At 68.5% G+C, this 54,218-nt stretch carries 58 protein-coding genes; 29 read left to right on the forward strand and 29 right to left on the reverse strand.

Features of this window, described 5'->3' with window-relative positions; all coding sequences use genetic code 11:
- Positions 1-654: diguanylate cyclase (locus E8A12_RS05385; RefSeq protein ID WP_293366800.1), on the reverse strand; the 654-nt coding region annotated here is incomplete at its 3' end.
- Positions 655-773: 119 nt separating this feature from the next.
- Positions 774-1,385, reverse strand: a complete 612-nt coding sequence (locus tag E8A12_RS05390; RefSeq protein ID WP_293366802.1) for a GNAT family protein — start codon at positions 1,383-1,385, stop codon at positions 774-776.
- A 138-nt stretch (positions 1,386-1,523) separates the two neighbouring features.
- Here E8A12_RS05390 and E8A12_RS05395 point away from each other — a divergent pair, with 138 nt between their 5' ends.
- The 3 genes from E8A12_RS05395 to E8A12_RS05405 are packed head-to-tail and all read left to right on the forward strand — an operon-like array spanning position 1,524 to position 3,698.
- Entirely contained in the window at positions 1,524-2,780 is a 1,257-nt protein-coding gene (locus tag E8A12_RS05395) for an acyltransferase family protein (RefSeq protein WP_293366803.1), read from the forward strand.
- The gene (locus E8A12_RS05400) at positions 2,777-3,388 is read left to right on the forward strand and encodes a hypothetical protein (RefSeq protein ID WP_293366805.1); all 612 of its coding nucleotides are present in this window, start codon (positions 2,777-2,779) and stop codon (positions 3,386-3,388) included. The genes E8A12_RS05395 and E8A12_RS05400 overlap by 4 nt, the downstream gene beginning before the upstream one ends.
- Before the next feature lies 1 nt (position 3,389).
- Positions 3,390-3,698 (forward strand): transcriptional regulator, encoded by a 309-nt coding sequence (locus E8A12_RS05405; RefSeq protein ID WP_293366806.1) that lies wholly within the window; start codon positions 3,390-3,392, stop codon positions 3,696-3,698.
- A gap of 33 nt (positions 3,699-3,731) precedes the next feature.
- Here E8A12_RS05405 and E8A12_RS05410 read toward each other — a convergent pair whose 3' ends face one another.
- The 11 genes from E8A12_RS05410 to coxB all read right to left on the reverse strand — a co-directional run bounded on the left by E8A12_RS05410 (position 3,732) and on the right by coxB (position 13,256).
- Complete coding sequence (locus E8A12_RS05410) at positions 3,732-4,946, reverse strand: pitrilysin family protein (RefSeq protein ID WP_293366807.1); 1,215 nt, start codon at positions 4,944-4,946, stop codon at positions 3,732-3,734.
- A gap of 58 nt (positions 4,947-5,004) precedes the next feature.
- A complete protein-coding gene (gene thrC, locus E8A12_RS05415) occupies positions 5,005-6,396 on the reverse strand; it encodes a threonine synthase (protein ID WP_293366809.1) in 1,392 nt (463 codons plus the stop codon).
- A complete protein-coding gene (locus E8A12_RS05420; protein WP_293366811.1) occupies positions 6,396-7,157 on the reverse strand; it encodes an SURF1 family cytochrome oxidase biogenesis protein in 762 nt (253 codons plus the stop codon). Before E8A12_RS05420 ends, thrC begins: the two co-directional genes overlap by 1 nt.
- A complete protein-coding gene (locus E8A12_RS05425) occupies positions 7,150-7,506 on the reverse strand; it encodes a DUF983 domain-containing protein (protein WP_293366813.1) in 357 nt (118 codons plus the stop codon). The genes E8A12_RS05420 and E8A12_RS05425 overlap by 8 nt, the downstream gene beginning before the upstream one ends.
- Entirely contained in the window at positions 7,503-8,384 is an 882-nt protein-coding gene (locus tag E8A12_RS05430) for a cytochrome c oxidase subunit 3 (RefSeq protein ID WP_293366815.1), read from the reverse strand. Before E8A12_RS05430 ends, E8A12_RS05425 begins: the two co-directional genes overlap by 4 nt.
- A gap of 148 nt (positions 8,385-8,532) precedes the next feature.
- On the reverse strand, positions 8,533-8,733 hold the full coding sequence (locus E8A12_RS05435; RefSeq protein ID WP_293366816.1) for a hypothetical protein: 201 nt from the start codon (positions 8,731-8,733) through the stop codon (positions 8,533-8,535).
- 16 nt (positions 8,734-8,749) lie between these two features.
- On the reverse strand, positions 8,750-9,322 hold the full coding sequence (locus tag E8A12_RS05440; RefSeq protein WP_293366818.1) for a cytochrome c oxidase assembly protein: 573 nt from the start codon (positions 9,320-9,322) through the stop codon (positions 8,750-8,752).
- Between the two features lie 22 nt (positions 9,323-9,344).
- Positions 9,345-9,497 carry a hypothetical protein gene (locus E8A12_RS05445; protein WP_293366819.1) on the reverse strand — a complete coding sequence of 51 codons (153 nt, stop codon included), beginning with the start codon at positions 9,495-9,497 and terminating at the stop codon, positions 9,345-9,347.
- Entirely contained in the window at positions 9,494-10,483 is a 990-nt protein-coding gene (cyoE, locus tag E8A12_RS05450) for a heme o synthase (protein ID WP_293366820.1), read from the reverse strand. Before cyoE ends, E8A12_RS05445 begins: the two co-directional genes overlap by 4 nt.
- 82 nt (positions 10,484-10,565) lie before the next feature.
- Positions 10,566-12,242 carry a cytochrome c oxidase subunit I gene (gene ctaD, locus E8A12_RS05455; protein ID WP_293366821.1) on the reverse strand — a complete coding sequence of 559 codons (1,677 nt, stop codon included), beginning with the start codon at positions 12,240-12,242 and terminating at the stop codon, positions 10,566-10,568.
- A gap of 18 nt (positions 12,243-12,260) precedes the next feature.
- The gene (coxB, locus tag E8A12_RS05460) at positions 12,261-13,256 is read right to left on the reverse strand and encodes a cytochrome c oxidase subunit II (RefSeq protein WP_293366822.1); all 996 of its coding nucleotides are present in this window, start codon (positions 13,254-13,256) and stop codon (positions 12,261-12,263) included.
- Positions 13,257-13,500: 244 nt separating this feature from the next.
- Between coxB and E8A12_RS05465 the strand changes: the two genes are divergently transcribed.
- The 4 genes from E8A12_RS05465 (at position 13,501) to E8A12_RS05480 (ending at position 18,831) form a co-directional block, all read left to right on the forward strand.
- Entirely contained in the window at positions 13,501-13,878 is a 378-nt protein-coding gene (locus E8A12_RS05465; RefSeq protein WP_293366824.1) for a DUF3140 domain-containing protein, read from the forward strand.
- 53 nt (positions 13,879-13,931) lie between these two features.
- Positions 13,932-14,900 (forward strand): hypothetical protein, encoded by a 969-nt coding sequence (locus E8A12_RS05470; RefSeq protein ID WP_293366825.1) that lies wholly within the window; start codon positions 13,932-13,934, stop codon positions 14,898-14,900.
- A gap of 281 nt (positions 14,901-15,181) precedes the next feature.
- Positions 15,182-16,612, forward strand: a complete 1,431-nt coding sequence (tldD, locus tag E8A12_RS05475) for a metalloprotease TldD (RefSeq protein WP_293366923.1) — start codon at positions 15,182-15,184, stop codon at positions 16,610-16,612.
- Positions 16,613-16,791: 179 nt separating this feature from the next.
- Positions 16,792-18,831, forward strand: a complete 2,040-nt coding sequence (locus E8A12_RS05480) for a TonB-dependent receptor (protein WP_293366827.1) — start codon at positions 16,792-16,794, stop codon at positions 18,829-18,831.
- Between the two features lie 3 nt (positions 18,832-18,834).
- On the opposite strand, the gene E8A12_RS05485 is transcribed toward E8A12_RS05480, so the two are convergent.
- Positions 18,835-20,604 carry an oligopeptide:H+ symporter gene (locus E8A12_RS05485; protein ID WP_293366828.1) on the reverse strand — a complete coding sequence of 590 codons (1,770 nt, stop codon included), beginning with the start codon at positions 20,602-20,604 and terminating at the stop codon, positions 18,835-18,837.
- Positions 20,605-20,789: 185 nt separating this feature from the next.
- On the opposite strand from E8A12_RS05485, the gene E8A12_RS05490 reads away from it, so the two are divergent.
- The gene (locus E8A12_RS05490; protein ID WP_293366830.1) at positions 20,790-21,326 is read left to right on the forward strand and encodes a DUF427 domain-containing protein; all 537 of its coding nucleotides are present in this window, start codon (positions 20,790-20,792) and stop codon (positions 21,324-21,326) included.
- Positions 21,327-21,362: 36 nt separating this feature from the next.
- Here the strand turns inward: E8A12_RS05490 and E8A12_RS05495 are convergent, their stop codons facing one another.
- Both E8A12_RS05495 and E8A12_RS05500 read right to left on the reverse strand, forming a co-directional pair.
- Entirely contained in the window at positions 21,363-22,718 is a 1,356-nt protein-coding gene (locus E8A12_RS05495) for a glutamate--cysteine ligase (RefSeq protein WP_293366831.1), read from the reverse strand.
- 88 nt (positions 22,719-22,806) lie between these two features.
- Positions 22,807-23,541: a 16S rRNA (uracil(1498)-N(3))-methyltransferase gene (locus E8A12_RS05500; RefSeq protein ID WP_293366832.1), complete on the reverse strand. Its 735-nt coding sequence runs from the start codon at positions 23,539-23,541 to the stop codon at positions 22,807-22,809.
- A gap of 46 nt (positions 23,542-23,587) precedes the next feature.
- Here E8A12_RS05500 and ppk2 point away from each other — a divergent pair, with 46 nt between their 5' ends.
- The 3 genes from ppk2 (at position 23,588) to E8A12_RS05515 (ending at position 26,678) form a co-directional block, all read left to right on the forward strand.
- Complete coding sequence (gene ppk2 / locus E8A12_RS05505) at positions 23,588-24,349, forward strand: polyphosphate kinase 2 (RefSeq protein ID WP_293366834.1); 762 nt, start codon at positions 23,588-23,590, stop codon at positions 24,347-24,349.
- Positions 24,350-24,361: 12 nt separating this feature from the next.
- A complete protein-coding gene (locus E8A12_RS05510; protein WP_293366835.1) occupies positions 24,362-25,342 on the forward strand; it encodes an aldo/keto reductase in 981 nt (326 codons plus the stop codon).
- Positions 25,343-25,472: 130 nt separating this feature from the next.
- A complete protein-coding gene (locus E8A12_RS05515; protein WP_293366836.1) occupies positions 25,473-26,678 on the forward strand; it encodes a winged helix-turn-helix domain-containing protein in 1,206 nt (401 codons plus the stop codon).
- On the opposite strand, the gene E8A12_RS05520 is transcribed toward E8A12_RS05515, so the two are convergent.
- The 4 genes from E8A12_RS05520 to E8A12_RS05535 form a co-directional block, all read right to left on the reverse strand.
- Positions 26,675-27,178, reverse strand: coding sequence for a hypothetical protein (locus E8A12_RS05520; RefSeq protein ID WP_293366837.1), 504 nt, complete (start codon positions 27,176-27,178; stop codon positions 26,675-26,677). The genes E8A12_RS05515 and E8A12_RS05520 overlap by 4 nt on opposite strands.
- A 143-nt stretch (positions 27,179-27,321) precedes the next feature.
- Positions 27,322-28,401, reverse strand: coding sequence for a M48 family metallopeptidase (locus E8A12_RS05525; RefSeq protein ID WP_293366839.1), 1,080 nt, complete (start codon positions 28,399-28,401; stop codon positions 27,322-27,324).
- Positions 28,402-28,405: 4 nt separating this feature from the next.
- Positions 28,406-29,503 carry a DUF898 family protein gene (locus tag E8A12_RS05530; protein ID WP_293366840.1) on the reverse strand — a complete coding sequence of 366 codons (1,098 nt, stop codon included), beginning with the start codon at positions 29,501-29,503 and terminating at the stop codon, positions 28,406-28,408.
- 108 nt (positions 29,504-29,611) lie between these two features.
- On the reverse strand, positions 29,612-31,399 hold the full coding sequence (locus tag E8A12_RS05535; protein WP_293366841.1) for an ABC transporter ATP-binding protein: 1,788 nt from the start codon (positions 31,397-31,399) through the stop codon (positions 29,612-29,614).
- Between the two features lie 437 nt (positions 31,400-31,836).
- Between E8A12_RS05535 and ubiA the strand changes: the two genes are divergently transcribed.
- The 4 genes from ubiA to E8A12_RS05555 all read left to right on the forward strand — a co-directional run bounded on the left by ubiA (position 31,837) and on the right by E8A12_RS05555 (position 35,086).
- Positions 31,837-32,856, forward strand: a complete 1,020-nt coding sequence (gene ubiA, locus E8A12_RS05540) for a 4-hydroxybenzoate octaprenyltransferase (RefSeq protein ID WP_293366842.1) — start codon at positions 31,837-31,839, stop codon at positions 32,854-32,856.
- A 53-nt stretch (positions 32,857-32,909) separates the two neighbouring features.
- Positions 32,910-33,881 carry a fatty acid desaturase family protein gene (locus E8A12_RS05545; protein WP_293366843.1) on the forward strand — a complete coding sequence of 324 codons (972 nt, stop codon included), beginning with the start codon at positions 32,910-32,912 and terminating at the stop codon, positions 33,879-33,881.
- A 106-nt stretch (positions 33,882-33,987) separates the two neighbouring features.
- The gene (locus tag E8A12_RS05550) at positions 33,988-34,521 is read left to right on the forward strand and encodes a MotA/TolQ/ExbB proton channel family protein (protein WP_293366845.1); all 534 of its coding nucleotides are present in this window, start codon (positions 33,988-33,990) and stop codon (positions 34,519-34,521) included.
- Between the two features lie 64 nt (positions 34,522-34,585).
- A complete protein-coding gene (locus E8A12_RS05555; protein WP_293366847.1) occupies positions 34,586-35,086 on the forward strand; it encodes a GFA family protein in 501 nt (166 codons plus the stop codon).
- A gap of 220 nt (positions 35,087-35,306) precedes the next feature.
- Here the strand turns inward: E8A12_RS05555 and E8A12_RS05560 are convergent, their stop codons facing one another.
- From E8A12_RS05560 to E8A12_RS05570, 3 genes are all read right to left on the reverse strand, one after another.
- Complete coding sequence (locus E8A12_RS05560) at positions 35,307-36,533, reverse strand: hypothetical protein (protein ID WP_293366848.1); 1,227 nt, start codon at positions 36,531-36,533, stop codon at positions 35,307-35,309.
- A 70-nt stretch (positions 36,534-36,603) separates the two neighbouring features.
- Positions 36,604-36,972 (reverse strand): MmcQ/YjbR family DNA-binding protein, encoded by a 369-nt coding sequence (locus E8A12_RS05565; RefSeq protein WP_293366849.1) that lies wholly within the window; start codon positions 36,970-36,972, stop codon positions 36,604-36,606.
- Positions 36,973-36,976: 4 nt separating this feature from the next.
- Positions 36,977-38,002 carry an NAD-dependent epimerase/dehydratase family protein gene (locus tag E8A12_RS05570; protein WP_293366851.1) on the reverse strand — a complete coding sequence of 342 codons (1,026 nt, stop codon included), beginning with the start codon at positions 38,000-38,002 and terminating at the stop codon, positions 36,977-36,979.
- A gap of 153 nt (positions 38,003-38,155) precedes the next feature.
- Here E8A12_RS05570 and E8A12_RS05575 point away from each other — a divergent pair, with 153 nt between their 5' ends.
- Both E8A12_RS05575 and E8A12_RS05580 read left to right on the forward strand, forming a co-directional pair.
- Positions 38,156-38,500 (forward strand): helix-turn-helix transcriptional regulator, encoded by a 345-nt coding sequence (locus E8A12_RS05575; RefSeq protein WP_293366852.1) that lies wholly within the window; start codon positions 38,156-38,158, stop codon positions 38,498-38,500.
- 95 nt (positions 38,501-38,595) lie between these two features.
- Positions 38,596-38,907 (forward strand): hypothetical protein, encoded by a 312-nt coding sequence (locus tag E8A12_RS05580; RefSeq protein ID WP_293366853.1) that lies wholly within the window; start codon positions 38,596-38,598, stop codon positions 38,905-38,907.
- Positions 38,908-38,936: 29 nt separating this feature from the next.
- Here the strand turns inward: E8A12_RS05580 and E8A12_RS05585 are convergent, their stop codons facing one another.
- Positions 38,937-40,661: a hypothetical protein gene (locus tag E8A12_RS05585; protein WP_293366854.1), complete on the reverse strand. Its 1,725-nt coding sequence runs from the start codon at positions 40,659-40,661 to the stop codon at positions 38,937-38,939.
- Between the two features lie 212 nt (positions 40,662-40,873).
- Here E8A12_RS05585 and E8A12_RS05590 point away from each other — a divergent pair, with 212 nt between their 5' ends.
- Entirely contained in the window at positions 40,874-41,176 is a 303-nt protein-coding gene (locus tag E8A12_RS05590) for a hypothetical protein (protein ID WP_293366855.1), read from the forward strand.
- A gap of 162 nt (positions 41,177-41,338) precedes the next feature.
- Here the strand turns inward: E8A12_RS05590 and E8A12_RS05595 are convergent, their stop codons facing one another.
- Positions 41,339-41,863 carry a GFA family protein gene (locus tag E8A12_RS05595; protein ID WP_293366856.1) on the reverse strand — a complete coding sequence of 175 codons (525 nt, stop codon included), beginning with the start codon at positions 41,861-41,863 and terminating at the stop codon, positions 41,339-41,341.
- 137 nt (positions 41,864-42,000) lie between these two features.
- Between E8A12_RS05595 and E8A12_RS05600 the strand changes: the two genes are divergently transcribed.
- From E8A12_RS05600 to E8A12_RS05610, 3 genes are all read left to right on the forward strand, one after another.
- The gene (locus E8A12_RS05600) at positions 42,001-42,423 is read left to right on the forward strand and encodes a hypothetical protein (protein WP_293366857.1); all 423 of its coding nucleotides are present in this window, start codon (positions 42,001-42,003) and stop codon (positions 42,421-42,423) included.
- Positions 42,424-42,545: 122 nt separating this feature from the next.
- Positions 42,546-43,220, forward strand: a complete 675-nt coding sequence (locus E8A12_RS05605) for a methyltransferase (RefSeq protein ID WP_293366858.1) — start codon at positions 42,546-42,548, stop codon at positions 43,218-43,220.
- Complete coding sequence (locus tag E8A12_RS05610) at positions 43,217-44,056, forward strand: DMT family transporter (protein WP_293366859.1); 840 nt, start codon at positions 43,217-43,219, stop codon at positions 44,054-44,056. The genes E8A12_RS05605 and E8A12_RS05610 overlap by 4 nt, the downstream gene beginning before the upstream one ends.
- On the opposite strand, the gene E8A12_RS05615 is transcribed toward E8A12_RS05610, so the two are convergent.
- Complete coding sequence (locus tag E8A12_RS05615) at positions 44,053-44,481, reverse strand: OsmC family protein (RefSeq protein WP_293366860.1); 429 nt, start codon at positions 44,479-44,481, stop codon at positions 44,053-44,055. The two genes, E8A12_RS05610 and E8A12_RS05615, sit on opposite strands and share 4 nt — an antisense overlap.
- Positions 44,482-44,615: 134 nt before the next feature.
- Here E8A12_RS05615 and E8A12_RS05620 point away from each other — a divergent pair, with 134 nt between their 5' ends.
- From E8A12_RS05620 to E8A12_RS05635, 4 genes are all read left to right on the forward strand, one after another.
- The gene (locus tag E8A12_RS05620; RefSeq protein ID WP_293366861.1) at positions 44,616-44,954 is read left to right on the forward strand and encodes a VOC family protein; all 339 of its coding nucleotides are present in this window, start codon (positions 44,616-44,618) and stop codon (positions 44,952-44,954) included.
- Between the two features lie 78 nt (positions 44,955-45,032).
- Entirely contained in the window at positions 45,033-46,355 is a 1,323-nt protein-coding gene (locus E8A12_RS05625; RefSeq protein WP_293366863.1) for a trypsin-like peptidase domain-containing protein, read from the forward strand.
- Between the two features lie 17 nt (positions 46,356-46,372).
- Positions 46,373-47,620, forward strand: coding sequence for a Xaa-Pro peptidase family protein (locus tag E8A12_RS05630; RefSeq protein ID WP_293366864.1), 1,248 nt, complete (start codon positions 46,373-46,375; stop codon positions 47,618-47,620).
- A gap of 118 nt (positions 47,621-47,738) precedes the next feature.
- Positions 47,739-48,449: a sensor histidine kinase gene (locus tag E8A12_RS05635; protein ID WP_293366865.1), complete on the forward strand. Its 711-nt coding sequence runs from the start codon at positions 47,739-47,741 to the stop codon at positions 48,447-48,449.
- A 3-nt stretch (positions 48,450-48,452) separates the two neighbouring features.
- Here E8A12_RS05635 and E8A12_RS05640 read toward each other — a convergent pair whose 3' ends face one another.
- Complete coding sequence (locus tag E8A12_RS05640) at positions 48,453-49,505, reverse strand: TIM44-like domain-containing protein (RefSeq protein WP_293366867.1); 1,053 nt, start codon at positions 49,503-49,505, stop codon at positions 48,453-48,455.
- A 174-nt stretch (positions 49,506-49,679) separates the two neighbouring features.
- On the opposite strand from E8A12_RS05640, the gene E8A12_RS05645 reads away from it, so the two are divergent.
- Entirely contained in the window at positions 49,680-50,330 is a 651-nt protein-coding gene (locus E8A12_RS05645) for a heme-binding beta-barrel domain-containing protein (protein ID WP_293366869.1), read from the forward strand.
- A gap of 8 nt (positions 50,331-50,338) precedes the next feature.
- Here E8A12_RS05645 and E8A12_RS05650 read toward each other — a convergent pair whose 3' ends face one another.
- Entirely contained in the window at positions 50,339-50,899 is a 561-nt protein-coding gene (locus tag E8A12_RS05650) for a hypothetical protein (protein ID WP_293366871.1), read from the reverse strand.
- A gap of 138 nt (positions 50,900-51,037) precedes the next feature.
- Complete coding sequence (locus E8A12_RS05655) at positions 51,038-51,235, reverse strand: PEPxxWA-CTERM sorting domain-containing protein (protein WP_293366872.1); 198 nt, start codon at positions 51,233-51,235, stop codon at positions 51,038-51,040.
- Between the two features lie 194 nt (positions 51,236-51,429).
- Here E8A12_RS05655 and E8A12_RS05660 point away from each other — a divergent pair, with 194 nt between their 5' ends.
- The 3 genes from E8A12_RS05660 to E8A12_RS05670 are packed head-to-tail and all read left to right on the forward strand — an operon-like array spanning position 51,430 to position 54,118.
- The gene (locus E8A12_RS05660; RefSeq protein ID WP_293366873.1) at positions 51,430-53,196 is read left to right on the forward strand and encodes a gamma-glutamyltransferase family protein; all 1,767 of its coding nucleotides are present in this window, start codon (positions 51,430-51,432) and stop codon (positions 53,194-53,196) included.
- Positions 53,196-53,774, forward strand: a complete 579-nt coding sequence (locus E8A12_RS05665; RefSeq protein WP_293366874.1) for a YdeI/OmpD-associated family protein — start codon at positions 53,196-53,198, stop codon at positions 53,772-53,774. The genes E8A12_RS05660 and E8A12_RS05665 overlap by 1 nt, the downstream gene beginning before the upstream one ends.
- On the forward strand, positions 53,771-54,118 hold the full coding sequence (locus tag E8A12_RS05670; protein WP_293366876.1) for an MmcQ/YjbR family DNA-binding protein: 348 nt from the start codon (positions 53,771-53,773) through the stop codon (positions 54,116-54,118). Before E8A12_RS05665 ends, E8A12_RS05670 begins: the two co-directional genes overlap by 4 nt.
- The last annotated feature ends 100 nt before the right edge of the window (positions 54,119-54,218 follow it).

The following is a 54,218-nucleotide window of genomic DNA, read 5'->3' on the forward strand; positions in this document are numbered from 1 at the left end:
CAGGGCGCGGCGCAAGGTCCCGGCGCCCGGAGAGGCGCCGGCCAGGACCATGGCGGCGAACTCGTCCTCGCCGATGCGCGCCAGGATGGCTTCGGCGGGGAAGGCTGCGGCCAGGCGCGAGCCCAGGGCGGCCAGCACCAGGTCGGCGCGCTCGTGGCCCAGAGCCTCGTTCAGGCGGCGCAGGCGGTCGAGGTCGGCGACGATCACCTCATAGTGGCCGGGCATCGCCAGCTGCTCGCGGGCGCGGATGACGAAGCTGCGGCGGTCCAGAAGGCCGGTGAGCATGTCCTGGTCGGAGGCCGCGAAGCGGGTCTCAGGGGCGACGACGCCAGCGGCGCGCACGCCCTCTTCCAGCCAGACGCCGCGCCAGATGGAGATGCCCGCGCCGCGCATCCGCAGGCGCACCGCGACCTCGGTTCCTGGCTCCTGCACGCGCAGGATGTCTTCGGCATAGGCGCGGTCTTGCGGCAGGGTCAGCGCGCGCAGAGCGGCGGAGGAGCAGTCGGGAGCCAGCGGGCCGAGGCCGAGCGCGCGGGTCGAGCCGGTCAGCCGCATGCGGTCGCGCTCGGGCTCCCAGACCCAAAGCGCGACGTCGGCCGCACCCAACGCTTCCAGCGTCGAGGTGGCGTCCCACATCCAACGGTCGCTCGGCATCGCCAAAGAAAGATTCGCCCCGCCAACTTGAGGCCGCCGGGTGGCGGGCCTGAACCCAGATTGTAGAGCCTTATGGTTTCCGAAAGGCTCTCAAGACCGCCTGTTTCAGGCGTCCGGGATCAGACCGACACGCCCTCGTCCGGACCGTCTGGCCGCTTGAAAGGCGAGACAAGGCCGAACAGCACATGATCACGCCAGACGCCGTTAATTTTGAGATAAGCCTTAGCGAATCCCTCCTCGTCGAAACCGGCCCGGGCCAGCAGGCGCCGTGAGGGGGCGTTCTCCGGGATGCAGGCCGCTTCCAGGCGGTGGAGGCCCAGGCTGCGGAAGGCGAAGTCGCTGAGCGCGCGGACGGCGGCCAGGGTGTGGCCGTGGCGGGCGAAGGGCCGGCCGCACCAGTAGCCGACCGAGCCCATCTGGGCGACGCCGCGGCGCACGTTGGAAAGCGTGATGCCTCCGGTCAGCACGCCATCGTCGCGGCGGAACACGAAGAACGGGTAGGAGGCCCCGGCCTCGCGGTCGCGGGCGTAGGCGATCAGCCGGCGACGGTAGGCGGCCCGGCCCAGGTCATCGGCCGGCCAGGTCGGCTCCCACGGCTGCAGGAACGCGCGGCTCACGGCTCTGAGTTCGCGCCACTCGGCGTAGTCGGCGGCCCGTGGCGGCCGCAGGCTGATCCCCTCGCCGTCGACGCGAAGTCCGCTCTCCGGCGCGATCCAGTCCAGCAGGGCCATGGGCGGGGAAAGTCGCGCAATTGGCGCTGAGCCGCAAGGCGCGGTCATGATAGACTAGTTTACATTACAGACTAGTTGATCTATGAGGTCGCCAACGCCGCGGCCCCGGGCCGCCTGCTCGCCATGGAAGGAAATTCGATGAGCACCGCCAATGGATCGGACCGCCTGCACGGGCTCGACGCGGTCCGGGGCTACGCCTTGATGCTGGGCATCGTCTATCACGCCACCATGTCGTTCCTGCCGGGACCGCAATTCTGGCCGGTCATCGACACCCACCGCAGCCTGTTTCTCTCCGGCGTCTTCTTCGTCAGCCACATGTTCCGGATGACGACCTTCTTCCTGATCGCTGGCTTCTTTGGCCACATGGCCGTGGAGAAGCGGGGCGTGGCGGCTTTCGTGAAGGACCGCACCAAGCGCATCGCGCTTCCTCTGGTGGTCGGCTGGCCGATCCTGTTCGCCGCCATCGTCGGCGCCAGCATCTATGGGGCTTACGTCGCCTCGGGCCACATGCCGACGATGCAGGAACACGCCGCGGCCGTCGCGCACGCGCCCACGCCGCCGCCGTTGGCCTTCCCTTTGACCCACCTATGGTTCCTCTATCTGCTGCTCTGGCTCTACGCCGCGACACTGGGCCTGCGCGCCCTGGTGTTGCGCTTCGACGCCCAGGGACGGATCCGGGCCTCAGCGGACGCGGTGGTGGCGAGCGTGGTGGAAAGCCCGCTGGCGCCGCTGGCGCTCGGCGTCCCGACGATGCTGGTCTTCCTGTTTGGCGGCCCGTGGCGGCAGTGGTTCGGCGTGCAGACGCCGGACTCCTCGCTGATACCGAACGCCGAGGCCGCCGTCGCCTATTTCACCGCTTTCGGTTTCGGCTGGCTGCTGCACCGCCAGGGCGGGCTCCTGAACATCCTGAGCCGACGCTGGCCGCTGTATCTGGCTTTGGCCCTGGGGCTCACCGGCGCCTGCCTGGCGACCGCCGGCGTCGCGCCGCTGCTCACCCTCGCCAAGCCCGGCTGGCCCACCGCCGCCTACGCCGCCTGCTACGCCGTCGCCACCTGGAGCTGGACCTTCGCGATGATCGGCCTGGCGCTCAAGCACCTCTCCAACGAGAGCCCGATGCGGCGCTACATCGCCGACTCGTCGTATTGGCTCTATCTGATCCACCTGCCGATCGTGATGGTTCTGCAGGCAATGGTGGCCAGGCTCGACGCGCCGGCGGAGGTGAAGATCCTGATTGTCCTGGGCGTCGCCTTCCCGCTGATGTTCGCGAGCTACCAGCTGATGGTGCGCCGGACCTTCATAGGCGCCATTCTGAACGGGCGGCGCGCTGCCCCCAAGAGCCAAAAAGCGTCGCGCAAGTCCGCACGCCTGCCCGCCCATCCGGAGCCCGCCGAATGAACGTCGATGACGCCCGCGACGACCTCGCCTTCATCCGAGCCCTGATTGCGCCCGAGGACCACTGGCAGCGGCAGTTCGGCAAGCTCTATGCTGCGGCCGGGGCCTGCTACTCGGTCCAGATGCTGCTGCACATCGGCCAGTTCGCGGGGATCACGCCGAAGGAAGGCCTCGGCGCCCAGGCCATCGGCTGGGGCCCGTCGGTGGTGTTCCTGGCGATCCTCATCTGGGTGATCCGCCGAGACGGCCCCCGGCGCGAAGGACTGACGTCGCGGGCCGTGGGCGCGGTGTTCGCCGCGGTCGGCCTGACCAACCTGGCGCTCTGCCTCACCATCGGCTCGGTGGCGCTCCGGCTGCACAGCCTGACGCTATGGCTGATCTACCCTTGCGTGGTGATGATCCTGCAGGGGCTGGCCTGGCTGGTGGCTTTCATGCTGCGGCGCCGAGGCTGGCTGGGCGTCGTGGCCCTGGGCTGGTTCGCGGTGGGGGTCGCCATGGCGTTCTTCATCGACAACATGGTGGGCTTTGTCGCCGCCGCGACCGTGGGCGTCGTCTGCTTCATGCTGATCCCCGGCCTCTATCTCGCGCGCCAGGCCGGCCAGGACGCCTGACTTGGCCCAGCCCAGCTACGACATCGGCAAGATCGACGACGTCATCCACGGACGCCTGCGCCTGGGCGTCATGGCCTATCTGGCCAATGCCGAAGTCGCCGATTTCAACGAGCTGAAGGCTGTGCTGGACGTCACCCAGGGCAACCTGTCGGTCCAGCTGCGCAAGCTGGAGGACGCGGCCTATGTGACCATCGAGAAGGGCTACCTCGGGCGTAAACCCCGCACCCAGGTCCGGATCACGCCCCAGGGCCGCAAGGCCTTCGCCGCCTATCTCGAGGCCCTCGGCCGGGTGATCGGGCCGCAGACCTAGGCCTTCCTTTCCCGCGCAGTGGGAGAGGGGAAATTACCCGAACAGCGCCTGTTCGAACGCCGGGGCGGCCTTCAACGAGGCCTTGGGGCCCAGGATGGCGACGGCGGCCTTCTTCGGCGCAAGGATGCGCTCGGTGAGCCTGACCAGGTCGGCGGGCGTGACCGCGTCCACTTGGGCGGCGATCTCGGCGGGCTCAAGCGTGCGGCCGAACAGCAGGACCTGACCGGCGGCCTGCTCCGCGCGAGCCAGCGCCCCCTCGCGGCCCATGAACATGGCGCCCTTCAGCTGGGCCTTGGCGCGGGCCAGTTCGGCCTCGGGCGCGGGCTTCAGCATGCCGGCGATCTCGCCGGCGGCGACCTTGGCCAGCTCGACCGCATCCTTGGCCGCGCAGCCGGCGAAGACGCCCAGCACGCCGACGTCGGCGTAGGTCTCCGAATAGGCGTCGATGGCGTAGGCCAGGCCGCGGTTCTCGCGCGCCTCCTGGAACAGCCGCGAGGCCATGCCGCCGCCGAGGATCTCGGCCAGCAGGCGAAGCGCGAAATAGGCCTCGTCGGCGACGCTGACGGCGGGCAGCAGCAGGACCAGGTTGGCCTGTTCCAGCGGCTTGGCCACGGCGCGCTGGCCGCCGGTGAAGGCCGCGGGCCCGAGCAATGGGGGGGCTACGCCATCGTCGGCGGTGTGGCCGAAGTCGCGCTCGGCCAGGCGCAGAAGATCGTCCTCGTCCACGGCCCCGGCGGCGCTGACCACCAGCGTCTTCGGCGAATAGAGGTGGCTGCGCCAGGCGCCCAGCGTCTGCGGCGTCGTGGTCCCGATCGACTGCGGCGTGCCCAGGATCGGTCGGCCCAGCGGCTGGCCGTCGAAGGCCGCGGTCTGGGCCAGTTCGAAGACCAGGTCGTCGGGGGCGTCGGCGGCCTCGGCGATCTCCTGGCCCACCACCTGCTTCTCGCGGTTCAGATCGCCCGCGTCCATGGTGGGCCGCTGGACGAGGTCGGACAGGACGGACGACCCGAGATCGAGGCCGCCGGCCAGGGCGCGGACCTGGAAGCTGGTGCGCTCATAGCCGGTGGCGGCGTTGATGTTGCCGCCCTCGGCCTCGATCACCTCGACGACCTCGCGGGCCGATCGACCGCCGGCGCCCTTGAACACCATGTGCTCGAGGAGGTGCGACCAGCCGGAGCGCGCCTCGTCCTCCGCCCGGGCGCCACGGCCCGCGACGACGGACAGCGCGACCGTCTGCAGGCCCGCCATCGGGTCGCAGACCACGCGGACGCCGTTGGAGAGCGTATGAGCCTTGGGAGCGATGACCCTAACCTTCCGAGAAGGCGCGGACGTAGGCCTTGATGGTGTCGGCCTCCGCCGGCAGGCGGTCGAAGCGTTCGGGGCGCCCGGCCAGATCGGCCGCGCCGCGCGGCAGGGCCGGCGTGACGCCACAGGCCTTGGCCACCGCTTCCGGGAACTTGGCCGGATGGGCCGTGGACATGACCACCACCGGCCCCTTCAGGCCCTTGGCGCGGCTGAGCGCCGAGAGCGCCACGGCGGTATGCGGGTCGACCAGCTGACCGGTCTCGTTCAGCGTCGAGACCATGGCGCGGGCGGTGTCGTCCTCGCTGGCGCTGGCCCCGCGGAACAGCTCGCGCATGGCCGCATAGGCCTTGGGCGGCACATCGATGGCGCCGGCCTCGGCGAAGGCGGTGAAGGCGCGGGCGGTGTCGGTGGCTTCCCGATCGACGCCCTCGAAATAGAGTCGCTCGAAGTTGGAGGCCGACTGGATGTCCATGGCCGGCGACATGGTCGGATGCACCTTGCCGCGAACATAGCGGCCGGTCTCGAAGGTCTGCGCCAGGATGTCGTTGGCGTTGGTGGCGACCAGGATCCTCTCCACCGGCAGGCCCATGCGGTGGGCGACATAGCCGGCGAAGGCGTCGCCGAAGTTGCCCGAGGGCACGGCGAAGCTGATCTTCCTCTGTGGCGCGCCGAGGGCCGCCGCCGTGGTGAAGTAGTAGACCGCTTGGGCTGCGATGCGGGCGAAGTTGATCGAGTTGACGCCCGACAGGTCCACGGCCTGGCGCAGGCTCTCGTCCTGGAAGGCGGCCTTCACGATGGCCTGGCAGTCGTCGAACGAGCCCCTCACCGCCACGCAGGCGACGTTGGATTCCGTGGCCGTGGTCATGAAGCGGCGCTGCACCTCGCTGATGCGGCCTTCCGGGAAGAGCGCGACCACCTTGACGTTCTTGCGGCCGCGGAAGGCCTCGACCGCCGCGCCGCCGGTGTCGCCGGAGGTCGCGCAGAGGATGGTCTGGGTGCGCCCCTGCCCGCCCAGCAAATGGTCGTAGAGCCGGGCCAGGATCTGCATGGCCACGTCCTTGAAGGCGAGGCTCGGACCGTGGAACAGCTCGGCCAGGAAGACCTCGGGCGCGAGTTGCACCAGCGGCACGACCGCCGAGTGGGTGAACGTCGAATAGGCCTCGTGGCACATTTCGCGCAGATCGGCCGCGGCGATCTCGCCGTCGGCGAAGGCCCCGATCACCTTGGCGGCGACTTCCGCGTAGGGCTTGCCCGCGAAGCCGGCGATCTCGGTGGCGCTGAACTTCGGCCAGGTCTGCGGCACATAGAGGCCGCCGTCCGGCGCGAGCCCGCCCAGGACCGCGTCGACAAAGCCCACGTGGGGCGCACTGCCCCGGGTGGAGACGTAGCGCATCAACCTCTCATTCGCTTGAAGACCGCGGCGCCATAGACGCCGGCCAGGGCGCCGGCAAGGCCGAACCAGGTGAGCGCGTATTCCAGGTGCCGGTTGGGGATGTCCACCGGGAAGGGCGCGGGGATCAGCCCCTTGAAGTCCGGGTTGGTCGAGGTCTCCGCCATCAGGAACAAGGGCGCGACCGGCTGGTCTGCGCCCAGCGCGGCTGCCATCTTCCTGGCGTCGTGAAGATACCACTTGGTCGGCGTGGCGGGCGGGGTGGTGAAGTTGCCGCGTTCTCCGGGGCGCAGGACGCCGGTCACCTCGACGGGATCGAGGATCGTCGGATCGGGCAGCGGCCGCGCCGTCACCGTGTCGGGGATGAAGCCGCGGTCCACCAGGATGGAGCGGTAGACCCCGCTCACCACCGGGCAGGCCGAGATCAGGCGGGCGCCGATCTGGCCCTCGCGCAGGCTATAGAGCTCCAGCGCCTTGGCCCGCGCCAAGCCCGGGCAGGTGACCTTCACGCGGACGAACTCCTCGTTGTGGCCCAGCGCCAAGGCGTCCAGCACCGGCGCGAGCGGCACGGCCGGAGCGGCCTCGGCGTGGGCGATGCCGGCCAGCAGGGCCTCTTTCCATTTCAGCCGCTGCAGCTGCCAGACGCCAAGTCCGATGAGGATCGCAAACGCGATGACCGTGGCGAGGGTCAGGCCGACGGGAAAGCCCTTCGCCGCGGGCCTGGCGGCCCGCGGCTCGATCTGCGGCTCCCAGGCGCTAGCCATGGCGCGATTGCGAGGCCTTGTTCTTGAACTGCGCGGCCAGCATCAGGCCCTTCATGGGTCTGAGCAGCACCAGCACGATGACCAGGGTCATCGGCAGCCAGATCAGCAGGGTGAGCCAGACCGGCGTCCTGAACGCCACCATGGTGAAGAGCGCCCCGAAGGCGACGATCAGGCCGGCGATCAGGATCACGAAGACGGCCGGGCCGTCGCCGCTGTCGGCCGCGGCCAAGTCGAATCCGCAGGCCTCGCAAAGCGGCGAGACCTTCAGGAAGCCCTCGAACAAGTGACCCTCTCCGCAGTTGGGGCAGCGTCCGGCTGCGCCCGACAGCAGAGGATCAGGCTTGCTCATCCAGGCGATCCGACGTGCGTCCCAAAGATCACGTAGATGAAGGCGAACAGGAACAGCCAGACCACGTCGACGAAGTGCCAGTACCAGGCGGCCGCCTCGAAGCCGAAGTGCTTCTGAGGCGTGAAGCCGCCGGCCAGCAACCGCGCCAGGCAGACGGTCAGGAAGATCGTCCCGATCAGCACGTGGAAGCCGTGGAAGCCGGTGGCCATGAAGAACGACGAGCCATAGAGGCCGGAGTTGGCCTGGCCCTCGCCACCGAAGAAGTACTTGTGTTCGAGGATGTGGTTGTACTCGTAGGCCTGGATCGAGGTGAACAGCACCCCCAGGCAGATGGTCAGGAAGAGGCCGATCTTCGCGCCCTTGCGGTCGCCGGTCTGCAGCGCGTGGTGCGCCCAGGTGACCGTCGTGCCCGAGAGCAGCAGGGTCAGCGTATTGACCAGAGGCAACTGGAACGCCGGCACGGTCTCGACGCCCTTCGGCGGCCAAGTGGCCCAGGCGGCGCGCACGTCGTCGATGGAGGAGGCGGCGCGCACATGATGGAACAGCGCCATCTCGAAGAAGATCCAGAACCACGCGACGAAGAACATCACCTCCGAGGCGATGAACAGGATCATCCCGTAGCGCAGGCCAATGGAGACCACGGGGGTGTGATCGCCCTCGTTGGCCTCGATCACCACGTCGCGCCACCAGACGATCATCGTGAACAGCACGCCGGCCAGGCCGGCGAAGAACAGCCAGGAGGTGTGCGCCGGAAGGCCGAACAGGCCCTTCATCCAGGCGACGCCGCCCATCGCCATCGCCACCGCCGAGATCGAGCCGATCAGCGGCCAGGGCGACGGATTGACCAGGTGGTAGTCGTGCTTCACGCCTGCGGCCATCGGTGGTCCTAGTCCCTCACAAATCCCGCGGCCCGAGGCGCGCAGACTCAGGCCCGCGCGGATAGACCGGTTCGCGTCACGCTATAGCCCTGCCGCGCGGGGTCCGCCAAGGGGAAACGGGCGCTCCATCCGCCGGCTTCGCCGGGGATCACGCCGGTTGGCGTCCTTCGGGTGTGGAGACGTGCTCGGCGAGGAGCCGCTTGACCATCGCCAGGCACTGATCCGGGGCGGGGGCCAGCAGCAGATGGCCGCAGTTCGCGACCCGCGCGAACTCGGCCTTGCCGGGATAGGCGGTCGCCAGGACGAAGCTGTCGACCTCGTCCCAGATGTTGGTCGCCAGGCCATGCATCTGCCGGCGCGGCGCGCTATTCGGTGGCCCGGGCGGGGCTTTCGCCTGCCTTCGCCCCGGCCGCCGGCTTCACATCCGTGGCGGGGAAGAAGGTGTAGGACAGGGTGATGATCTTGCCGCCCTTGGTCTCGAAGTCCGAGGCGTATTTCGGATCGACGAAATAGAGCACCGGCATCTCCACCGTGGCGCCGGCCGCCACCGTCTGGTCGGAGAAACAGAAGCAGGAGAGTTTGCGGAAATAGACCCCGGCCTGGTCGGGGGCGACGTTGAACACCGCCCGCGCGGTCACCGGATGGTCGGCGTGGTTGGTGACCTTGAAGATCGCGACCTTGGTCTCTCCGATCTTCACCGTCTGCGAACTCTGCTCCGGCGAGAAATCCCAGGGCAGGCCGCGGACGTTGGTGTCGAAATGGATCTCCAGCGCCTGGTCCAGCACCTGGCCCGGCGCGGTCTCGGCCTTGCGGATGGTGCCGCCGTAGCCGGTCGCCTGGCAGAAGGCGCGATAGAAGGGGATAGCCGCATAGGCCGCGCCGACCATGCCCACGAAGACGACGCCGCAGATCGCGGCCACGCGGCCGTTGCGGCTCATCCGGCGGCGCTTGGGCGCAGGCTCAGAAGGGCTGGCGTGCGACACTGGCGCCGAGCTTCACGATGGTGACCACGAAGACCAGGACGACGAAGATCGCCAGCCCCAGGGCCAGTGCGATGTTGCGACCGCGCCTCGCACGGGCCTCGGCGTCGGATTCGCGGGCAGGGTCGCTCATAGCAGCAGGTCCAGGGGCTTCACGCCCATCAGATGCTCGCCCAGCAGGGTCGCGAACAGCAGGGTCAGGTATAGGATGGAGAAGGCGAACAGGTTGCGCGCGTCCTTGGCGCCGGCCTTGACGTCGTAAAGACCGTCATCCTTGCGCTGCGCCTGGGCGTCGCCAGCGCGGCTGCGGAACAGGCGCACGGCCAGGAGCAGGAAAACCAGGCCGCCGAGGGCCGCCACCGCCAGATAGACCGGCCCGCCAAGGCCGGTGAGCACCGGGGTCAGGCAGAGCGGCGTGAAGAGCAGGCTGTAGATCAGGATCTGCTTGCGGGTCGACTTGGCGCCGGCCACCAGAGGCATCATCGGCACGCCGGCCTTCTTGTAGTCCTCGCTGGTGTAGAGGCTCAGCGCCCAGAAATGCGGCGGCGTCCACATGAAGATGATGGCGCAGAGGATCCAGGCGTTGAGCGGCACGGTCCCGGTCGCCGCGGCCCAGCCGATCACCGGCGGCAGCGCGCCGGCCAGCCCGCCGATGACGATATTCTGCGCCGTCCAGCGCTTCAGCCAGACGGTGTAGACGACCGCATAGAAGAAGATCGTGAAGGCCAGCAGGCCTGCCGCCAGCCAGTTCAGCGCCATGCCCATCAGCATGACCGAGAACATCGACAGCACCACGCCCAGGGCCAGCGCGTCGGCGCCCTGCACTCGGCCCGCCGGCACCGGGCGGCCGCGGGTGCGCCGCATCTTGGCGTCGATGTCGGCGTCGTACCACATGTTGAGCGCGCCCGACGCCCCGGCCCCGACCGCGATACAGAGGATCGCCACGCCGGCCAGGAACGGGTGCACGGGCTGGCCGGCGCAGACCAGGCCGGTGAGGCCGGTGAACACCACCAGCGACATCACGCGCGGCTTCAGGAGCTGCAGGAAGTCCTGCCAGCGGGCGGGCGCCCGCACGGCGGGCGTCTTGGCGGCAGTGGAGAGGGCCTCGGACATGGCCATCGGACATTACTCTTAAAATGGTCGAGGGGCGCGAACCTTGCGATGCGCGCCCCTCGGATGGTGTTGGGTGGGAAGCTTGGCCCTAGTGGCTGTCGGCCGTGACCACCGGCAGTTCGTTGAACTGGTGGAACGGCGGCGGCGAGGGCAGCGTCCATTCCAGCGTCGTGGCGCCTTCGCCCCAGGGGTTGGCCTCGGCCTTGCGGCGGAAGACCATGGCGTCGATCAGGACGACCAGGAAGACGCCGACGCCCACCAGGGTGATCGCGTAGCCGATCGAGGACACCTTGTTCCAGAAGGCGAAGCCCTCCGGATAGTCCACGTAGCGGCGCGGCATGCCTTGCAGGCCCAGGAAGTGCTGCGGGAAGAAGATCACGTTCACGCCGATGAAGGTGATCCAGAAGTGCAGCGCGCCCAGCCACTCGCGGTACTTCACGCCCCACATCTTCTCGAACCAGTAGTAGAAGCCGGCGAAGATCGCGAACACCGCACCCAGGCTCAGCACGTAGTGGAAGTGCGCCACCACGTAGTAGGTGTCCTGGAATTGGTAGTCGACGCCGGCGTTGGCCAGGACGACGCCGGTGACGCCGCCCAGAGTGAACAGGAAGATGAAGCCGATCGCCCAGAGCATGGGCGTCTTGAAGTCGATCGACCCGCCCCACATCGTGGCGATCCAGCTGAACACCTTCACGCCCGTGGGCACGGCGATGACCATGGTGGCCGCCACGAAGTAGGCGGTCAGGTTCACGTTCATGCCCGTGGTGAACATGTGGTGCGCCCACACCAGGAAGCCGATGAAGCCGATGGCGACCATGGCGTAGGCCATGGCGAGGTAGCCGAAGACCGGCTTGCGGCTGAAGGTCGACACGATGTGGCTGATCATGCCGAAGCCCGGCAGGATCAGGATGTAGACCTCGGGGTGACCGAAGAACCAGAACAGGTGCTGGTACATGACGGGGTCGCCGCCGCCGGCCGCATCGAAGAAGTGGGTGTGGAAGTTGCGGTCGGTGAGCAGCATGGTGATCGCGCCGGCCAGGACGGGCAGCGAGAGCAGCAGCAGGAACACCGTCACCAGGATCGACCACACGAACAGCGGCATGCGGTGGAGCGTCATGCCCGGCGCACGCATGTTGAAGATGGTGGTGATGAAGTTGATGGCGCCGAGGATGGAGCTGGCGCCGGCCAGGTGGATCGAGAGAATCACGCAGTCCATCGCCGGCCCTGTGTGACCCGAGGTCGACAGGGGCGCGTACATGGTCCAGCCGCCGCCGAAGCCCCGGCCCGGCCCGCCGTCCACGAACATGGATGTGCAGAGCATGATCCACGAGGCGACCAGCAGCCAGAACGAGATGTTGTTCATCCGCGGGAACGCCATGTCCGGCGCGCCGATCATCAGCGGCACGAACCAGTTGCCGAACCCGCCGATCATCGCCGGCATGACCATGAAGAAGATCATGATCAGGGCGTGGGCGGTGACCACCACGTTGTAGCCGTGCTTGGATCCCTCGATCAGGCCGATCTGGGCGATCCAGCTGTGCGGCTGGAAGATCTGAATGCCAGGCTCATAGAGCTCCCAGCGGATCAGGCCCGACAAGGCGCCGCCCACCAGGCCCGCCATGATGGCGAACAGGATGTAGAGCGTGCCGATGTCCTTGTGGTTGGTGGAGAACAGCCAGCGGGTGATGAAGCCCGGCTTGTGGTCGTGACTGTCGTGCCCGTGAGCGTTTGGGCTGTCGTCGTGAGCGTGGGAGCCGTAGGCCATCTTACGCGGATCCTCGGATCAATTCTTAACCGGCGCCAGGGGCGCAGGCTTGGTGGAAGGCGCGGGGGCCGCCGGATTGACCTGGGCGGTCGGCACGGCGGGAGCGGGAGCCGTCGCCGACGCCGGCGTGGCGGCGGCGCCGGCGCCGGCGGCCGGGGCGGCCGGCGGAGCGGCCGCGGCGGGTGGGGCCGAACCGATGGGCACGCCCTTCTTCGACAGAACCCAGGCGTCGAAATCGGCCTGGCTGACCACGTGCACCTCAATGGGCATGAAGGCGTGGTCGACGCCGCAGAGCTCGCGGCAGGAGCCGTAGTAGGTGCCGATCCGGTCGACCTTGAACCAGGTCGAGTTCAGCCGCCCGGGCACCGCGTCCATGATCACCCCGAAGGCCGGCACGGCCCAGGCGTGGATCACGTCGGCGCCGGTGGTCAGGATCTGGACGGTCTGGTTGACCGGCACCACGAGGGGCTCGGTCGCCGCGAGCTTGTAGGGCTTGCCGGCCGCCTTGGCCTTGTCCTCGGGCAGGATGTTGGCGATGAACTCCGGCATCTTCTGGTCGGGATATTCGTAGCCCCAGTACCACTGATAGCCCGTGGCCTTCACGGTCATGTAGGGCTTGGGCATGTCGTGATATTCGAAGAGCAGCTTGAACGAGAAGACCGCGATGATCACCAGGATCAGCACGGGCACCAGCGTCCAGATCACCTCCAGCGGAGTGTTGTGGCTCCACTTGGCCGGCACCGGATTGGCCCGCTTGTTGTAGCGGATGATGATCCACAGCAGCAGCCCCAGCACGACCAGGGTGATGACCGTGATGATCGGGAACAGGATGTAGTTGTGGAAGAAGATGGCGTCATGCTTCAGGGGAGTGACCCCCGGCTGCATCATCACCGAGCCGTTCGTGGGCTGGCCGATCAGATCGTCCGCCAGCGCAGAAGCGCCCCAGAACGCCGTTAAAGCGCCTGTCGCGATCCCCGCCGCCAGCGCCCGCATTCCCTGAAACCTAGACTGCATGTCCCCTCGGTCTGACTTGTCGGCTGCACCGCGCGAATCTGGCGATCCGGTCGACTGTACAGAACGGCGCGCGCGGACGCTCGCGCGCCGGCTTAGCCCTTCATCGCGGGTGCATACGCGCATCGCTTGGGCTTGCCAAGGCGCGAGCGCACGCCCATGGGCCGGCCATCCGTGACGTAAGCGCGCGAAGGCGCAGGCCGCCCGCTTTTCAGCCGTTTCAACGACTCGTGTTCGAAAGCCCCCCATGCCGCTGAAGCCCCCGACCCATCTCCATCCGGACGAGGAGGCGGCGATCCGCAAAGCGTTCGATTCGCTGGTGAACCTGGAGCCCGCGGAGCTGAAGGCCTGGCTGGCGAAGCCGGAGAGCCTCAAGGTCGGCGTGATCCGCCGCGGCGAGACGGAATCGGTGGGCCGCCAGTCGGCGCGCAGGATCTTGGAGATCCGGGCCACGCCGGTCGCCGACCTGACCGACGCCGACTACCGCCATATGAGGAAAGTGATCGGCTACTGCCGCCGACATCTGGCGCAACGCCCATGGGGAGACGTGACCCAGACCCGCTGGCGCTGGAGCCTGATGAACTGGGGCCACGATCCCCTGCGCGGCCGGTGCGGAGAGGTCTGACGGGGGCAAAAATGTGCAGTGTCGCGGACCGGAGTTCCGCGGCATGCTGCAGCATGATGGGGACGACGGGCGCGGGTTCGAGGGCGTGGGGGCGCAGCGCCGCGGCGGTGTTGGCGACAGGAATCCTGGTCCTGGCCGGCGTCGCCGCGGCGCGACCGCGCCCGCCCGGCGGTGATCTGGAAGGTTTGTGGACCAACGTCACGGTCACGCCGATCGAGCGTCCAGCCGCCTTCGACGGCCCCACCACCACCGAAGCGAGGGCGAAGGCCTACGAGGCTTCCAACCCGCAGGCGTTCGGCGCCGCCGACATCGACGCGGTCGGCGGGCGGCAATCCGAATGGTGGGAGTACGGCGGCCCGATGATCCGCGTGGACGGCAAGATCCACACTGCCATGGTGGTCGAGCCGGCGGACGGCAAACTGCCCTACACCGCCGCCGGGCGCACCCAGATGGAGAGCAGCCTGAAGAGCCGTATTGCAGGGTTAGATAACCCCGAGGATCGCCCCAGCACCGAGCGCTGCCTGATGGGCGGCTCGAGCTCCTCCAGCGTGCCGATGATGCCGCACTGGGACAACAGCCTCTATCAGATCGTCCAGACCCGCGACTTCGTGACGATCCGCATGGAGTCCGGGCGGGACCCGCGGATCATCCGCCTGAACGCCGCGGCCCATCTGCCGCCGGCGATCCGCCCCTGGGCCGGCGATTCCATCGCCCACTGGGAAGGCCGCAGCCTGGTTGTCGAGACCACCAACCTGAACCCCGGCGAGGCGTTCAAATCGCCGCAGCCGCTCTATATCTCCAAGGATGCGAAGGTGACCGAACGGTTCACCCGGGTTTCGGCCGGCGAGATCGTCTACGACTTCGCGGTGGACGACCCAGCGATCTATAGCCGGCCCTGGCGCGGGCAGCTCATCTTCCACGCCGCCAAAGGACCGCTGTTCGAGTTCGCCTGCCATGAGGGGAACTACTCTCTGCCCGGCGTCCTGGCCGGCGCTCGCCACGACGAGGCGGCGGTAAAATAGAACTCCGCTCATCCCGGCGAACGCCGGGATGAGCGGCATGGAAAATAGCCGCGCCGCCAAATCGCTCGAAATCCTTACCTTGCGCTAACCGCGGCGGGCAATTTTCACGCCTCGGCCGCGACCCCAAACGCGCCGACGTACTTGAGTACCGAGTATCCCCCGGCGCGCGCCCCCTCTCGCGCCGGGGTGATGCCGGTCCGTCCCAAGCCGTCACATCGAGATCTGCGCCCGCGACGCCGAAGCCGGGTGACGTGGACCGCCCGGCTCCCTATCTTTGCCGCATGAACGCCCATTCCCCCGCTCCTTCGATCCTCGAGTCCGCCGGCGTCGACCCCCAGCGCGCCGAAGCCATCCTCGGCGACGCGCTGAAAGGCGCCGACGACGGGGAGCTGTTCGTTGAACGCTCCGAAAGCGAGAGCTTCCTGTTCGACGACGGGCGGCTGAAGTCGGCGGCCTATGACGCCACCGAGGGCTTTGGCCTGCGGGTCGTGGCCGGCGAGACGGCGGGCTACGCCCACGCCAGCGAGATCTCCGAAGGCGCCATAGGCCGCGCCGCCGATTCGGCCCGGCTCGCCAAGCGAGGCTATTCGGGCGCCGCCGCCGAGGCGCCGCGCGCCACCAACGCCAAGCTCTATGGCGAGGACGATCCGCTCGCCTCCCCGGATTTCTCCGACAAGGTCTCCCTTCTGCAGGAGATCGACGCCTGGGCCCGCGCCCGCGACCCGCGGGTGGTGCAGGTGATGGCCTCCCTGGCCGGCGAACGGCGCACAATCGAGATCCTGCGGGCTGATGGCCGCCTCCTGCGCGACGTGCGGCCGCTGGCCCGCATCAACGTCCAGCTCACAGTGGAGCGCGACGGCAAGCGCGAGAGCGGCTACTCCGGCGCCGGCGGCCGCGCTGGTTTCGAGGCCTGGATCACGCCCGACCGCTGGCAGGAACAGGTGGACGAGGCGCTGCGCCAGGCGCTGGTCAATCTCGACGCCATCCCTTGCCCGGCGGGCGAGATGGACGTGGTCCTGGGCCCGGGCTGGAACGGCGTGCTGCTGCACGAGGCGGTGGGCCACGGCCTGGAGGGCGACTTCAACCGCAAGGGCACCTCGGCCTTCTCCGGCCGGATCGGCGAGCGAGTCGCCGCGCCCGGCGTCACCGTCTTCGACGACGGGGCGATCCAGGGCCGCCGGGGCTCGCTGACCATCGACGACGAAGGCACGCCCACCGGCCGCACGGTGCTGATCGAGGACGGTATCCTGGTCGGCTACATGCACGACCGGATGAGCGCGCGGCTGATGGGCCTGGAAGCCACCGGCAACGGCCGCCGGCAATCCTACGCCCACCTGCCGATGCCCAGGATGACCAACACCGGCATGATGGGTGGCGACACGCCGCGCGAGGAGATGATCGCCTCGACCAAGCGGGGACTCTACTGCGCCAATTTCGGCGGCGGCCAGGTGGACATCACCAACGGCAAGTTCGTCTTCCAGTGCACCGAGGCCTATCTGATCGAGGACGGCAAGGTCACCGCCCCGGTGAAGGGCGCGACCCTGATCGGAGACGGGCCGTCGGCGCTGACGCGCGTCACCATGATCGGCGACGACTTCTGCTTCGACAACGGCGTCGGCGTCTGCGGCAAGGCGGGCCAAAGCGTGCCCGTCGGGGTCGGCCAGCCGTCGATGAAGCTCACCGGCCTGACGGTAGGCGGCACCAGCCTGTAGCGAGCCGCGCGGGCGCCGGCGCTAGCCTTTGAGCCGGCGCTGCGCGCTTCTGAGGAGAGGCGTCCGCCGAGACGAACGGATGCATTCTGTCCGCGAATTAATCCACCTTACAGCCATTTAATTGGCGCCGCGGCGGCGGCGCAGGTCAGGTCCCCACGTTCTTGGGGAGCCTGTTCCGGATGTTGCTTTTCATTCTTGCCCAGGCGGCCGCGGCGGCGGTCGTGCCGGCGCAAGCCCCCGGTCCGGCGGTCGCCCAGACGGCCGCCCCGGCCCAGCCGGCGATCGTCAGCTACGCCCCGGACTTCTTCAAAAGCATCAGCCCCAACACTGCGCTGGACATGGTCAACGCCCTGCCGGGCTTCGCGCTCGACACCGGCTCCGGCGTGCGCGGCTATGAAGGCGCGGCGGGCAATGTGCTGATCGACGGCCAGCGCCCGGCGACCAAGACCGAAGGCGTCGATTCGGTGCTGCAGCGGATGCTGGCCACACACGTGTCGCGCATCGACGTGATCCGCGGCGGCGCGCCCGGCATCGACATGCAGGGCAAGACGGTGATCGCCAATGTGATCACCAAGCAGGAGATCGGCGCGCGCGGCATCTTCCACTACGCCGACCAGCACGTCAGCGACGGCCGCCGGTTCGGCACCCTGCGGATCGAGGGCTCCGGCAAGGTCGGCGATCGCACCTGGGAGGGTGGTGTCACCGTGAGCGGTTTCATCGACGACGGCTTCGGCGACGGCCCGCGGACCGTCACCAACGGCGACGGAACACCGAACGGCGCGGCGCATATCCACAGCCAGGGCTGGGGAACCCAGTCGATCGTCACCGGCGCCACCGAGGCGCCGCTGGCCGGCGGCAGCCTGCGGATCAACGGCCGGATCGGCAGCCAAGCCTACGACACCGCAGAACTCGATACCTTTAGCTTCCCCAACACCCACACCGAGCACGACCACCAGGACGATAACTATCTGCAAAGCGAGATCGGCGCCCGCTACACCCACGGCTTCGGAGCCCGCACCACGACCGAGTTCGTCGTCCTGAGGCAGGACAAGCACGAACTCTACGCCGACGCCTTCGACACCCCGACCGACGCCCAGGAGTTCCGCCAGGACACGACGACGTCGGAGACCATCCTGCGCGGCGTCGTGAAGTTCCAGCAGAACCCGAGCCTCTCCTGGGAGGCCGGCGCCGAGGGCGCCTACAACACGCTGGAAAACCACATCCTGTTCTCGGACAACGCGGTGTTCACGACCCTGCCGGCCGCCGATGTCGAGGTCGACGAGAAGCGCGGCGAGACGTTCGGCAAGGCGGTCTGGCGGCCGTTCTCGACACTGACCGTCGAGGGCGCGGTGCGCGAGGAGGGCTCGAACATCGCCTCAAGCGGCGACGTGAACCTGTCGAAGACCCTCTACTACACCAAGCCGCGGCTGGCGGTGACCTGGGCGCCGGACGCCGACAACCAGTTCCGCTTTCGCTACGAGCGCGAGGTGGGGCAGCTGGATTTCGGCGCCTTCGTGGCCTCCACGACGCTCACCGCCGGCGTCGTCACCGCAGGCAACCCGAACCTCGTCCCGCAGCAGGACTGGGCCAGCGAGATCGCCTATGAGCGACGCTTCTGGGGCGGCGGCGGCCTGGTGCTCACCGCGCGCCACCTGGAGATCACCGACGTCGTCGACCGCGCGCCGCTCCGCGCACCGGACGGCACGTTCTTCGATGCGCCCGCCAACATCGGCGCCGGCAGCGAGAACGACTTCCTGGCGACCCTGACCGTGCCGCTGGACAAGCTGGGCTTGAAGGGCGCGGTGATCCGCGGCGACTACACCCGCCGGGTGTCGGAGGTGACCGACCCCACGACCCACGAGCGCCGCCCGATCAGCAACCAGCACCCCTCCGACTGGGACGCCCACTACTCGCAGACCATCGGCAAGGTGATCTACGGCGTCGACCTCTACGGCGGCTGGCAGCAGCGCAACTACCGCTTCAACCAGATCGAGATTGACAAGCTGCAGACCTATGTGACGCCCTACGCGGAGTGGAAGCCCAATCCCAAGCTGACCTGGCGGGTGGAGCTCGACAACGTCACCGCCCGAGGCTTCAAGCACACGTTCGAGAATTGGGACGGTCCCCGCAACCTCGTCCCCCTGGACACCGTCGACCTGCGCAGCGTCCACCCCGGCCGGGTGATCTACATCCGCCTGCGCAAGACCTTCGGGGACTGACGCCTACTTCGTGTCGCTCGCGCCGTGGGCCCACCGCTTCAGCCAGGGCGACAGGACGATCATCAGGACGCCAGCGCCCAGGCCCCAGAGGCCGATCATCGCGAAGACGTGGCTGTAGGTGGCCAGCGCCTTGCCGGCGTCGAGCACCTGGCCGCCGATGGTGTCGGAGGCGGTGAGTTGGGCGATCTTGGCGGCCACGAACTGGGCACCGGCGGTGCCCAGGAACCAGGTCGCCATCAGGGTCGAGATCAGGAGCGGCGGGGCCAGCTTGGTCATTTGCGACAGGCCCACCGGGGAGACGCACATCTCGCCCGTCGTCTGCATCAGATAGGCCGCGGCGAGGAAGATCAGCGGGCTCTTGAAGTCCGCGCCTGCGAACTGCGCCCCGAAGATCAGCACGTAGTAGCTGGCCCCGATCATCAGGAGGCCGACGCCGAACTTCGCCACCGGGTTCGGATCTCGGCCCAACCGGCCGAGGAAGGTCCAGAGCGCGGCCATCACCGGCGCCAGGACCAGGATCCAGCCCGACTGGAAGGACTGCGCCTGGGCGGGCTTCATGGACTGGTCGCCGTAGAGGTGCAGGTTGACGTTGCGCTCGGCGAAGAGGTTCAGCGACGAGCCTCCCTGTTCGTAGAGGGCCCAGAACACCACCGAGGCCAGGATCAGCACGATGGCCAGCAACAGGCGTTCGCGCTCGACCTTGTCGGCCCTGGTAGCCATGTACCAGACCAGGTAGCCCAGAACGGCGACGGCGCCGACGCCCAGCAGGACGCTGACGATCGCGAAGCTCTGCACCACCACCCAGATCGCCGCGACGCCAAGCAGGGCGCCCAGATAGATCAGCCACTCGGTGTTCAACGGCCCCGCTACCGGCTTGGCCAGCGCTACAGGGTCGGCCGGCTCGCCCTTGCCGTCGAGCATCGGCTTGCCCAGCACGAAGACGATCCAGCCCAGGGCCATGCCGACGCCGGCGGCGCCGAAGCCCGCCCACCAGCCGATCGTCTGGCCCAGCCAGCCGCAGGTGATCGAGGCAAGGAACGAGCCCAGGTTGATGCCGTAATAGTAGAGGGTGAACCCGGGATCGCGGCGCGGGTCGCCCTGGCTGTAAAGCTCGCCGACAATGGCCGAGATGTTCGCCTTCAGGAATCCGACGCCCATGATGATCAGGGCGAGCGCGAGGAAGAGGATGTTCTTGAAGAGCGGCGACTGACGGGCGACCGAGATCTGGTAGTCGCCCTTGGGCATGTGCGACGGAAGGGGCGCGGTGGCCGGCAGGCCCTTGATGTTCAGGCCGCCGTCGGCGGCGGCGGAATAGGCGTAAGGCGTTCCGCCGACCAGCAGCCGCACTTCGCGGGTGTCGGCCCGACCGGTGACCTGGAAGTTGTAGGCCGCCCCGTGGGTGGTCAGCACCTGGGTCGCAGGCTCGCCCTCCAGCGCCATGGTGAAGTGTCCGGCCACCAGCAGCAGGGCCCCGAAGGCCACCGCCTTGCGGGCGCCCAGGAACCGGTCGGCGAGGAACCCCCCGATCACCGGCAGCAGATAGACCAGCGAGGTGTAGGCTCCGTAGGAGCCGGCCGCGGTCGTGTCGTCGAACAGGAAGTGCTGGGTCAGGTAGTAGATCAGCAGACCGCGCATGCCGTAGTAGGAGAACCGCTCCCACATCTCGGCGAAGAACAGGATCCGCAGGCCCCTGGGATGCTGGCGAAGCTGCAGGACGACCGGAATGGCCGTGACCGCCGCGATGACGATCCCGGCCACGATGACGATGTCCATGTGACGGCTCTGGCCTCTTCTTAGCGGAGGCGCGCCGCCCCCGAGGCGCGCGCCGTCATGATTGCGCCGCAGAAAATCACCTAGACCCCCTGAGCACAAGCTGGCCCGGTCCCCATCTAGGGTCACCGTCCGCGCGGAGCCTGGGCCAGCGCTCCTGCGTTACGAACCGCTGAAGGAGACATGCCATGAAGACGCCCGGCCCCGACCACCCGATCACCCTGGAGCCCGGCGCCACGCGCTGGCGCGCCCAGTTCGCCGGCCATGTGATCGCCGACAGCGCCGAGGCGCTGATCCTGCGCGAGTCCACCTATCCGCCGGTGGTCTACTTCCCCCGCGTGGACGTGGAGATGGGCTTCATGAGCCGGACCGACCGCGGCACGCACTGCCCCTACAAGGGTGACGCCAGCTATTTCACCGTGCTGATGGACGGCCAGTTCGCCGAGAACGCGGTCTGGACCTACGAGCAGCCCTTCCCGGCCATGGAGGCCATCGAGGGCCGGCTCGCCTTCTACACCGACAAGATCGAGGTCTATGAGGTCGCCAACGCGGCGGCGAAGCCGGAACAACCCGCCCCTCCCAAGCCCAAACCGGACGAGGACTTCGCCATCACCGTCGACGACGTGGTGCAGCACACCGACTCCGGCTCCGGGAACTCGCAGAGGGAGCATTGGGCGGCGAACGTCTCGACACCGGCCAGCACCGACGACGGCGGATTGCGCTAGCCTTCCCCTCCCCTCCCCGCCCCGGGAAGGGACGGCTCAGTAGGCGAAGTTCTCGAAGACCTTGCTGGCGTCGCCGGCCCAGGGGCCGTTGTAGAGCTCAAGCAGGCGCTCGGCCTGGGTGATCCCGCTGTCGGCGATCTCGTCGAGTTGGCTGAGGTAGTTGCTCTCGTCCACCATGCCGCCGGAGAGGCGGTTGCGGCGCCGCAGGCCGTCGCGGGCGATGGCCAGCATGTCCTTGGCCACGTCCTGCACCGAGCGGCCGGCGATCTGCGCCTTCAATCCGATCCGCGCGACGTCGGCGCGCAAACGCTCATGGTCCTCGATCTTCCAGGCCTTGCAGAGGTCCCAGGCGGCGGCGAGCGCGGCGGAATCGTAGAAGATCCCCATCCACAGCGCCGGCAGCGCACACAACGCACTCCAGGGGCCGGAGTCCGCGCCGCGCATCTCCAGGTACTGCTTGAGGCGCACTTCTGGGAAGATGGTGGTGGTGTGGTCGGCCCAGTCCTTGATTGAGGGCTTCTCACCTGGCAGTTCGGCCAGCTTGCCGTCCATGAAGTCGCGGAACGAGCGGCCGGCCAGGTCGATGTAGCGGTCGCCGCGCTTGGCGAAATACATCGGCACGTCGAGCGCGTACTTCGCATAGGTCTCGAAACCGAAGCCGTCCTGGAAGACGAAGTCCAGCATGCCGGTGCGGTCGGGGTCGGTGTCGGTCCAAACATTGGCGCGGGCCGAGACGAATCCGGAAGGCTTGCCCTCGATGAACGGCGAATTGGCGAAGAGCGCGGTGCAGATCGGCTGCAGCGCAAGGCTGGTCCGGAACTTCGCCACCATGTCGGCTTCCGAGCCGAAGTCGAGATTAGCCTGCACAGTGCAGGTGCGGAACATCATGTCCAGGCCGAGCCCGCCGACCTTGGGCATATACTCGCGCATGATCTTGTAACGGCCCTTTGGCATCACCGGCACCTGGTCGCGCCGCCAGATCGGCGTGAAGCCGAGGCCCAGGAACCCGATGCCGAGCTCGTCGGCCACGACCTTCACCTCGGCCAGGTGCTGGCCGGTCTCCTCGCAGATGTCGTGGATGGTCTCCAGCGGCGCGCCGGAGAGTTCGAACTGGCCGCCGGGCTCCAGGCTGACATTGGCCTTGCCGCGCTCCAGCGCGATGACGTGGCCCGCCTCCATCACTGGGGTCCAGCCGAAGCGGGTCATCCCGTCCAGCAGCGCTTTGATGCCGTTCGGCTCATAGGGAACCGGTTCGTGCGTCCCCAGGCGGAAGACGAACTTCTCGTGCTCGGCGCCGACGCGCCACTGGTCCTTGGGCTTCGAACCCTTATCGAACCAGGCGACCAGGTCTTCGAACGTCAGGGGACGGTCGTCCGTGGCGGTCTCGGCCATGCGTTTCCTTCCCCATCCCAACCGGGACCGCGTTCACGCGGCGCTGCTCTTTACGTTGAGGGGATAGGTGGGCGCAATCGGGCGAAGCTCAAGGGGCGCCCTTTGGAGTCCAGTCGCCGAGCGCCGCCTGCCAGAGTGTCAGCGCGCTGATCGCGGCGGTGTCGGCGCGCAGGATGCGGGGCCCGAGGGAGGCTGGCGCGGCGCAGGGGAGCGCGCGGAGCCGGTCGCGCTCGGCGGGCGAGAAGCCGCCTTCCGGGCCGATCAGGATCGCCCAGGGGCCGGCCGACTGGTCCTTGAGCGCCTCGAGGACCGGCTTGGCGTCGCCGGCCTCGTCGCAGAATAGCAGCTTGCGACCCTCCTCCCAGCCGTCGATCAGCTTACCGAGTTTCACCGGCTCAAACACCTCGGGCACATCCAGCCGGCCGGTCTGTTCGGCGGCTTCGGTGGCGATGGCGGTCAGTCGCTCGACGCGGGCGCGGTCGGCGTTGGTGCGTTCGGTTAGCACCAACCGCACCCTGCGCGCGCCGAGTTCGGCGGCCTTCTCGACAATGGTCTCCACCCGCCCGCGCTTCACCACGGCCACGATCAGGTCGAGGTCCGGCCCGGTCGCCTGGAGTCGCGTCTGTATCTCCGCCCGCAAGCCGACAGCGCGCTTGGTCACCGCGGTGATGGCGCTCAGCCACTCCCCGTCGCGGCCGTTGAAGAGGGCGACCTCGTCGCCGACGCCCTGGCGCATCACCGAGGCCAGATAGTGGCTCTGGTCGCGGTCGAGCGCCAATTCGGCGCCGGCCTCCAGGTGGTGAGGAATGAACAAACGGATCATCGTCTCGTTCTAGCGCCCAGGGCTTCATCGGGACTAGGGTCAAGGCATGGCGAAAGACGACGACTACACGCGCGAGCTGGAAAGTCTGCAGGCGGCCCTGGTGCGTTTTCAGATCGCGGCCCTCAAGTCCGGGGAGAAGTCCCTGGTGATCTTCGAGGGCCGCGACGCGGCCGGCAAGGACGGGGCGATCAAGCGGATCACCGAGCACCTGTCCGTGCGCAACACCCGCGCCATCGCGCTCCCCAAGCCCACCGAGCGCGAACGCTCGCAATGGTACTTCCAGCGTTACGTGCGCCACCTGCCGGGCGCCGGCGAGTTCGTCCTGTTCAACCGCTCCTGGTACAATCGCGGCGGCGTCGAGCCGGTCATGGGCTTCTGCACGCCGGACGAGCACGAGGCCTTTCTGCGCGACGCGCCGGGCTTCGAGGCCATGCTGGTGGGCTCGGGTCTGAAGGTCATCAAGCTCTGGCTCGACATCAGCCGCGAGGAACAGGCGTCGAGGCTGAAGGCCCGCAGGTCCGACCCCCTGAAGGCGCTGAAGGTCAGCCCGCTTGACGGCGTCGCCCAGGAGAAGTGGGACGCCTACACCGATGCCCGCGACCAGATGCTGAGGCGCACCCATACCCGCGAGGCGCCCTGGATCATCGTGCGCACCGACCACAAGAAGAAGGCCCGGCTGAACACCATGCGCTACCTGTTGAAGGAGCTGGCGCCCAAGTCGATCGCCAAGGGCGTCGACAAGCCCGACCCCAAGGTGGTCTTCGAGTTCGAGACCGAGGCCCTGACCGATGGACGGCTGGACCGCTAGAAGAGGATCGCCATGGAACAGGTTCGTCTGGGCAAAACCGGGCTGAAGGTCTCCCGCCTCTGCCTCGGCTGCATGACCTATGGCTCGCCCAAGTGGCGGAGCTGGGTGCTGGACCAGGAGCAGGCCAAGCCGTTCTTCCAGAGCGCCATCGAGAAGGGGATCACCTTTTTCGACACAGCCAATGTCTACTCCATCGGCGAAAGCGAGGTGGTCACCGGCCACTGGCTGCGCGAATTCGCCAAGCGTGAGGAGATCGTCGTCGCCACCAAGGTCAACGGACCGATGGGCAAGGGGCCGAACGAAAAGGGCCTCAGCCGCAAGTCGATCATGGCCCAGGTCGACGCCAGCCTGACCCGGCTCGGCATGGACTACGTCGACCTCTATCAGATCCACCGCTTCGACTACGAGGTCCCCATCGAGGAGACGCTGGAGGCGCTGAACGACGTCGTGAAGGCCGGCAAGGCCCGCTACATCGGCGCGTCCTCCATGTACGCGTGGCAGTTCGCCCGCATGCTGGCGGCCAGCGAGAAGCACGGCTGGGTGAAATTCGTCTCCATGCAGCCGCAGCTGAACCTGGTCTATCGGGAGGAGGAGCGCGAGATGCTGCCGCTCTGCCGGGCTGAGGGCATTGGGGTCATTCCCTGGTCGCCGCTGGCCCGCGGTTACCTGGCCGGCGGCCGCGCCGCGCCTAAGGAAGGCAACACCGAGCGCGCGCGGACCGACGAGTTCAGCCCCCGCCTCTACTACACCGCGGCCGACGGGCAGGTGGTCGACGCCGTGGGCGAAATCGCCAGGGAACGCGGGCTTTCCAACATGCAGATCGCGCTCGCCTGGGTGCTGCGCCACAAGGCCGTGACCGCCCCGATCATCGGCGCCAGCAAGCTCGGTCACATCGACGAGGCGGTCTCGGCGGTCGGCGTCGAATTGAGCGACGACGAGGTCAAGCGGCTGGAGGCGCCCTACCAACCGAAACCAGTGTTAGACCACGCCTGAATCCCGCTTTGTTCGCTGTCTCAAAGGGGGAATGATCAAGCTGTTAACCATTCTTAAACACATGGTTGTTCGGTTTTTGTTCGCAAGCTAGGCTGCCGGCTCGCTGGCGCTTCCGGAGCTTCGCTTCCCCATGCCGAAGGATAAGCTGACCGCCGGCGAGGCTCGCCGCATGGCGCTCGCCGCCCAGGGATTCGCGGCGCCGCGGCCGGACGGGCCGGTCACCAAGCGCCAGCTGGTCAAGCTGATCGAACGTCTTGGCGTGGTGCAGATCGACAGCGTCAATGTGGTCAGCCGCACCCACTACCTGCCGGCTTTCGCGCGCCTCGGCGCCTATCCGCGCGAGATGCTGGAGGAGGTCGCCTGGGCGAAGAAGCGACCGCTGTTCGAATATTGGGCGCACGAGGCCTCGCTGCTGCCGGTTGAGAACCAGCCCCTTTTCCGCTGGCGCATGCAGGACGCTCACGATGGCGTCGGCACGTGGAAGGGCGTCGCGCGCTTCCTGCGCGAGCGGCGTGACTTCGTGGACAAGGTGCTGGACGAGATTGGCGCGCGCGGGCCGCGGTCGGCGTCCGACCTGGAGATGGGCCAGAAGGGTGAGGGCGGCTGGTGGGGCTGGAGCGACGCCAAGCGCGCCGTCGAGTGCCTGTTCTGGACCGGCGAGCTGACCACCGCCACGCGCCGCGGGACCTTCGAGCGGGTCTACGGCCTACCGGAGAAGGTGCTCCCGAAGGCCATCGTCCAGGCGCCGACGCCGACGCGCGAGGAGGCGCAGCGCGAACTGCTGCGGATCGCCATCCGCGCCCTGGGCGTCGGCACGGCCTTCGACCTGCGCGACTATTTCCGCATGCCGGTGGCCGACGCCAAGGCCCGCACCGCCGAACTGGTCGAGGAAGGCTCGCTGATCCCGGTGACGGTGAAGGGCTGGCGCGACGCGGCCTTCATTGACCCTGCAGCCAAACGTCCGCGCCGGGTGGACGTCCAGGCCCTGCTCTCGCCCTTCGACAACCTGATCTGGTACCGCGAGCGCGCCGAGCGGATGTTCGGCGTCCGCTACCGGATCGAAATCTACACGCCCGCCCACAAGCGCACCCACGGCTACTACGTCCTGCCGTTCCTGGAGGGCGACGCCCTGACCGCCAAGGTCGACCTGAAGTCCGACCGCAAGACCGGCGTCCTGATCGTTCAGGCCAGCCACGCCGAGCCCTGGGCCAGTGACGCGACGCCCGTGCGCCTGGCCCAGGAACTGAAGCTGATGGCCGGCTGGCTGGGGCTTGAGAGCGTGCGCGTGGAGCGGAAGGGGGATTTGGCCGGGGCGCTGGCGGACGCCGTCAGCTAGGGTCCAGGGACGCGCAGCTCGTCGCCAGCGACGTCGAGAATCCAGGTCTTGCCGTCGGAGGACTTGGCCACCTCGAAATGGATCCGATCGGCGCCCGCAAATTGATTGACGTTGCGGGTCCAACTCACGCCGGTGGCGGTCCTCTCCTGACTGAGGAAGGTCCAGACGGGGCCGTCGATGGTCAACTCGCCCGGGGCGCCGTCCACCAATCCGTCTCCAGAGACGATCTGGGTGCGCCACTTGCCGCGCACCGCGGTGGGCAAGAAGATGGTCATCGCGCCCGGCACGCCGGCCAACGCTTGCTGACAGGCGAAATTGACGCCGACGCGGCCGCAGCTGTTGACCATCCCGACGCTCAGCGGCAGGCCGACCGGCGTGGGCATCACCACCTTCCACGCGCCCTCGTAGAGCTGGAGCGGCGAATAGTCCGGGGCATCAGCGCTCATGGCGGCGCCGGCGGCGAGCAGAGGCAACAGGGCGGCCAGGACCGGGCGATACATGCCCACATCCTAGGCCGCCCCGCCAAGGAAGGGCTAGGCCCAACCCTCCGTCTCCGCGCGGATAGGCGTATAGGCGCCGCCGTTCTCGCCAGGCCCGGGTGCTTGCCTTCCTCGCAGCGTACCCTTTGGGGGAGCGGCGGGTGTCAGAACAGCGACCGCACCCGCTTCAGGGGGTCGTAGCCGTCCTTGCAGGTCGCTTTGATCGCCACCCACTCGGTGGGGGTGAAGGCCGTGGCGCCCGGCTTGGCGCGAGCGCGGCTGACGGCGGCGCGGCGCTGGCTGTCGGGGTGGTCGGAGATCAACTCCTTCACCGCCCCGGCGTTCTTGCTCTCAGAGGTGTTCACCAGGCGCTGAAAAAAGGGCGCCATGCCCTGCGACGACAGGCCCTGTTCTGTGAGCAGGTCTTGGCCAGCCGCGTCGGCCTCCGCCTCGGAGGCGCGGCCGTAGCGCAGATTGGTCGAGGACCCGAGCAGCAGCACGGCCTGCTGGCCCGCGCCCGTGCCGCCACCCACCACGGCGTCGAGCAGTACGCCGAAGCCGAACGAACGCCAGACGGCCTGCATCACGTGTCGTTTCTCCACGTGGGCGGCTTCATGGGCGATCACCGCCGACAGCTCGGCGGGATCGGCGGCGAGCGCGATCAGTTGATCGGTGACCATGATGGTCCCGCCGGGCAGGGCGAAGGCGTTGACCATCGGGGCATGCACGGCGCGGACGCGGATGTCGAAGGGCGTGCCCGAAGTCTTGCCCAGCCGCTGCCCAAGGCCGTGGAGCGCCGCCTGGCCGGCGACGCCTTTGCAGGCGGGAAACGCCAGCGATACTTGGCCGCCAAGGTTGCGCCCGATCTTGCGCTCGAGGTCCGGCGGCGTCGCGCGGGCCAGCGGCCCCGAGGCGGCGGGGATGCCGACGAACACCACGCCCGCGATCACCGCCGCCGAGGTGGCCAGCGCGCCGACCAGCCAAAGCTCGCGCCGGCGCACCGCGCGATGGTGGCGGACGGCGTGTTCGGTGAGATCGCGCCAGTCGGACAGCGCGATGCTGAGCCGCGCTGGATCGTCGCCGGCTCGCGCCACCCGCACCCGGTCGTCGACCATCTCCACGCGCACGGTCTCCAGCGGCCAGCGCTGCTCGCCATCTGCGTGGAACACCAAGACCTCGTCCTCGACCCACACTTTGACGGGCCGCGACGCGGTGGTGCGGCCGTCGTGGAATCGCGCCTCCACCGGATCAGATCGTGGCGATGCCAAAGGCGTCGGCGATGCCCTCGCCGAAACGCGGCGGGAGCCCCTGAGCCTGGCCGATCGCATTGAGGTCGGCGCCGCCGCTGGTTTCCAGCCGACCGATCAGGAACTTCCGGGTGCGCGCCTCGACGAAGGGCATGAGGAGGCCCAGGGTGATGGTCAGGAAGAAGATGTTGCTGAGCGTCAGCCCGGCCATGTCGAACCACTTCACCCGCAGCTTGAACCGCACATCGCCAAACCCGATGCCCGAGACGACCGAACGCAGGATCGCGGCGTGGAAGGGCGAAAAGACCACCGAATAGGCGAGCGCCAGCAGGAACGCGGCGGCGTAGATCACCTCCATCTCCGCCAGCGTCGGCGTTGGCGATCCGCCAGCCTTCAACTGCGGGGCCATGGCGCCGGTGATCACAACAATGAAGACGACGTAGCCGATGATTCCGAAGATCCAGCCGACCGTGTAGGCGCCGTAGATCTTCTCCCTGCGCGCCTCGTCGATGCGGAATTCGAAGTCACGATCCCCGAAGCTCAGGCCGCCCCAGAGCCGGCCCGACAGCCGCCGCTCGGCCGCCGGCCAGAACCAGCCCAAGGTGATGGCGCTCAGCAACATGTAGCCCAGCCAGGCGAGACCGAAGCTGCGGGCCGAGCCGCGAATATTGAAGCGCACGCCCCGCCAGGATGAGCGCGTGGCGAGATAGCGGAAGGCGGTGAAACGTCCGAGGCCGACGATGAAGAACAGGAAGAAATAGAACGGCAGGATCACCACCAGGGTGAAGAGCGGTCCCAGGAACTGCGCGCCGAACACCAGGCACAGGAACGGCAGGGCGATCACGACCAGGGCCAGCAGGAAGCCCACGAACAGCTCCACGCCGCGGCCGGTGTATTCGAAGGCCTCGTCGTTCAGATAGGTCGTCGCCCACAGTCGCCGGCGAACCTCGGTCTTGCCCCAGAAACGGTAGAGCGTGAGCGTAATGAGGTTCAGCAGGCCGTTGCGCAGGCTGAGCCAGGCGAACGACTTGAGCTGGCCGCGCTGCGACAGCACGACGGGACCTTCGCCGCCGGCGGCGGCTGGCATAGCGTCAGACATGTGAAATTCCCCCCGAAATTCTGCCGGGAGGATCACACGGCTTTTTTCAAAGCGCTACCACGAGTTGCGGCTCCGGAGACAACCCGCGAGACGGCAGAGGGCTGAGCCCTAAGCCCAACCCTCCGTCACCGCGTGCAGGCGGGCGTAGGCGCCGCCCTTCTGCACCAGTTCGGCATGCTTGCCTTCCTCGACGATGCGGCCGTCCTCGAAGACCAGGATGCGGTCGGCCCCGCGAATGGTCGACAGGCGGTGGGCGATGACGATGGTGGTGCGGCCGACCATAAGCTCCTCCATAGCCGCCTGCACCTGCCGCTCGGTCTCCACGTCGAGCGATGAGGTGGCCTCGTCGAGCACCAGGATCGGGGCGTCGGCCAGGAAGGCGCGGGCGATCGCCACCCGCTGGCGCTCGCCGCCTGACAGCTTCACGCCGCGCTCGCCCACCAGCGTGCGATAGCCCTGCGGCAGGCGCAGGATGAAGTCGTGGGCCCGCGCCCGCATGGCGGCGAGTTCGACCTCGTCCTGCGTGGCGTCGGGCCGGGCGTAGGCGATGTTCTCCGACAGGCTGCGGTGGAACAGCGCCGGGTCCTGCGGCACCACGGCGATGGCGCGGCGAAGCGAGCCCTGGCTGACCTGGGCGATGTCCTGCCCGTCCACCAGGATCTGGCCGCCGTCCACGTCGTAGAGGCGCTGGATCAGCTTCACGAAGGTCGACTTGCCCGCCCCCGTCGGCCCGACCAGCGCCACCCGCTCGCCCGGCGCGATGCGCAGGGTGAAGTTGTCGTAGAGGGGCGTCGCGGCGGACTTGTAGCGGAACACCACCCGGTCGAAGACGATCTCGCCTAGGTCGGCGCGGAACGGCCGGGCGTCGGCGGCGTCGATCACCTGCGGGTCCATGGTCGCGTAGCGGGCCACGTCCTCGGCGTCGTCGAGGCCCTTTTGCGTCATGCGGATGTTGTCGCCGATGTTGCGCAGGTAACCGGTCATCAGCATGAAGGCGGTGATCACGAAGGCCACGTCGCCGGGGGTCGCTTGGCCCTTCACCCACAGCCGCAGCAGCAGGCCCGTCAGCCCCGCCTGCAACACCACCAGCATCATGTTGTGCATCAGCCAGATGTCGGTGAAGCGGTTCCAGGTCCGGTTGGCCGCCCGGCGCCACAGGTCGGTGACGCCGGCCACCCGGGCTTCTTCCCGCGCTTCGGCCCCGAAGCTCTTCACAGTCGGGTTGGACGAAATGGAGTCGGCCAGCGCCCCGCCGATGCGGCTGTCCAGCGCCACCGAGCGCAGGTTCGCCGGTCGCGCATAGAGGTTGGTCGTGACGATGTTGGAGACGATGTAGAGCGTGACCATCGCGGTGGAGAACAATCCCACCATCGGCCAGCGCACCGCCATCATCACGCACAGGCCCACCAGCACGATGATCGCGGGGCCCAGGAACACCAAGGCCGCGTCGGAGACGTTGTCGTAGCCCCACATGGCGCGGCTCAGCCGGCGCACCGTCGCCCCGGCGAACATGTCGGCGTGCCAGTCGGCGCTGAACGACTGGACCCTCTTGAAGCCCTCGTCGGTCATCTCCTTCATGTTGGAGGAGGCGAGCGGAATCCAGAACCGCATGGACAGGTTGCGGATCAGCGAGAAGGCGAAATAGACGCCTACGAACGCCGCCCAGGCGCGCCAGGCTCCGGCGGCGTTGGACTGGCCATGGGTCACTGCATCCACCAGCCTCCCCGACGCCCAGGGGGTCGCCAGGTCGAAGGCGATGGCGGCGATGACGAAGCTGACAGTGCCGGTGAGCAGCCAGGGACGACGCAGCCAGAACCGCGCGATGAAGCCCAGCACCTGGCTGTTCTTCAGCACCCTGTCTTTCTGGTCTTCGGTATCCTCGTAGTGATCGGTCATTGGAGCAGCTCGAAATTCCGGCGGCGGCGAGCCGCGAATGTCCTTGTCGGGACGGCGGCGCGGGCGCGGATGAATGGATCCTGGCGGAGCGGGGGTTGGCAAACCCCGGCGGGCCACGGGCGCGCGGAAGCGCTTCGAAAATCGGGCCGATGGAGCCCTCAGACGAAGCAGTCCGGTTGAGTTATAAGCGCGGCGGCGGCCCGGCGCACGGTCGCGGAGTGGCGGTGGTGAATAGCTTCATCTTGCCCCTCCTGTTCGCGTGGCTGAGATCTCGGAATCTAAGCGCGGCCCAGTGGAGCGTCAAGGCGAGCGCAGCGCTTCCCTCGCCTTTATGGGGAGGGTGGCCCGCGGAACACAGTTCGGTAGCCGGGTGAGGATGTGTGGGCCAGGCTCGACCGGCTAGCGCAGGCCAGCCCCTCCCCATAAAGGGGAGGGAGATGACGACTTCCGCACCGCTTCCTGACGCCATGCCGACCAACTGGGTCGATCGGTTCGCGCCGAGCGCGATCCGGCCCTGGCTGAAGATCGGGCGGTTCGACCGGCCTGTGGGGATCTGGCTGCTGATGCTGCCCGGCTGGCAGGGGATCGCGCTGGCCGACGCCATGGAGCACAGGGAGCCGAACCTTGGGCTGATGGGCCTGGTGGCGCTGGGCGCGGCGCTGATGCGCGCGGCGGGCTGCGCCTACAACGACATCGTCGACCGCGATATCGACGCCAAGGTGGCGCGCACCGCAATGCGGCCGATCCCGGCGGGCCAGATCAGCGTCAAGCAGGCCTGGATCTTCGTGATCGCCTGCTGCCTGGTCTCTCTGACCATATTGCTCAGTCTGCCGCCGACGGCGGTGGTTCTGGGCGCGGCGTCGCTCGTCCTGGTGGCGGCCTACCCGTTCATGAAGCGGATCACCTGGTGGCCGCAGGCGTGGCTGGGCCTGACCTTCAACTGGGGCGCCTTGCTGGGCTTCGCGGCGGCCACCGGCGCGGGGCCGCAGTTCTGGCGCGGCATGGCCCCCTATGTGATCGAGACCGGCAACTGGCGGATCCTGAACCTGGCCCTGACCGACAGCACGCTGAAATGGCCAGCCGTGCTGCTTTACGCCTCGGGCGTGTTCTGGACCCTGGGCTACGACACGATTTACGCGATCCAGGACCTTGAGGACGACGCCCTGGCCGGGGTCAAATCGTCCGCGCGCCGGTTGGGGACGCGCGCGCCGCTGGCCATCCTCGGCTTCTACCTCGCCGCCTCGGCGATCCTGATCGGCATGGGCGCCGCGGCCGGCCTGGGCCCTCTCTTCTACTTCGGCCTGATGGCCTACGGGGTGCAGCTCTGCTCTCAGGCGCGCAAGGTGCGCCTCGACGACGGGCCGCTGGCGCTCAGGCTCTTCAAGTCCAACGCCTGGGCCGGCCTGATCCTGGTCCTGGCCATCGTGGCCGGGACCCGGTTCATCATCCCGTCGTAGGGCGACGCCGCGTCAGTCTGTTGCGCGGCCGCTTGCGGCGCTACAATCCCAAAATGGCCGTTGCGACCCGCGTCGATCCGAAGAGCTATTTCGCGCCTCACGAATGGGCGCCCCTGGCGCGCCGTTCGCGCTGGACGGGCCTGGCGCTGCTGGCCCACGCCTGGATCGTCATCGGCCTGGCGATGGCCGCCGCGGTCGCTGCGCCCGGGTGGTGGAAGCTTATCGCCATCCCGCTGGCCATCGTGGTCATCGGTGGCCGCCAACTGGGGGTGGCGATCCTGATGCACGACGCGGCGCACGCCGCCCTGCACCCGAACCTCAAGGTCAATGACTGGGTCGGCAATCACCTGACCACCGGCGGGCTGATCGACTACCGGAACTACCACCTGGCGCATCACAAATACGCCCAGCAGGCGGAGGATCCGGACCTGGTGCTTTCGGCGCCCTTCCCGATCACGCCCACGTCCCTGCGCCGCAAGATCCTGCGCGACCTGACCGGCCAGACCTATTGGAAGCAGCGCTGGTCGAGCCTGGCGAAACGTATCGCGAACCGCAAGCCCGGCGAGCCGCTGTGGCCGATGCTCAAGGACGCGGCCTACGCGCGCCGCCGCTTCCTGACCGGCATGGCGGTGACCGTCGCGGTCACGGCCCCCTTTGGCTATTGGTGGGTTTGGCCGGTGCTGTGGCTGGTCCCGCAGGCCACCTGGCTGCCGATGATCACCCGGCTGCGCAACATCGCCGAGCACGCCTGCGTGGCCAAGGATGAGCCGGACCCGCTCCGCCACGCGCGCACCACGCGCGCCAACTGGCTCGAGCGGGCGGTGATCGCGCCCTATTTCGTGAACTACCACTGCGAGCACCACATGTTCATGCATGTGCCCTGCTACAACCTGCCCCGCGCCCACCGCCTGCTGAAGGCCAAGGGCGTGATGGACGGCATGCTGACCGCGCCGGGCTATGTGAGCGTGCTCAGGACCGCCAGCGCCAAGGCGGCCGCTCCGCACCCTGCCATCGCGGCGGCCTGACTTCCCTTTCCGCGTCCCGGACGACCGGCGAAATGGCGCCTTGACCGCATAGACTACGCATGTAAATCACTCTCGGAATTACAGTCGTAGTTCGGAGACGCCCGTCATGCGCAAGCTGCTGTTCCTCACCCTGGCCGTCACGGCCGTTCCGGCGCTCGCCTGGGCCGCGGCAGGCGATCCGGCCCTGACGGTCCTGCCTCCCGACCAGCGCCTCACCGGCCTGCTCGTCGTCAGCCATGCGAAACCCCTCGTGCTTGTAGCGATGATCGTGCTGCTCGCCGCCGTCATCGCTGCGGCGGCGCTGTGGGTCGCGCAGGCTACGCGCCCAGCTCACCGGCCCGAATCGGCCCTGGGCTGGCTTTCGGCGATCGCCGCCGGCGCGCCGATGCTGGGCCTGTCCGCCGCCGCCTATGGCCTGATGGACGGCTGTATCGGCATCGCCAATCTGCGCCCGGTCCCGTCGCTCAGCATCCTGGCGCCCGGCCTGGCGGAGGCGTTCTTCTGCATCATGCTGGGTTGCCTCGCCTCAGCGATCGCCAGCGTCGGCGACCGCCACCTGAAGGCGCGCTTGCACGTCCTGGACGCCGCCGCGCCCGCCGACCGCGCGGCGGCGGCTCCGCTGTCCCGCACGATGGCCTGACGCAGCCGAACGCGCCGTCCGTCGTTAGGGTCTGGAGCGATCCCTCCAGACCCAGATGGCCTCCATGCCCCAGACCCTCGAAGGCTCTTGCCGCTGCGGCGCAGTGCGCTTCACCGTCGAAAGCCACACGCCGCAGCCCTACCAGCGCTGCTACTGCTCGATATGCCGCAAGACCGCCGGCGGCGGCGGCTATGCGATCAACCTGGGCGCCGACGCAACGACGCTGGCCATAGAAGACCCCGACAAGGCCATCCGGGTGTTCCGCGCCGAAATCCGCGACGATGAGTCAGGCCGCTGCGAGGTCTCGACTGGAGAACGAAACTTCTGCTCGCAGTGCGCCACGGCGCTCTGGCTGTTCTCGCCGGAATGGGCAGACCTGGTGCATCCCTTCGCCTCGGCGATCGACTCCGAGCTGCCGGTCCCGCCATCGAAGGTGCACCTGATGCTGCAGTACAAGCCCGGCTGGGTCGCGGTGAACCAAGGGCCAGGCGATGCCTGTTTCGACCTCTATCCCAAGGAGTCGATCGAGGACTGGCACAAGAGCCGCGGCCTTTGGGTCGACTAGGCGGAGCGACCTAGCAGACCGCCTCCGCAATCGCCGGCTTTGGTTTCGACGAGGTGGAAGGATGCTGATTCACTTCGGCGATGAGCAAGACCTTCCGTCCCTGGCCGGTTGACGGGCGGAAACCGCTGGAGGGTTTACCTTCGCGTCAGGTTAGGGCGCCTGCCGGTCCGAAAGACGGGAGGCGCCGTCCTTGCTGGCCTCCGGGCGATGTCTTTCTGCCCTAGGGCGCCACCTTCTTGGCCGTGAACAGGGCCTCGATCTCGTCGGGGCGGGCGTTGTTGAAGTCGAGGCGGACGCGGCCATCTTCGGTGCGCCTGACGGTCACCGGGGCCGACGAATTGGTCAGCATCCAGCCCTTGGGCAGGACCACCGCGTTCTCGGCGCGGCCGAACGTGCGGTCGAAGAACAGCTCGTCGCCCACCAGCTTGTAGCGGCCTGGATCGGTGTAGGTCTCGCTCATCCGCAGGCGGATCGACTGGCCGGCCTTCAGCGGCTTGAAGTTGAACACCACGATCTCGCTCTCAGGCGTCACCTTGCCGATCTCCGGGTCGTCGATGCCGGCCTTGGTGATCTCGGCGCCCTTGAGGTGGACGGCGGGAATGGCTTCGCCGGTGTCGAGGTTCTTGGCCGACGGATTGGACGCGACCGACCCGGGGCGGACCACGTTGATGTAGCGGCTGACGCCGGCTTTTTCCTCGGTGTAGTCGTGGTAGAGGTCGAAGGCGTGGGTTTCCGGCGGTTGCAGGAAGTAGACGACGTCGCGCGTCTGCTTGGCGCGCTCGCCGAATTTGCCCTTCACGCTAGTGGGCGTGGCCGAGATCTGACCGGGTGAGGCGCGCAGCTTCAGCGGCGCCTCGCCGGGGGTGATGTTGTAGAAGCTGATGCGCAGGCGCCCGTCAGCCTCCTGGGTCACTTGGGACGGATAGTTGCAGCTGACCAGCACATAGCCCTTGGGCAGGACGACGGCGTTCTTCTTGATTCCCAGGCCGCGGTCGAAGACCAGGTCGGCGCCGTCGACGTAGTAGCTCTTGGCGTCTTCATAGGTCTTTTCGATCAGGATGCGCGCCTCGCCGCCATCCGGCGGCACTGGGTGGGCCAGCTCCACGCGGATATAGTCCGACTTGGGATCGGCCTCCGGCAGACCCGTCGTCTTGGCGGACTCGCCCGAGACCTGGGCGAACTTCAGCGGCTGGCCGGTGGCCATGTCGGTGACGCTCTCGTCAGTGGCGATGGAGCCCTTGCGGATCGGGTTGAAGAAGGCCGTGACCCCCGGACGCACGGCGGTGATGTCGTAGATGATCCGGAACTTGCCCGACCCCGGCGCCAGCAACTCGTAGCGGGTGTAGCCGTTGGCCTCCTGCGGGTTAGGCCGTTGCGGTGGCTGCGCCTGCGCGCTCCAGCCGGTCGCCAACGCCGCCGCCATGATCAGCGCGCCCAAAGTCCGCATGCCCCACTCCCCTCAAAACTGAAGCGGCGACTATGGCGGTCCGCTCAGCGCTGTCATCCTGGAAATCGCGCTAGCGAACGAGAAGTCGCTTCGGTGCGGCCAGGCGCCAGCTGGAGAGCAGCCGCGCCTCCACATGGGCCCAGTCGAGGGCCGGGTCGGCGAGGCAGAGGCCGATCCAGCCCGAGGGGCCGAGATAGGGCAGCCAGGAATAGAGATCCGGATCGGCCTCGATCAGCAGGTCCTGCTCGTCGCGGCCAGTCGTCTTCAAACAGGCCGCGGTCAGGCCGTCCCCATGATGGTTATGCCAGAAGTAGCAGAACATCTTGCCGGCCACGTCGAAGGCCGGAGAGCCGTGGCTGACCCGCTCGCCGGTCTCCGGAAGGGCCAGGCAGGCGCTCCGCAGGCGTCCGAGAACCGCGTCGGGATCGGCCGCCAGCACGGGACTACACGGCTCCGGTCGCGATCAGGCTGTTGGCGCAGTCGAGGATGGTTTCCTCGAGCGGCCTGGGCTGCCAGCCGAGGACGCGCTGGGCCTTGGCGGACGAGTAGTCGTGCTTGTGCCCAAGGCTGGGCGTCACCGAGCCGAGGTCCTTGTCGAACAGTCCTGCCAGACGGATCACGAAGTCCGGGACCTTGCGGGTCGGCACCTTGTCGGCCTTGTCGCCCAGGCGTTCGCGTAGCAAGGCCGCCAGGTCGCCCATCCAGGCGAAATTGGCCGCGGCGATGAAGCGCTCGCCGGCCGCCCTTTCGTCCGTCATGGCGCGGATGTGTAGGTCGGCCACGTCACGCACGTCGACCACGTTGAAGCCCAGGCGCGGCAGACCCGGCACCCGGCCGGACAGCAGGCGCTCGACGACCTGGACGGACTCCGAGAAGTCGCCGCTGGTCACCGGACCCAGCACCAGCGCCGGATTCACCGTCGCGAGCGTGGTGTCGCCCTGGGTCGTGTGCAGCAGCTCCCAGGCCGCCCGCTCGGCCAGGGTCTTGGACTGGGCGTAGGCGCTGAGCCGGGGCGTCGAAGGGTCGGTCCAGACCGTCTCGTCGGCGGTCCAGTCGGCGCCGCCGACGCCTTTGCTGGTCGCCGCGACCGAGGAGGTCATCACCACGCGCTTGACCTTGGCCTTGATCGCCGCGGCGATCGCTCGCTTGGCGCCCTCGCGAGCTGGCACGATCAGCTCGTTGGGATCTTTCGGGTCGGCGACGCCCAGCGGCGAGGCGACGTGCAGGACATAGTCGCAACCCTCGGTGGCGGCATCCCAGCCGTCGTCCGCGGTCAGGTTGGCGGCGTAGAAGCTGAGGCGATTGCCCGGATCGATGATCTTGGCCAGCGAGGCGCGCACGGCCGACTCCTTGGACAGGTCCCGAACCGTGGCGCGCACCACATAGCCGCGCTGTAGCAGGCTCGCGACGCACCACCCGCCGATATAGCCGGACCCGCCAGTCACCAGCACCGTCTCGCCGCCGCTCATCTGCCGCCCCATGTTTACACTGCTCAGATGACTCCATAGCAGTTTTGGCGACCGGTGGAATTGAAAGCTTGCTACGAGGGCTTGCAACTTCGTGCATCCCGCCGCGCTGCGCTGCAACTCCTCGTGGAGCCGGCGGCGCCCGACATTGGGGGCATGGAAGTACAGCATAGCCTTTCGGAGCCGGCCCTGGACCTGCAGGCCGCCAACGACCCCCCGACGCGTCGCCTGCGGCCGGCTCCGATCACCCCGCCGCTCACCCGTTATATCCAGGAACGCCTGGGCCGGGCCATCCGCCTGCGCCGCCGGATGATGGACCTCACCCTGCAGGATCTGGCCACCGCCTGCGGCGTCACCTTCCAGCAGGTGCACAAGTACGAAAGCGGCCTGTGCAGCGTCTCGGCCGCCCAGCTCTGGGGGATCGCCCAGGCGCTTGAGGTGCCGGTCTCCTACTTCTACGAGACGCTCGCCACCCCCGAACCCTGGCGCGCCGAGGCCTGACCGCCAGGAATCGCCCGCCGCCAGGCGGTCCCCACAACGGCCCATGACGCGCTAGACTGCCCCTGGACGCAACCGCCTTCAGGGGAACAGAGCGCATGATCCGCAACCTGGCGCAGCTCGCCTATCGCCTCGACGAGTGGCTGCAGACCAAGCTCGGGCGGCCCTACAACGCCCTGCTGGGCGTGGGCCTGGTGCTGGGATTGATCCACCAGTTCCAGGACCTGCCCAAGGACTTCGCGCGGGGCGGCGGCGTCAGCACGCTTCTGATCGCGGCGATGGACGTGGCCCTGCTGGTCAACCAGGCGGGCCAGTTCCACCAGCACCTGGAGCGCCGTCGCACCATGCCGAAGCGGCTGAAGCGCCGGGCAGGCAAGGACGTCGCCAAGGCCGAGGGCGACAAGGCCTAGGCCCTGTCGCCGCTTCGTGGGCGGCCTCCCTACTTCCGCAGGTTGTCGGTCTTGGTGATGAAGGCCGCCACGTCGTCGTGCATCGCTTTCAGCGAGGCCTCCTTGGCGTAAACCATGTGGCCGCTCTCATAGTAGTGGTAGCTGATGTTGGGCTGCAGGCTGTCGGGCATCGGCAGGTGGTGCATCTCGTACCAGCCCTCGTAGAACGGCGTGGCCAGGTCGTAGTAGCCGCCTAGCAGCATCACCTTCAAGCCCGGGTTCTGCTTCATCGCGTTGGCCAGGTCCGGCATGACGTTGAGCATGGCGCGGGGCGCGCCGAACCCGCGGCCCGGCGGCACGTGGTTGTTGTCCCAGAAGCGGAAGACATTGACCGATGGCTTGAAGATCTTGCCCTCGCCATAGCCCAGCGTCTTGCGGGCGTAGTCGTTGAAGGCGCTGACGTAGGCCGAGGACAGGGCCGAGGACTGCGGGTCGTAGCTGGACTCCTTGGAGAGCGGATCGAGGTCGGGGCCGGAGAAGCGGGTGTCCAGGCGACCGGTGGTCATCCCTTGATCGACCTGCAGCTCCTTCTCGAACTCACCGCCGGTGATCCTGAGGTCGGCCCGCAGCACATAGGCCGCCGGCAGGCCGGTGTAGTGGGCGTAGCGCTCGGCGATGGCGCGCTTCTTGGCGGGGTCGAGTTCGGAGCCCTTCTGCAAGGCCAGCGCATAGTCGCCGGTGGCGAAATCCTCGACCTCCTTCATGTAGGCTTCGATGGTCGCCGGCGCGCCGGGGACCAGCTTCCGCGCCCAGGCCGAAGCGGCATAGGTCGGCAGGGCGGTGATGTAGGCCTGGTCGCTGCCGGGGTTGTTCTCCGCGCCGTCGACGCTGAGCGCGAAGTTGAGGATCTGCGACAGCAGCATCACGCCATTGAAGTCGACGCTTTCGCCGGTCTCGAGGTTGTTGATCAGAACCGCCGAGCGAGGCGTGCCGTAGCTCTCGCCGAACAGGTACTTCGGGCTGTTCCAGCGGCCGTATTGGGACAGGAAGGCTAGGATGAACTGGGTGAAGGCCGCGCCGTCTTCATCGACGCCCCAGAAGGCCTTTTCCTTGTCGCGGCCGGCGATGCGGCTGAAGCCGGCGCCCGGCGCGTCGATGAACACCATGTCGGTGACGTCCATCATCGAATAGGAATTGTTGATCACCGAATAGGGCGCGGCCGGCGTATGCTGGCCGTTGTCGACCGTGACGATCCGCTTCGGGCCCCAGGCGCCCATGTGCAGCCACATGGTCGAGGAGCCGGGACCGCCGTTGTAGATGAAGGTGATCGGCCGGTCGGCGGCGGGCGCGCCCTTCTTGAAATAGGCAGTGTAGAACATCGAGGCCTCGGCCTCGGGGTTGCCGCCGGCGCCCAGGTTCGCGCCCGGAGCCGCCGCAGCCTCGCGGCGCGCCGCGTCATCCCAGCCACGCGGGTGGACGACGATGGTGCCGGCCACGGCGTGATAGGGGATGGTCTGCCCCTCGACGGTGACCACGCCCTCGCTGTCGGCGCGTTCGGGTTTGAACAGCACGCCGGCGTTGGGCTCGGCGGTGGCGCGGGCGTCGGGCTTCTTGCCTTCCGTGTTCTGTTGCGCCTCGTTGGCCGCCGCCATGGGCCGCCGCCCCGTGGCGGTCGCGTCCGGCGACGTGGCCCGCTCGGAAGCCGGGGGCTGGGCGAAGGCCAGACCCGCGATCAACGACAGGCCGGCGCCGGCCAACAAGACTTTCCTCAGCACAATGGAATCCCCCAAAAATTTAAGCGCGCAAGCTAGGCCGCAGGGGCAGGCTTTGACAACCGAAGGTACGTGGCGCCGATGAAACATGGCGCTCGCGCCTGAACCGCGGACAACCGTCCGTCCCCGGCCCATTCAGCTTGGCCCGCCTAAATTGATCCTCGATCCGACGCCGTTCCGTCCCGGGACGCCGCCGCACTCAGGAGACCGAGATCATGTCGATGAAAGCGATGCTTCTGGCGGCCGCGACCGCCGCCAGCCTGGCGATCCCCGCCGCCGCCATGGCCCAGGACTACCACCACGCCGACGGCCGCTACGAGGCGCGGCGCGGACGCGACGACCGCGATGACCGCAACTATCGCGGCTATGGCTACGCGCCGGAATATGGCTACGGCTACGACGACAGCTATCCGGCCTACGGCTATGACGCCTATCGCTACGCCGCCCCGGTCTTCCGCGACCGCGATGACCGCCGCTGGTACCATGACCGCCGCGACCGCGATCACGGCCGCCGCTAGGCTCTGAGCCCGCCCTGCCGCCAGCCCTACGGGGGCGGGGCGCGGTGATCTAAGCCGAGGCATGCGCGAGGCCCTCACGCTCAGCTCGCGAGGTCTACCCCCCTTCGGCATCCGGCCTTTCACGACCGCGCCGAGCGTGACGGAGCCGTAGGGCTAGCGGCGTCATTCCTCAGCGAACAGGGGATCCGACACCTCGCGGGCCTTCTTCTTCCGGGGCCGCTCGCGCATCACGCCGGGATAGCCCTTGAGAGGCGCCAGCGGCTCGCCGGCCCAGGTCCAGTCGGCCTGTTCGGCGAAGTTCGTGTGGTAGCGCGGCTCGCGTCCAGTGCGCTCGGCGAAGACCGCGCGCGGGATGTTGACCATCTCGGGCGAGCGGGCGCGCTCATAGAGCATGGGCGTGCCGCAGCGGGCGCAGAAGCTACGCGCTGTCCCCGCCTCGGCGTCCTCGAAGCGGGTCAGGTTCTCCTCGCCCGCCAGCAGCCGGAAGCGGCTCTTCCAGCTGCCGACATAGGTGGCGTAGGCGCAGCCCTGGGCGTGGCGGCTGCGCTGCGAATGGTCGTGCCAGGCCCAGACGGCGGGGACGTCGATCTCGATCCGAACCCCGCCGCAGACGCAGGCGCCGCTCGCCTGGACGGCGGGTCTGGCCTTCACCTTGAGCGCTTCGCCGCCTCGTCCAGAAATGGTCACCTAATCACCTCAATTATATCACGTTTCGGGGATGGCGGCCGATCGGCGGGCGCCTATGTCTAGGCCTGCCCGCTACACTCGGGCCAGTTCGACCGTTGGCCATAGTGACCCTCGGCCTCTGGAAAATGGAGGTCATTTTGAAACCGATCCTGAAACCCCTTCTTGGCGCTCTAGCAGGCGCCTCCCTGCTCGCGGCGCCGTTCGCCGCGGACGCGCAGGCCCACGGCGGCCATGGCGGCGGCGGCTTCCATGGCGGCGGCCACAGCGCGAGTGGCTTCCATGGCGGCGGCTTCCGCGGCGGCGGATATCGTGGTGGCGGCTACTATCGCGGCGGCTATCCGTTCGTCGGCGGGCTGGGTCTTGGCCTCGCGTTCGGCTCACTGGCTGCGCCTTGGTACTATGACGGCTACTATGGCCCCGATCCGTCCTACTCGGGCTACGCGCCCGACTATGGCTACGACTATGCGCCGCCGCCCCCGGTCGCAGCCGGACCGCCCGCGGCCTGCGGGAACTGGTCGTGGAACGCTGGCCGCAACCAGTACGACTGGGTTCCCTGCTAGGGCCAGCTGACCTCAGGCGCCGCGTGTCGGCGGATCGCGCCTCGCCCGTCCCCGGCGGTGCGTCCCCGGCGCCCCAGGCCGCCCGGCCTTGACCGCGGGGGCCGGGCCGCCGAGGAAGCGGCATGATCCCCGTCACCCCGCAAGGCCGCCGCGACTTCATCGCCGCCAACACGCGCCTGCAGCGTCCGCCCCACGTGGCCGAGATCGAACTGCATCTGGCCGACGAGATCACCCCCATATGGAAACTGACCGAAGAGGCCCTGGAGGAGATCGGCCTGCCACCGCCCTTCTGGGCCTTCGCCTGGGCGGGCGGTCAGGCGCTGGCGCGCTACCTCATCGACAACCCCGAGGTCGTCGCCGGCAAGCGGGCAATCGACTTCGCCGCGGGCTCGGGCATAGTCGGCATCGCGGCGATGAAGGCCGGCGCGAGGGACGTGCTCTGCGCCGACATCGACCTCTATTGCGAGGCGGCCGTGGCGCTGAACGGCGCCGCCAATGGCGTGACCTGCGCCTTCACAGCCGCCGACCTGCTGGACGCTCCGGCGCCCGCCTGGGCCGATCTGATTCTCGCCGGCGACATCTGCTACGAGAAGCCGCTGGCTGAGCGCGTGCTGGCCTGGCTGGCCGCCGCGCGGGCCGCAGGCGCCATGGTGCTGATCGGCGACCCGGGACGCAGCTATTTCCCGCGCACGGGACTGATCAAGCTCGCGGAATATCAGGTGCCGACAACGCAGGAGCTGGAGGACATGGCGGTCAAGCGCACCGCCGTGTGGGCCATGCCGGAAGGCGCCGCGTGAGTGGAATCGCGCCGCTGGTGGTGGCGCTCGTGCTGGGATCGGCCCTGCTTCACGCCACCTGGAACGTCCTGCTGCGCTCCGGCGCCGACCGCCTGTGGACGATCACGGTTATGAGCCTGGTTTCGGGCCTGACCGCGGCCGCGGCGATCGGCTTCCTGCCCGCGCCGGCCCAGTCGAGTTGGGCCTATGCGGCGGGTTCGGGGCTACTGCAGGTGGGCTACTGCGTCTTCCTCGTCTGGGCCTACGAGAAGGGCGAGCTGAGCCAGGTGTACCCGATCGCACGCGGCGCGGCGCCCCTGCTGGTCGCCCTGGGCGCGGCGGTGTTCGCCGGCGAGCGCCTGTCGCCCGGCGCCCTGGCGGGCCTGGCGCTCATCTCCGGCGGCATCGTGGGTCTCAGCATGGGCCGTGAGCGACTACACCTGCACGCCACCCTGCTGGCCCTGGCGAGCGGCGGCTTCATCGCCGCCTACATGGTCTGCGACGGCATCGGCGTGCGCCTCTCAGGCCAGCCGATCTCGTACTTCGCCTGGATGTCGCTGGCCCAGGCCGCGCCCATGCCCTTCGTCTATTTCGCCATCCGCCGCCGATGGCTGTCGATCGGGGTCGACCGCGAGACCGCCAAGGCGGTGGGCGGCGGGGCGATTTCCATCGTCGCCTATGGCGTCGTGGTCTGGGCCATGGCCGGGGCGCAGATGGCCAAGGTCTCGGGCCTGCGCGAGACCTCAATCCTGTTCGCCGCGATCCTGGCGGTGCTGTTCCTGAAGGAGCGCTTCACCCTGCGCCGCGGGATCTGCGCTGGCCTGATCTCGCTCGGCGCGATCCTGCTGGCAGGCTAGGCCTCCAGCTGGGCGTCCAGGGTGATCTCGGCGTTCAGCACCTTGGAGACCGGGCAGTTCTGTTCGGCGCCCTTGGCCAGCTCCTGGAACTTGGCGTCATCGAGGCCGGGGACCCTGGCCCGGAGCGTCAGCGCCGACTTGCTGATCCGGAACCCGCCGCCGTCGGCCGGGTCCAGCGACACCGCGGCTTCGGTCTTCAGCTCCAGCGGTGTCAGCCCCGCCTGCTGCAGGGCGAAGGCCAGCGCCATGGTGAAACAGCCGGCGTGGGCCGCGGCCAGCAGTTCCTCGGGATTGGTCCCCGGCTCATCCTCGAAGCGGGTCTTGTAGCTATAGGCCGTGCCGTTCAGCACGCCTGACGCCGTCGTCAGATCGCCCGCCCCGTCGCGGCCCGTGCCGCGCCACATCGCGTTCGCCTTGCGGATCATTCGTCGCCTCCTTCTGGTTGCCTGGCCCCCTAGCTGGGCGCCGCCCATGACATTCGCTACCGCAAACCGACTCGACTCCCCCGGAACGCCGATTTATGTTGGAACAAACTGGGAACATAAGGAGCGGCCGCGCCATGCGGGACGACGGCAAGATCGACTATGTGGAGATGCCGGCGAGCGACCTGCCGGCCACCAAGGCCTTCTACGCCAAGGCCTTCGGCTGGAGCTTCACCGACTACGGCCCGGAATACGCCTCGATGAGCGAGGGCCTGGACGGCGGCTTCTACGCCGACGCCGCCGAGGCCGTCGCAAAGCCCCTGGTGATCCTCTACGCCGCCGATCTGGAGGCCATGGAAGCCAAGGTCATCGCCGCCGGCGCGACCATCGTGCGCCCGATCTTCAGCTTCCCCGGCGGCCGAAGATTCCACTTCACCGATCCGAGCGGGAATGAGCTGGCGGTGTGGGGGGAGTAGGCGGCTTTCGCTTGCAGGCTGAGTCCGGCTTTCTTCACCTCCGTCGTCTGATAGTCTGCGCGGCCTTGGGGATGGCGCATGCGGCAACGGACATCGCTGGCAGTCTTGGCGGCGTTCGCGCTGGGCCTTTCGGCCGGCGCGGCGCGCGCGGTGGATGAGGGCAGGCTGAAGAACCTGTCGGCGCCGGCGCCGATCTCGGTGACGGCCCTGCCGGCCGATGCGCGGACGGTGAAATTCGCCAAGCTCGTGGTGCAGCTGAAGCCCGAACCCTGGGCCTTCCTGCGTAACAAGGACAGCCTCGCAGACGACCGCCTGATCAGCGCGCAGGACGGGCAGAAGGCGATCAGCCCCGGCCTCTTCGCCCAGATCTTCGAGGAGGAGCTGAAGAAGGCCAGCGGCAGGACCGCGACCGCCGGCGGCCTCTTCACCACCGAGGCGCCGGCGCCGCCGGAGTTGCTGGCGGCGGCCAAGATCACCGACATGCAAGGGCGGTTCTGCAAGAGCTGCGGCCTGATCCTCTCCAGTGGCCGCTGGGAGGGCGCGGTGGTGATGACCGCCCACTGGGAGGTCTATTCCGTCGCCGAGCAGAAGGTGGTCGTCGCCGCCGACATCACCAGCGGCTTCAACGCGCCGTCGAAGGGCATCGACGGCGATCCCAGCCTGATGATCAACGACGCCTTCCGCGACAATGTCCGCCGGCTGATCGACTTCGTCGACTTCCGCCGCGCGGTCGCGGCGCCGGCGCAGGCGGCGCTCCCCTCCACGCCGCCGCCGTCGACGCTCGCGACGCTCGGCCTGGTGGCGGCCAAGCCCAAGCCGGGCATCGCCCAGGCCTCGCTTTCCGTCGCCCTGGTGATCTCGCCGCAGGGCTCGGGCAGCGGTTTCCTGGTCTCCGACGATGGCCTGCTGATCACCAACCACCACGTCGTGGGCGCCGCCAAGGTCGTGCGGCTGAAGTGGCCGGACGGCGGCGAGACCATCGGCGAAGTGCTGCGCAGCGACCCGCACCGCGACGTGGCCCTGATCCGCACCGCCCCGGGCGGCCGGCCGGCGCTGGGCCTGCGCCACGCCGCCGTCCAGCAGGGCGAGACGGTATTCGCCATCGGCTCGCCGCTCGGCGCCCAATTCCAGAACACCATGAGCAAGGGCATCGTCTCGGCGCTGCGCAACCAGCAGGGCCAGGCCTTCATCCAGAGCGACGTGATGGTCAATCACGGCTCCTCCGGCGGGCCGCTGCTTGACGAGACCGGCCGGGTGATCGGCCTCACCGCCTCGGGCCAGATGGTCAACGAGGCCCCGGTGGGCATCAACTTCTTCATCCCCATCGACGACGCGCTGAAGACCCTGAACGTCACCGCGCCGCCCGAACCTGCGGTCCGCGAAGCCGACCGCAAACCCTGACCCGAAGGATGCCGCCCATGCGCCGCCGCGCGTTCCTGACTGCCGCCGCCGCCGCCGCGGTGGCGGGTTCCGCCCTCGCCTCCGGCCTGGCCCGCGCCGCCGCGCCGACGGGCCTGACCTCCATGACCAAGGACGCCAGGCCGATCTCCCGCGAGGAACGGATGGCGCGGATCGGCAAGCTGCAGCGCCTGATGTCCGAGCAGGGTGTCGGAGGCATGATCATGGAGTCCGGTTCCAGCCTGGAATACTTCACGGGCGTCCAGTGGCGCCGCTCCGAGCGGACCACCGCGGCGGTGATCCCCGCCAAGGGCGAGCCGGTGCTGGTGACGCCGGCGTTCGAGGAGCCCTCCGTACGCGAAACCCTGGCGGTCGGCGGCGAGGTGCGCCCCTGGAACGAACATGAGAGCCCCTTCGCGTTGCTGGCCGGCGCGCTGCGCGACCGCGGCGCGGGCGTTGGCAAGATCGCCTTCGAGGACACCACGCGGCTCTACATCGTCGACGGCGTGCGCGCCGCCGCGCCGGGGCTGAGCATCGTCTCGGGCACCGCCCTGGTCCGCGCCTGCCGGCTGATCAAATCGCCCGCCGAACTGGCGCTGATGCAGACCGCCAACGACGTGACCCTGGCGGCGCTGCGCCACGTCCACGCCAATGTCCATGCTGGCATGAACCCCGGCGAGATCGGCGGGCTGATGAACACCGCGACGTCGGCGCTGGGCGGTTCGCCGGAGTTCTCCCTGGTGCTGATCAACGAGGCCAGCGCCTATCCGCACGGCTCCAAGCAGCCGCAGACCCTGCGCGACGGCTCGGTGATCCTGATGGACGTGGGTTGCACGGTGCATGGCTACCAGTCCGATATTTCCCGGACCTGGGTCATGGGCTCGCCCACCGCCAGGCACCGCAAGGTCTGGGACACCGTCAAGCGCGGCCAGGAGATCGCGCTCGCCGCGGCCAAGCCGGGCGTTCCGGTCGGGACGATCGACGACGCCGTGCGCGCCTACTACGAGAAGGAGGGCTGGGGCCCCGGCTACAAGCTGCCGGGCCTGTCGCACCGCACCGGCCATGGCATCGGCCTGGACGGCCACGAGCCGCCCTATCTGGTGCACGGCGATGCGACGCCGCTGGAGGCCGGCATGTGCTTCTCCGACGAGCCGGGCATCTACATCCCAGGCGAGTTCGGCATCCGGCTGGAGGATTGCTGGCGGATGACCGAGACCGGTCCGAAGCTGTTCACCCCCTTCGCCAGGTCCATCGACGACCCGATCTAGCATCAGGGTTAGCGGCTTGGCCGTACCTTAGATCAACCACGCTCGTTGACCGGCGCTACATCTTTGCGCGGTTTGATGGCGGTCTCGATTGAGGGGGGCTCCTCGATCGGAGGCGGACGTGACCGACCCGGAGCGGCCTGACGCGGCGAACGACGACCTGGGCGCAAATCCGCGCCGCCGTGGCCCGGCGGCGGCGCCCGACGAGCGCCGGGAACTCGACCACCGCCTGGCCAACAGCCTGCAGCTCGCCGCCGATTTCCTGATCTTCGCCCAGCTTCGGGTGATGGACGCCGAGGCCCGCACCGTGCTGCGCGAGACGGCCGACCGGCTCTCGGCGGTCGGCCAGATGCACCGGTTCATGGCGATCCGCCGCGGGCCGCAGGTCGACCTGGCGGCATTCCTGGCCGAGCTGGGCGAGCTGATCGCCGAGAGCACCGGCCTCGCCTGCGATGTCGACGCCGAGCCCGTCGAGGTCCCCGGCGACCTCGCCCAGCACCTGGCGATCGCGGTCAACGAACTGGCGATGAACGCCGCCAAGCACGCCTATGCCTGGGGCGAGCGCGGCCCCCTGCACATCATCTGCCGCCGTCAGGGGAGCGGTCGCCTGCGCCTGACCGTCGCCGACGAGGGCCGAGGCCTCGGCGAGGCTTTCAACGGCCCCCGGCTCGGCGGCCTGGGCATGGCCATCGTCCAGGCGGTAGTGCGCCAGCTGGACGGCCTGTTCGAGGCAGTCAGCGACCACGGCGCGCGCTTCACCCTGAGCGTCCCCCTGCCCGGGACGCCGCCTCCGGCGCCCCGCTCCTTCGCGCCGCCGGGCGCCGAGGACTGAACCCTAGCCCTTCGCGTCCTGGATCGCCGAGAGCTTCCAGGGACCCCCGATCTGACGGACGAAGGTCCAGAGTTCGGTGGTCTGGCTGGGGGTGTCGGGATCGCCGCTCAGCACCGCGCCGGTCGTGCGGTCGCGCATCAGGTCGACGCTCTCGTAGCGCATCGACGCGGTTGCATATTCCACGTCGTTCTCGCGCCAGGCTTCGCCCACGTCGGCCTGCAGGAGGCGCGTGCCGCTGACCTCGTTGCGGCGCCCATGGGTGGCGTTCTCGCTGAGCTCTTCAGACAGGTAGGAGACGATCTCCGGCGTGCAGTGCTCGCGCAAGGCCGCGTAGTCTTCGCGCCCGAACGCGTCCTGGATCTCCTTCAGCAGGCCCTCGAAGGTCGCCTGATCCTGCGGGGTGATCGGAGTCTCCCAGCTGGGGCCCGTGGTGGGCACATAGGGCGCCGCCGCCGGACCGCCGCCGAAGCCCGTGCCGCCGAACGGGCCACCGCCGAACCCTGCGCCGGCGCCGCCGAACGGCTGCGGACCGCCGCCATAGGACGGCTGCTCGAAGGCCGAATAGCCGCTGCGCCGGCGGATCAGGCGCATGACGAAACTGACGATGAAGAACAGCACCAGCAGCTGGATCAGGATGGTCAGCAGGCCGCCCCCGCCGCCGCCCCATCCGGAGCCGCCCCAGCCGCCGCCCCAGTGGTGGCCGAACAGGCCGCCGATCAGACCGCCGGCCACTAGGCCGCCCATGAAGCCGCCAAAGGGGCTGCGCCCGAAGGGACCGCCGCCATAGCCGTAACCCGGCTGATAGCCTGAGTAGCCCGGCATGCCGGGTTGCGGTGCAAAGGCTCCGCCCGGCGTGGCCGAGGGCGAGGTCATGGACCGCTGCACCGGGGCTGTGGAGCCGGGTGCGGTGGCGGTGGGCGCCGGCGCGGAATAGGTGCGCGATCCGCGGCTGCCGAAACTGCCGCCGCGCCGGGCGTCGGCCGGCGCCGCCACCAGCATGCAAACCGCCAGCGCCATGCCGAGCGCGGCGGAAATCTTGGTCCGAAGACGCGTCATCTAAAATTCTCCCCTGACGTCTTTCATGTAAGTCGCCGCCGCCGGCCCCGCCAGATGAGGCCGCTGCATCACAAAGCCGCGATCCCTGCCGCGTCGCGACGCGAGGATCGGTCCGGGCTTGACCGTGGCGGCTTGCGTCACGACCTTCCGCAATCAGCCAGACCGGAGCGCGTCGTGAATCCCTTTCCCGAAGACATCTTCACCGAGCCGGAAGACGTCGATCCAAACACCCTGGCCAACCTCGGCCCGCTCGCGCGCCTCGCCGGGATCTGGCAGGGCAAGAAGGGCGTCGACCTCAACCCCAAGGCCGACGGACCCGAGCGGCGCGTCTATCTCGAGCGCATCGAGATGCAGCCGATCGACCCGCAGGCCAACGGCCCGCAGCTGTTCTATGGCCTGCGCTACCACGTTCATATCAACACCGAGGAAGAGGACATCACTTTCCACGACCAGGTGGGCTACTGGCTGTGGGAGCCGGCGACCGGGCTGATCCTGCAGACCGTGGCGATCCCCCGCGGCCAGGTGGTGCTGGCCGGCGGCGTCGCGGCGCCCGACGGCTCGGGCCTCAGCGTCAGCGCGCGCCGCGGCTCGACCGAGCACGGCATCGCTTCCACCGCCTTCCTGGAATACGCCTTCCGCACCGACGCCTACGATCTGAAGGTGACCTTCAATCCCGATGGAAGCTGGTCCTACGTCTCGGAAACCATGCTCACTGTGCGCGGCCGCGCCGAGCCGTTCCGCCACCTCGACATCAACCGCCTGACGAAGATCGGCGAGCCCACGCCAAACCCGCTGGCGCTGATCGGCGCGGCCCAGCCGGCCTGATTGGAACGTCAGGCGCCGGGCTTCTCGCCGCGCCGGTCGGGCGTGTCCTGGATCGGCATGTCGATGTCGCGCAGCCCCGAAGCCTTCAGGGCGGTATGGATGTCGCCCGGCCCGTTGACGTCGGTGGTGGTGGTGAAGCTGAAGCCGGCCGGTAGGGCGCGATGTTCGGACTCATTCTGGAAACCGCCCTGCGCGCCGGCGTTTAGCGCCAGCTTGTAGGTCTTGCCCGGCTCAGCGGTGCAAAGAAGGACGAAGGTCTTGCGGTCGTCCAGCAGACGCGCGGTCTTCAGGCACGGCAGCGGCTCGGCGCCGGCCGAGGAGGTGACGTCGAAGCCGGTCTGCAGCATCGATTGGTCGAAGGTCACGCTGAGCACAAGCAAGCCCGGGGCGATCGCCGCGCCGGCGGCCGGATAGGATTTGACCAGCTTGGGCGCCTCGCTTCTCGGGAAGACGGTGAGCGGCGAGACAGTGGCCGGCGGCGGCGGCGGGCCAGGTGCCACGGCGGGCGGCGCGGCGGCGGCGGCGCTGCTGGCAAGGGCGGCGGCGAGGATCGAGGCGGCAAGACGCATGGCCTTAAGACCCTGCCGCCCAACCGCGACCGGAACAAGGCCTCACCGCATCACCAGCGTTTCAGCTGGCTGGCGCAGGTCACCGGACAAAGGGACCGTCCAAAGACGATCCTCTTCGACATTGATGGCGGTCGGCGATCAGGCGCTCTGCAGCGCCTTCCGATGGCGGTAGGTCATTGCGCCGACGGCGAAGAACCCCAGGATCATCATCGCCCAGGTCGAGGGCTCGGGAGCCGCCGAAGAACTGATCGTGGGAAAGGTCGCGGTCCAGTAGCCGGCCGTCGGGTATCCGGCGTAGGGATCTGCATTGTTGAGGGCGTTGAACTGGTCGGCCACGCTCGTCAGGGTTTGTCCCGAGGGCGTGTGGGCTACGGCGTCGACGGGAGGTTCAATGCCGCACGCAGCGAACTCGGGCCGGCTAATCCTCTGGGCCTGCTCCGCAGCGTGTCAGCGATAGTCAAAATCCGGACCTCGCCACCGCCCACGCCTCTGCTAACACTGCGAAGTCCAGCCGGGGAGCGCCTATCCAGATGAACCGCCGCAACTTCATCGCCGCTGTGCCAGCCGCCGCATTTTCCGGCCGCGCATTCGCCACCAGCCGGCAGGAGAACCCGGTGCGGGATCGGCCGGATGTGCATGGCGGGGACCGGATCGACGGGGCGACATGGGCGTCGCGCAGTCCGGCCTGGGGGCTGCACGGGGCGGCGGCGACGGCGCATCCGCTGGCGACGCTGGCGGCCATCGAAATCCTCAAGGCCGGCGGCTCGGCGGTGGACGCCGCGGTCTGCGCCAACGCGGTGCTGGGCTTCGGCGAGCCGATCTCCTGCGGGGTCGGCGGCGACTGCTTCGCCATGCTCTGGGACCCCAAGAGCCGCAAGGTGCTGGGGATCAACGGTTCGGGACGCAGCCCCAAGACCCTGACGCTCGCCGAACAGCGCAAGCGCGCCAACGCCAAGGGCCTGATCAATTCCTACGGCGCCGTGTCGGTCAGCGTCCCGGGCGCGGTCGACGCCTGGTGGACCTTGCACCAGAGGTTCGGGAAGCTACCGTGGAAGGACCTCTTCCAGCCGGCCATCCGCCACGCCGAGGAAGGCGCTCCGGTCGTCCAGAACGTGGCCTTCTACGTCGGCTCCTCGGAACGGATTTTCAACAAGCCCGAAAGCCACATCGAGGAGGCGGCCAATTTCAACGCGCTTTGGGCTCCCGACGGCAAAACCCCGCGCGAGGGAGAGGTGTTCCGCAATCCGATGCTGGCCCACACCTACCGGCTGATCGCCGAGGGCGGCGGCCGCGCCTTCTACGAGGGCGAGATCGCCGACAGGATCGAGGCCTATTTCAAGCGCATCGGCGGCTGGATGACCAAGGCGGACCTCGCCGCCCACCAAACCGAATGGGTCGAACCGCATTCGATCAACTACCGAGGGACCGACGTCTGGGGCCTGCCGCCCAACAGTCAGGGCCTCGTCACCCTGCAGATGCTCAACATCATGGAGCAGTTCGACATCAAGGGGATGGGCTTCCAGTCGGCCATGACCCTGCACCACGAGGTGGAAGCCAAGCGCCTGGCGTTCGAGGACCGGGCAAGGTTCTACGCCGACCCGAACTTCTACAAGCAGCCCACCGAGTGGCTGTTGTCGAAGGCGTACGCCAAGCAGCGTGCGGCCCTCATCCGGTCGGACAAGATCCTGGACCCCGCCTACGCCGGTCAGGCGCCAAGCCATGGCGACACCACCTATTTCACCGTCGCCGACAAGGACGGGATGATGGTCAGCCAGATCCAGTCCAACTACCGCGGCATGGGCTCGGGCCTGATGCCGGACGGGCTGGGCTTCATGTTCCAGAATCGCGGGGAACTGTTCGCGCTTCAGGACGGGCACCCCAACATCTATGCGCCGGGCAAGCGGCCGTTCCAGACCATCATCCCCGGCTTCGCCACCCGCGGCGGCGAGCCGGTGCTGAGCTTCGGCGTCATGGGCGGGGACATGCAGCCGCAGGGGCAGGCGCAAGTGATCTCCAACCTGATCGACTTCGATTTAGGCCTGCAGGAGGCGGGCGATGCGCCCCGCTGGCACCACGAGGGCGGCAACGAACCCACCGGCGAACAGCTGGGCAATCCCGGCAAGCTCAACCTGGAGACCGGCGTGCCGGACGCCACCAAGAAGGCGCTCGCCGAGCTCGGCTGGCCGCTCGCGCCCAACCCCGGCGTCTATGGTGGCTACGAGGCGATCCAGCGCCACCCCGGCCGCTACGCCGCCGCCACCGAGATGCGCAAGGACGGGACCGCGCTGGCTTACTGATGGCCCCGAGGTTCTTCGCCACCGCCGCAGAGTGGCGCGCCGGGCTGGAGGCCAACCACGCCACGGCGTCGGAGCTGTCGGTCGGCTTCTGGAAGGTGGGATCGGGCAAGGCTTCTATGACCTGGCCGCAGAGCGTGGACGAGGCGCTGAGCTTCGGCTGGATCGACGGCGTGCGGCACCGGATCGACGATACGGCCTACCGCATCCGCTTCACGCCGCGCAAAGCCGGCGGCGTCTGGAGCCAGGTGAACCTGAAGCGCTTCGCCGAGCTCGACGCGCAGGGCCGCATCTCGCGGGCCGGCCGCGCCGCCTGGGAAACCGGCAAGGCGCGGACCCAGGTCTATTCCTACGAGCGCCCGGCAGGCGAGCTGGCGGCCGACGAGCTGGCGGCGTTCCAGGGCCTCGCCGCCGCCTGGGCCTTCTTCCAGGCCCAGCCGCCGGGCTACCGCAAGCTCACCATCCACCGCATCCTGGCGGCCAAGACCGCGCCGACCCGGGCCCAGCGGCTGGCGCTGTTGATTGACGCATCGGGCGCGGGGCGCAGACTGGCGACCGCAACCCGGATGGAGCCGAAATGACCGCCGACGAAATGGACGCCATCGTCATGGCCTTCCCGATGGCTGAGAAGGGGATCAGCTACGGCCGGCCGTCCTACAAGGTGAACGGCAAGTTCTTCACCCGGCTGCGCCGCGAGGACGAGTCCATGGTGCTGATGGAGGTGAGCTTCGACGAGCGCGAGATGCTGCTGGAGGCCGAGCCTGGCACTTTCCACTTCACCGCGCACTACAAGGACTACCCGGCGGTGCTGGCGCGGATCGCCGCCCTGCACCCCGGCTCGCTGAAGGGTTTCCTCGAACGCCGCTGGCGCAAGGTCGCGCCGAAGAAGCTGGTCAAAGAGTACGACGCGGCGAACGGCGCCTGAGCCCTGACGTCGCAGGGGCCCGCGCGGCGTAGCGGCGGCGCTCACCTTTTGGTAGGCAATCTGCAACTTATAAGCGAACAGCGGCAATGGCGCCGGAGTA

Origin of the sequence: Phenylobacterium sp., from assembly GCF_004799395.1 — a bacterium.
Classification (GTDB): domain Bacteria; phylum Pseudomonadota; class Alphaproteobacteria; order Caulobacterales; family Caulobacteraceae; genus Phenylobacterium.

Excerpts from the sequence above, each read along its gene's own strand:
- E8A12_RS05390 (WP_293366802.1), bottom strand. The coding sequence starts at position 1,385 with ATGGCCCTGCTGGACTGGATCGCGCCGGAGAGCGGACTTCGCGTCGAC.
- E8A12_RS05395 (WP_293366803.1), top strand. The coding sequence starts at position 1,524 with ATGAGCACCGCCAATGGATCGGACCGCCTGCACGGGCTCGACGCGGTC.
- E8A12_RS05400 (WP_293366805.1), top strand. The coding sequence starts at position 2,777 with ATGAACGTCGATGACGCCCGCGACGACCTCGCCTTCATCCGAGCCCTG.
- E8A12_RS05410 (WP_293366807.1), bottom strand. The coding sequence starts at position 4,946 with ATGGCGGGCCTGCAGACGGTCGCGCTGTCCGTCGTCGCGGGCCGTGGC.
- thrC (WP_293366809.1), bottom strand. The coding sequence starts at position 6,396 with ATGCGCTACGTCTCCACCCGGGGCAGTGCGCCCCACGTGGGCTTTGTC.
- E8A12_RS05420 (WP_293366811.1), bottom strand. The coding sequence starts at position 7,157 with ATGGCTAGCGCCTGGGAGCCGCAGATCGAGCCGCGGGCCGCCAGGCCC.
- E8A12_RS05425 (WP_293366813.1), bottom strand. The coding sequence starts at position 7,506 with ATGAGCAAGCCTGATCCTCTGCTGTCGGGCGCAGCCGGACGCTGCCCC.
- E8A12_RS05430 (WP_293366815.1), bottom strand. The coding sequence starts at position 8,384 with ATGGCCGCAGGCGTGAAGCACGACTACCACCTGGTCAATCCGTCGCCC.
- E8A12_RS05435 (WP_293366816.1), bottom strand. The coding sequence starts at position 8,733 with ATGCATGGCCTGGCGACCAACATCTGGGACGAGGTCGACAGCTTCGTC.
- E8A12_RS05440 (WP_293366818.1), bottom strand. The coding sequence starts at position 9,322 with ATGAGCCGCAACGGCCGCGTGGCCGCGATCTGCGGCGTCGTCTTCGTG.
- E8A12_RS05445 (WP_293366819.1), bottom strand. The coding sequence starts at position 9,497 with ATGAGCGACCCTGCCCGCGAATCCGACGCCGAGGCCCGTGCGAGGCGC.
- cyoE (WP_293366820.1), bottom strand. The coding sequence starts at position 10,483 with ATGGCCATGTCCGAGGCCCTCTCCACTGCCGCCAAGACGCCCGCCGTG.
- ctaD (WP_293366821.1), bottom strand. The coding sequence starts at position 12,242 with ATGGCCTACGGCTCCCACGCTCACGACGACAGCCCAAACGCTCACGGG.
- coxB (WP_293366822.1), bottom strand. The coding sequence starts at position 13,256 with ATGCAGTCTAGGTTTCAGGGAATGCGGGCGCTGGCGGCGGGGATCGCG.
- E8A12_RS05465 (WP_293366824.1), top strand. The coding sequence starts at position 13,501 with ATGCCGCTGAAGCCCCCGACCCATCTCCATCCGGACGAGGAGGCGGCG.
- E8A12_RS05470 (WP_293366825.1), top strand. The coding sequence starts at position 13,932 with ATGATGGGGACGACGGGCGCGGGTTCGAGGGCGTGGGGGCGCAGCGCC.
- tldD (WP_293366923.1), top strand. The coding sequence starts at position 15,182 with ATGAACGCCCATTCCCCCGCTCCTTCGATCCTCGAGTCCGCCGGCGTC.
- E8A12_RS05480 (WP_293366827.1), top strand. The coding sequence starts at position 16,792 with ATGTTGCTTTTCATTCTTGCCCAGGCGGCCGCGGCGGCGGTCGTGCCG.
- E8A12_RS05485 (WP_293366828.1), bottom strand. The coding sequence starts at position 20,604 with ATGGACATCGTCATCGTGGCCGGGATCGTCATCGCGGCGGTCACGGCC.
- E8A12_RS05490 (WP_293366830.1), top strand. The coding sequence starts at position 20,790 with ATGAAGACGCCCGGCCCCGACCACCCGATCACCCTGGAGCCCGGCGCC.
- E8A12_RS05495 (WP_293366831.1), bottom strand. The coding sequence starts at position 22,718 with ATGGCCGAGACCGCCACGGACGACCGTCCCCTGACGTTCGAAGACCTG.
- E8A12_RS05500 (WP_293366832.1), bottom strand. The coding sequence starts at position 23,541 with ATGATCCGTTTGTTCATTCCTCACCACCTGGAGGCCGGCGCCGAATTG.
- ppk2 (WP_293366834.1), top strand. The coding sequence starts at position 23,588 with ATGGCGAAAGACGACGACTACACGCGCGAGCTGGAAAGTCTGCAGGCG.
- E8A12_RS05510 (WP_293366835.1), top strand. The coding sequence starts at position 24,362 with ATGGAACAGGTTCGTCTGGGCAAAACCGGGCTGAAGGTCTCCCGCCTC.
- E8A12_RS05515 (WP_293366836.1), top strand. The coding sequence starts at position 25,473 with ATGCCGAAGGATAAGCTGACCGCCGGCGAGGCTCGCCGCATGGCGCTC.
- E8A12_RS05520 (WP_293366837.1), bottom strand. The coding sequence starts at position 27,178 with ATGTATCGCCCGGTCCTGGCCGCCCTGTTGCCTCTGCTCGCCGCCGGC.
- E8A12_RS05530 (WP_293366840.1), bottom strand. The coding sequence starts at position 29,503 with ATGTCTGACGCTATGCCAGCCGCCGCCGGCGGCGAAGGTCCCGTCGTG.
- E8A12_RS05535 (WP_293366841.1), bottom strand. The coding sequence starts at position 31,399 with ATGACCGATCACTACGAGGATACCGAAGACCAGAAAGACAGGGTGCTG.
- ubiA (WP_293366842.1), top strand. The coding sequence starts at position 31,837 with ATGACGACTTCCGCACCGCTTCCTGACGCCATGCCGACCAACTGGGTC.
- E8A12_RS05545 (WP_293366843.1), top strand. The coding sequence starts at position 32,910 with ATGGCCGTTGCGACCCGCGTCGATCCGAAGAGCTATTTCGCGCCTCAC.
- E8A12_RS05550 (WP_293366845.1), top strand. The coding sequence starts at position 33,988 with ATGCGCAAGCTGCTGTTCCTCACCCTGGCCGTCACGGCCGTTCCGGCG.
- E8A12_RS05555 (WP_293366847.1), top strand. The coding sequence starts at position 34,586 with ATGCCCCAGACCCTCGAAGGCTCTTGCCGCTGCGGCGCAGTGCGCTTC.
- E8A12_RS05560 (WP_293366848.1), bottom strand. The coding sequence starts at position 36,533 with ATGCGGACTTTGGGCGCGCTGATCATGGCGGCGGCGTTGGCGACCGGC.
- E8A12_RS05570 (WP_293366851.1), bottom strand. The coding sequence starts at position 38,002 with ATGAGCGGCGGCGAGACGGTGCTGGTGACTGGCGGGTCCGGCTATATC.
- E8A12_RS05575 (WP_293366852.1), top strand. The coding sequence starts at position 38,156 with ATGGAAGTACAGCATAGCCTTTCGGAGCCGGCCCTGGACCTGCAGGCC.
- E8A12_RS05580 (WP_293366853.1), top strand. The coding sequence starts at position 38,596 with ATGATCCGCAACCTGGCGCAGCTCGCCTATCGCCTCGACGAGTGGCTG.
- E8A12_RS05590 (WP_293366855.1), top strand. The coding sequence starts at position 40,874 with ATGTCGATGAAAGCGATGCTTCTGGCGGCCGCGACCGCCGCCAGCCTG.
- E8A12_RS05605 (WP_293366858.1), top strand. The coding sequence starts at position 42,546 with ATGATCCCCGTCACCCCGCAAGGCCGCCGCGACTTCATCGCCGCCAAC.
- E8A12_RS05615 (WP_293366860.1), bottom strand. The coding sequence starts at position 44,481 with ATGATCCGCAAGGCGAACGCGATGTGGCGCGGCACGGGCCGCGACGGG.
- E8A12_RS05620 (WP_293366861.1), top strand. The coding sequence starts at position 44,616 with ATGCGGGACGACGGCAAGATCGACTATGTGGAGATGCCGGCGAGCGAC.
- E8A12_RS05625 (WP_293366863.1), top strand. The coding sequence starts at position 45,033 with ATGCGGCAACGGACATCGCTGGCAGTCTTGGCGGCGTTCGCGCTGGGC.
- E8A12_RS05630 (WP_293366864.1), top strand. The coding sequence starts at position 46,373 with ATGCGCCGCCGCGCGTTCCTGACTGCCGCCGCCGCCGCCGCGGTGGCG.
- E8A12_RS05640 (WP_293366867.1), bottom strand. The coding sequence starts at position 49,505 with ATGACGCGTCTTCGGACCAAGATTTCCGCCGCGCTCGGCATGGCGCTG.
- E8A12_RS05650 (WP_293366871.1), bottom strand. The coding sequence starts at position 50,899 with ATGCGTCTTGCCGCCTCGATCCTCGCCGCCGCCCTTGCCAGCAGCGCC.
- E8A12_RS05660 (WP_293366873.1), top strand. The coding sequence starts at position 51,430 with ATGAACCGCCGCAACTTCATCGCCGCTGTGCCAGCCGCCGCATTTTCC.
- E8A12_RS05665 (WP_293366874.1), top strand. The coding sequence starts at position 53,196 with ATGGCCCCGAGGTTCTTCGCCACCGCCGCAGAGTGGCGCGCCGGGCTG.
- E8A12_RS05670 (WP_293366876.1), top strand. The coding sequence starts at position 53,771 with ATGACCGCCGACGAAATGGACGCCATCGTCATGGCCTTCCCGATGGCT.